The organism is Erwinia sp. GW821-FHT03D09 (assembly GCF_059420805.1).
Genome location: NZ_JBWKUK010000007.1, coordinates 58,806 through 116,476, shown reverse-complemented (window position 1 = coordinate 116,476; position 57,671 = coordinate 58,806). Strand labels below are relative to the sequence as shown.

Genomic DNA, 57,671 nt, shown 5'->3' with positions numbered 1-57,671 from the left:
CGCGCGCTCCAGATCCTCTTTGCCATCCACCCGGCGGCGCAGATTACCAATCACCCGCGAGCTGACCTCTTTCAGCAGTTCCGGATCGAGCGCTTCTTCGCTGTCGGCCAGCAGGCGTTCTTCCATTTTGTACAGGCTTTCAATCGCCGTGCCGGCCATCACCGCCCGCGCCATCTGCACTTCGCGGCGGTGAATGGTTTTATCGGTCCCTTCAATCCCACGCAGCAGCAGCGGTAAGATCACCACGCCCACCAGCAGGGAGAAAAGAATCACCCCGGTCGCGAGGAATACCAGCTCATAGCGCGCCGGAAAGTCATTGCCGTTGCTTAACAGTAGTGGAATCGACAGCACGCCGGCGAGGGTAATCGCACCGCGCACGCCGGCGAAGGAGGCGATCAGCAGCTCACGGGTGGTATAGCTGGAAAACTCCATCGGGCGCTTCTTCAGCATATGCTGGCTGATGTAGCGCATGCCCCACAGCCAGCCAAAACGCACCAGCATCAGCGCGGCGTAAATGGTGACGACGGAGGCAAACAGCGCCCACAGTTCGACGTTCGGATCGGCATCTGCCTGACGCACGGAAATCTCCAGAATGCCCGGCAGCTGCAGACCCAGCATCAGGAACACCATGCCGTTAAAGACGAACTCCAGCATCTGCCAGGCACCGTTAGCACGCAGACGCATGGCCAGCGGTGCCTGACGGATAATCCCGGAGCGGGAGATGGTCATCCCCGCCGCGACCGATGCCAGAATGCCGGAAACGCCAATGTGTTCCGCAATCAGGTAGGAGGCAAACGGCAGCAGCAGCAGCAGCACGGTCTGCGTTGCCGGGTCATCACCGCTCCAGCGGCTGAACAGGCGCAGGGATTTACCGTACAGCCAGCAGATAGCAATACCCGCCAGCAGGCCGCCGATCGCCACCTTGAGGAATTCCAGCGAGGCGCCGGACACGGTAAACACCATAGTGCCCATCGCCACGGCGACGGCAAACTTCAGCGACACCAGGCCCGATGCGTCGTTCATCAACGCTTCGCCCTGCAGGATCGCCATAATCTTTTTCGGGATGCGCCCTTCCCCAACGATGCCGGACAGCGCCACGGCATCGGTCGGTGACAGCACCGCCGCCAGGGCAAACGCCGGGATCAGCGGGATGCCCGGAACCAACCAGTAAATCAGGTAGCCAATCCCCACCACGGTAATCAGTACCAGCACCAGCGCCAGGCCGATAATCTCGCGCCCGTGGTGCAAAAACTCACTGGTAGGAGTCTTCCAGCCGTCGGCAAACAGCAGCGGCGGGATAAACAGCACTAAGAACAGCTCCGGATCGAAATCGACATGCAGACCAAATGTCGGCCAGGCGAGCAGCGCACCCACGGCGATTTGAACCAGCGGCAGGGGAATTTGGAATGGGATCATTCGCGCGGCGACACCCGACAGCGAAACGACCAGCATCAGGATCAGGATGGTAAAGAAGATTTCCATGTTTTCCTTTATTTATCTTCCAGTGGTGTGCAGGTGAACGCCTGCAAGGCAAGGACAAAGCCCTATCCGGCAGCGCCGTAAGACACTGGTTATAGTAAAGCAAATTAATAAACTGATGAAAAACAGGATGTGCGCCGAGGGGGGAAATTCAGTGGCATCTGAAGGTGGGGCCGATGATTTCGGCCCCGGAACAGGATTTAAATCGCCCAGCCGCCCACATAGAAGGCAACCAGTATTACCGCGATAACCACGGTGCCGATATTCAGCTTGCGCCATTCACCGGCCACGATGCGGCCAATCACCAGCGAACCGAAACCGATCATAATGCCGGTCACAATGTTGCAGGTCAGCACGATAAATACCGCGGCCAGCAGGCCGGACATCGCATCAACGAAATCATCGAAGTCGATTTTCGATACGTTGCTCAGCATCAGCAGGCCAACGTACATCAGCGCAGGCGCCGTCGCATAGCCCGGTACCAGATACGCCAGCGGCGACAGGAACAGGATCAGCAGGAACAGTACGCCAACCACGACTGCCGTCAGGCCGGTTTTACCGCCCGCCGCCGTCCCGGCCGCAGACTCGATATACACCGCCGCAGGCGCTGCACCCACCAGGCCGGAGAAAATACTGCTCACCGAGTCGCTGGTCAGCGCTTTACCGCCGTCGATAATCTGATTGTTTTTATCCAGCAGGTTCGCCTGACCGGCAACGGCACGAATGGTACCGGTGGCATCAAATACCGCCGTCATCACCAGCGCCAGCACGCTTGGCAGCACCGCAGGCTGCAACGCGCCGAGAATATCCAGGCTGAACACCAGCGAGTTACCCTGGGCATCGCTCAAGCTTGGCATGGCAAACAGGCCCTGGTATTTCACTGAAGGATCAAAGATTAGCCCAATCACCGAGATACCGATGATGGTCAGCAGAATGCCGCCGGGGACGCGGCGTTTTTCCAGACCAAAAATCACCGCCAGCCCCAGCAGCGACATCATCACCGGGAAGGAGACGAAGTTACCCAGCGCCACCGGCAGGCCCGGAGCCGGGTTTTTTACGACCAGACCAACGCCATCAGCGGCAATCAGCAGCAGGAACAGACCGATACCTACGCCGGTACCGTGCGCCACACCCATCGGTAAATTGCGCAAGATCCAGGCGCGAATCCCGGTTGCGGAGATGACGGTAAACAGGATACCCATCAGGAACACCGCACCCAGCGCCACCGGTACGCTGATGTGCTGGCCCAGCACCAAACTAAACGCGGTGAACGCGGTCAGGGAGATAGCGCAACCGATAGCCATCGGCAAATTCGCCCACAGTCCCATCAGCAATGAACCAAATCCGGCCACCAGACAGGTGGCAACAAATACCGCCGTCGGTGAGAAACCGGCTTTGCCCAGCATGCTCGGCACCACAATGACAGAATAAACCATGGCCAGAAAAGTGGTCACACCGGCCAGAACTTCGGTTCGCACGCTGCTACCGCGCGCGGATATTTTGAACCAGGTGTCTAACGTACCACCGGCCGGTTTAGAAGGAGTAGACATAGTAATCCCCTGAAATTTCTTATGAACTATTGCTGCGTGGCACCGTTGAAGCAAATGGACGTAAACGTTTGCGTCTTCGGTGCAATATTCACGACAAAAAGAATAAGGTTTCCTTTTTTCGTGTTTATAACCACGTAATTTAGATGCTTAATTAAAAGGTAAACGATTATCCAGCGTTTGACGGTCTGTTTTCAACACCTGTTCACGGTTATCTTTATTTATTCCAAAATCCGCAACCCGGTAATTCAACGCGAATCCCGGATTGGGAGAAACTGTATCGGGATATGCAGGACGGCAAAAATAGCGGTTTCTTATGAACAGGTGAAAGCAGCAAAAGATCCATCAGGAGAGAGTGATTTCGCCGCCCTTTTCCAGCGCACGCTGCCAGGCGCCACGATGCTGAATTTTTTCCAGCCAGCTTTTTATCGCGGGGCAGTCAGTCGTGCCACTGCGCGCAGTCAGCGCCAGCAGCGGAAAACTCATCTGCACGTCGGCAATGCTGAAACGACTGCCGGCAAACCACGCGCGCTGCGCCAGGTGCTGCTCGATAAACTGCTGATGGGCCGCCAGCTGCTTGTCCAGGTACGCTTTCTGCACCCCTTTGCCAAACGCACTGCCAACCGGCCTGAGCAGCCGGGGCACCGGCGCCTGGCCCATTCGGCTGAATATCAGCTTCATCACCAGCAGCGGCATCAGCGATCCTTCGGCATAGTGCAGCCAGTAACGGGATTGCAGCTGCTCCTCTTCCTCAATCAAAGTCAGCCTTTCTTCGTCGTCATAGCGCGATTCAAGGTATTCCAGTATCGCGCCGGACTCGGCAATCACCCGATTGCCGTCGGTTATCACCGGAGATTTGCCCAACGGATGGATTTTTTTCAGTGCCTCGGGGGCCAGCATGCTGGGTTCACGCTGATAGCGTTTGATTTGATAAGGCACGTCCAGCTCTTCCAGCAGCCACAGTACGCGCTGCGAACGGGAGTTGTTCAGATGATGTACGGTGATCATGCTCGCTCCTGTCAAAGCCAAATCTGAAGTATAGGTTTGGCTCAGCTGCTTTTCACATTCAGCAGGATCGCCCCGGTCCCCTGCTCGCTCAGACGGTCGTTCGGGTTCCGCAGCGGGCAGTCCTCCATCGAAAGGCAACCGCAGCCGATGCACCCGTCAAGATCGTCACGCAGGTGGGTGAGCATTTCGATGCGGCGATCCAGCTCATCGCGCCACTGCTGCGACAGCACCGCCCACTCTCTTGGTGACATGCGCTTTCCCGGTGGAAACTGCATTAAATTGTCGCCAATCGTCGCCAGCGGAATGCCGATGCGCTGGGCAATTTTGATAATCGCCACCCGGCGCAGCACATCTCGCGTATAGCGGCGCTGATTCCCCGTGTTGCGATGGCTACTGATTAACCCTTTGCTTTCATAGAAATGCAGCGCAGAAACTGCGACGCCGCAGCGCTGTGCCACATCGCCGGGGGTCAGTTCGCGCTTGTTGGGGGAGTTGCCGCTTTTTTTCATTTAGCTCTTTACCTCAAGTTAACTTGAGGAATTATACTCAGCCTCCATTGAAAGGGCGAGATGTGTGTTCCATCGTGCCCATCCGTTTCTGATACGTCAGTTGTTATGACGGCCAGATTTGACGCAGAACCAGGGAGAAAAATGTATGCATGATGACATCATCCGCACCCTTACCGACTGGATCGAAAGCAATCTTGATAAAACGTTGTCGATTGATGAAGTGGCGGCCAAATCGGGCTATTCGAAATGGCACCTGCAGCGGATGTTCCGCACCGTGACGAAGCAAACGCTCGGAGGCTATATTCGCGAGCGTCGCCTGACGCTGGCGGCAGAAGAGCTGCGGAAAACCCAGCGCCCGGTGTTTGATATCGCCATGCAGTATGGCTACGACTCGCAGCAGACTTTTTCCCGCGTGTTCCGCCGTCAGTTTTCGCAAACGCCGACCGCCTATCGCCACACCATGCGTCGCCAGGCGCTACAGCGCGGCAGCTGGAATTTCGACTGTAGCGACTTTGCGATGAACGGTTTCGCCCGCAGCAGCAGCGAAGTCTGTACCGTCTGCAACTGACCCGCCCGGGTCAGCACGGTGCCACCTCTCTCTCCGGTGGCACCCCGGGGGTCAGCTCCCGGAACGACGGGGACAAAAACCAGCCGCCGCCCCGCTGTTTAATCTGATACATCGCACTGTCAGCCTGGGCAAGCAGAACCTCGGTACTCGGATGGTGCTTGCCTAAAGCAACGCCGATACTCAGCGTCTGAGGGAATCGCGTGCCGTCATCCAGCTCCACTGGCAGCCGCATCTCGGCGGTAATATCCCGAGCCACCTGTGCCGCCTGCTCTTCGCGATCGATCGAGGTCAGCAGAATGGCAAACTCGTCACCGCCAACGCCCAGCCTCGCCACCAGATCGTCTTCGCGCAGCCGCTGGCCGACAACCCTCAGTACCCGGTCGCCCGCCGCACGGCCAAACCGATCGTTGACCTCTTTGAAGCGGTTACCGTCGATAAACAGCACGGCGATGCGCTCGCGCCCCCGAAGATCCAGCCAGCGTTTCTCCAACTGATGATTAAACGCCGTGCGGTTGGGCAAGCCGGTGAGCGTGTCGTGCAGCACCTGATGGGCAAGCGTGTCATTCTCATGCGTCAGATGCTGATGCCAGCAAGCGCGCTGCTTTCTGGATCGCAGCATCACGTTGAGGAACGCCACCAGCGTGGTGAACAGACTGAACATCCAGTAGACCAGCGGATACCAAATTACCCAGAACAGAGAACCGGCCAGAAGCGGCTCGTAGCGGCGTTCAATCAGCAGGCTGACGCTAAACTGAAGCAGACAGGTCACCGCCAGTACCAGGCCGGTGAACTGCGGCGGGAACAGATCGTAAACCCGGATACACAACAAAACTCCAGTAATAAATGGAGCTGATTTCTACAGCACACACTTAGCTGATTCACTGCCTTTCTGCAAAGTGAAAAAGCCTAGATGGGAACTGCTAAGCGCAGTAATGATGTTTATCGCCAGCACGTTCAACGTGCAGTGCCGTAAAGCCAGCCGCAACGCCATGGCGTTCGTCTTCACCGGCATCGGTATTGGCATGTCGTGCTGGTTTGTCACCGGTCTGTTGGGTATTAGCCTGAGCATGGAAAATTTATACAACTTCCGGCATATCACTAAAGACGTGTTTATCAACGTCATGAGCCAGACGCCGCCGGACTGGCCAATGCCCTGATTTCCCGGCCCGATGAAGCCGTCTTCATCGGGCAACGTTGCTTCCTGGCCAACTTCTTTCCCCTCTTTTTCTGCTTTGTTAAAACAGCGTGGAATTACCGCTGGCTCTAAAATAACTTTCACCGCAACGATCCAATTCAGAATTTATTTTTAATTCCACAAGAATATTCCCAATCGCATATCGTGAAATACTGATATAAAATAGCTGAACCACCTCAGCACGAATTAACTCCAGTTATTATCGCCATATTATAGTTAAGAAAGGTAATAGCATTTATGAGAAAGTCACGATATACGGCAGAACAAATCAGCAGAGCAATTAAAGATTCAGAAGACGGTATTAAGGTTAAACAGATTTGTGAAAACCCTGGTATTTCTGAAGCAACGTTCTACAGTTGGAAAAAGAAATACGCCGGATTAAATTCAGAACATGGAAGAAAAATCAAAAAATTAGAAGAGTCTCTGCACAGCATGTCGCGCGAACTGCAGCTGCTCTCTTCCGATAAAGAACTGCTTCAGAGTATTGCGAAGAACTTTTTCACCACCGGGGATAAACGCAAAGCGGTGACCTTTCTGCAGGATACCCACAACGTGGGAACCCGCCGCAGCTGCCGCCTGCTGAATATCAGCCGCAGCGTTTATCACTACCCCAGCAGCTGTGACAGTCAGTAATCTGCTGACAACAGAAATTATTTATCACTCTTTAACATTAGCCGCCGACCGGGAAAGTAATATGCGGTCGGTGCTAATGTTTTCGCTAAAGTTAACGCAGCATACTGTCTGACGTTTATTCGTTCAGCGGCACAATCCGCGACTGAGGCTTAATCCGCATCGCCACCACCACCCCGCTAATCAGGCAGATAATGCCACAAAATGTCAGCAAAGATGGCCACGTCTGGCGCAGGCCAAAAGTGTAGGCCAGCCCGGCCAGCGTTTCAAATACGATTAACGGTCCCAGCAGCACCGCAGGCAGGCGCTGGCTGGCTTCATTCCAGCACAGCGTCCCCAGCCACGAGCACAGTAGCCCGATAGCCAGCATCAGCGCAATAAACACCCCCGGCTGAGGACCAAACGGCAGAGTAAACTCAGGCTGCGTCAAATGCAGCTGCCCCATCACCAGCAGATAGCCCAGCAGCGCCAGCGGCAGCGTTGCCAAACCCTGCGCAGTTGCCCAGGTACCGGGACGCAGCGTCGGATGCTGCCGCAGCCAGCGCGAGTTGCGCAGCGGATACCACGTCCAGCAGATGACCGCCGCCAGCGCCATGCCGCTGAAATAACGCCACGGATCGAGTTGCTGCCCGGCCCCGCGAATTTCAGCCACGTTAACGCAGGCCAGTCCGCTGACGATCAGCAGCAAAGCAGGTGCCAGGCTACGCCAGCTGAGGCGGCCATCATCGCCGCCGTAAAACAGGTTGGCGCAGACCGCAATCACCACCGGCAGCGTGCCGATAATCATCGTAGAAACCGGGGCGCCGGTGCGCTGAATAGCCGTGGCCAGGAAGGCGTAGTAGAGCAGATTCCCCACCAGGGTCAGCTTAAAGGCTTCGCGCCAGTCATTGCCCGACAGTCCGCGAAGCCGCTGACGATCCTGCCATGCCAGCGGCAGCGCAATCAGCCCGAACGCCAGGTAGCGGCCCATGGACTGTAGGGTTCCCGGATAATCCGGCACCAGCAGCGGCCCGACAAAGATCAATCCCCACATCAGCCCCGCTCCGAGGGCAAATAAAATTCCCACTAACATCGCTCACTCCAAATAGTGCACAACAGCAATACCCTATTATGAAGGGGATGGCACGGCAGGGATTGTAGCAAATTGCGCTAGCGGCTCTGGCGGACCTGCTTCTGATAGCGGGCGGGGGTGATGCCATAGCGGGCGGCAAAACTGCGGGTCAGATGTGCCTGATCGGTCAGCCCGACGGCAGCGGCAACCTCGGCCGAGGGCATGCCGTCAATCAGCAGCTGGCGGGCCTGATAAAGGCGAAAAGCCATCAGCATCTGATGCGGCGTCACATGATACTGCGCCTTAAACTGCCGCTGAAAATGATAAGGGCTGAGCGACATCAGCGTGGAGAGATCGCCGAGAGTAATACGCTCAGCCAGATTATCGCGTAAATAGTCGCGGACCCGATCAAAACGATGACGGGTCGGAGCCTCTGCGGGACGAACATTGCAGGCGTGGGAGCGCAGCACGTCACAGAGTGACAGCAGCAGGCCATCGATCGCCAGCGCATCGTCCGTCTGCCACAGACCGGAGAGGATAAGCGAGATGTCACGCGCGTGCTGCGGGTGATGGCGCACCGCGCGGTCAAACCACCAGCCGTCTTCACCGGTCAGCTCGGCCAGCCGCTGCGGCTCAAGGTAGATCATCCGATACTGCCAGCCGCCTTCGCTGGCCGATTCGCCGGTATGCAGCTCGTCCGGATTCATTAACACCAGCGAGTCAACCGGCGCCAGATGCTGTTCACCGCGATAGCGAAACCGCTCGGCACCGCGATCGATAGTTCCGATACCAAACGCCTCGTGGGTGTGTGGCTCAAAGGCATAGTGCGTGATGTGCGCACGATACAGCTCCACGCCCTGCACGCCGGGCAGATGGCGGAAGCTGGCACGATCCTGCTCATAGCAAAACTGTTCCGGTACACCTTCCACTTTGCATCCTCGCTTAAAAATCGACCATCATTTTACGACGTTCATGTCGCGCCGGAAAGTGCTGATTAAACCCGGGTTAAACGACACACCTGTGCAGTAAAAGCCCTCGCACTCATTGTGATTCTATTTATTTGCAGGATGGTCAAATAGCGTTTTAACCAGCGGAAATGGACAATCTGCTATGTCGGAACTTCTTCTTACTCCACGTACGAACAACGGCCTTGCGTTATTTTCAGCACTGATTGGCGGCCAGCTGGCACCGGAAAAGTTGTGGCTCTCGCCCTCGTGGCGCGCCAAATTTATGCTGCGCTCAATGCTCACTCCGGTCAGCAGCTGGCAGCACATGCGCCATATCGCCACCTTTGCGCCGATGCAGCAGGTTTTGCCGCAGCAGCCCACGCTGCCGGGAAAAATCCACCGCCCTTACCTGCATCTCGGACTCTCGATCAGCCAGCGCGTGGCGGCACTGCACAGTCATTACCGCTTCGTCTCGCAGTTAGAATGTGAAGAGCTCCGCCAGGCGATGCTCTGCGCCTCAGATTTTGAACTCGCCACCTTCAGCGGGAAAGACGGTGAAGCCCTGGCGATCACCCTGATTTGCAATGGTCGCTGCGAGCGTGAAGGTGAAGTGAATTTACTACTCCACTGTGACGGCATCCTACTGGCAGTGCTGACTTTTGCCGTAACCGAGCACAACGGCAAACCGCAGCTGACGATCGGCGGCCTGCAGGGTGCTCACCGCGATACGCCGCACGAATTTATTCGCCACGCCACCAAAGCCTGTTATGGGCTGTTCCCCAAAAGAGTCCTGCTGGAAGCGTTGATGCAGCTTGCCAGGGCGATGGGCATTCAGCAGATTTATGCGGTGCGCGATGGTGGCCATGTGTTCCATAGCCTGCGCTATCGCCTGAAAAAAAGGGCGCTGTTTCACGCCTGCTATGATGAGTTCTGGCAGTCGGTTAACGCGAAGGTGGCATCACGTCATCTCTATCAGCTGCCGCTCAGTCTGCCGCAAAAACCGCTGGAGGAGATCGCCAGCAAAAAGCGCGCCGAGTACCGCCGCCGCTATGCGCTACTGGAGCAACTGCAGCAGCAGCTGGGCCGGTTTAGCTAATCACTTAACCGGCTGGCGGTGCCAGCGGCCGGTTCCAGCTGTACGTCGTCAATCTTCCAGCCGTCGCGTTCGTGCACCAGCGTAACCAGCAGATGCTGCTGATCGTTGGGATCGCGACCGAGCGTCACGTCGCCAAACGCACGCTTGCCGTTCAGAGTGAAATCGCTGACGCTGACATTATTCACCCAGCCGTCGCTGTAGTCCTGATCCTGCAGAAAGTAATCATCATCCATGCCTTCCGGGCTTTTAATCAGCAGATTGATTTTTTGCAGCAGCCGCTGGGTAACATACTCATTCAGCAACGGATCGTGCTCATCAATCGGGCTTTCTTCTTTACTCAGCGCCGTCAGATACCAGCTGTAAAAGGCCACGCTGGTACTGTGCGGATCGGCATTATGCTCTGCCGCCATCGCCTGAAAGACGAATATTGGGGCAATCAGCATCAATAACCACTTTTTCATTCCAACCATCCCGGATTCACCACGACTTGTTTTCCTCAATCAGCCCAGGTACTCCATGCCGCCTGTGATTGTATTGAATTTACGCGGCTAATCCAGTGTTCCCGGCAGTGTTGCCGGCTTTTTTTGGTAACTGTTTATCGGCGATTAACGCATCGGTTCATCCATTCGGTCAGGATTGCCGCCAGCCGCTGCGGCTGTTCGAGCGGCAGCATATGGCCGGACTCCTCCACCAGCCTGAATTCCGCATGAGGGATTGCATCACACAGCGCCCGCGACTCCGCCAGGCTACGCATGCGATCGTCAGCGGCGGCAACCACCAGCGTCGGGCAGCGAATGTCACCCAGCAGATGGCTGTCGCTGTTGCGCGCCATCAGCAGCTGACGAACATAGACTTCCCGCCCCAGCCGCAGGCTCATATCAAGGATCTGCTGCACCAGCAGCGGATCGTCCTCATGCCGCTGGCTCAGCGACAGCTTAATCGCCCGATGACCCAGGCCACGAAACTGACCGCTGGCACGTTGTAAAGTCTCGGCCACCGCGGCTTTAAAATCTGCCTGTCGCGGGCTGTCTGCCGCGCTGGAGGTCGCAATCAGCGCCAGTCCACGCACCCGCTGCGGCACCCGACGAATAATCTCGCGGGCAACGAAACCGCCCATCGAAAACCCCACCAGCACGAACTCCGGCGGGCAGCACTCCAACACCCTCCCGGTCATCTCCTCCACCGATTCCCCCTGCGAGAGATCGCCAAAGGTCAGCGGGCCTGTCGCCTTCAGCTGCGGCAACAACCCCTGCCACAGCCCGGCATCGCACATCAGTCCAGGCAGTAATACCAGCGCAGTCATCGGTTAATGCTCCAGAACGTTGTTGGCCAGTTTGAAAAACTCATACATAACGGCGCAGCCGCCGAAATAGGCGATCAGCCCAATAATCGCACCCAGCAGGCGTGACGGTATCGCACGCGGTGCGTTCCACGGCGCGGCCAGCAGCCAGTTGACCAGCTTACCCGGCAGGCAGATAACGGGAACACCGCGCTTATGGATGCGCCACACGCCGCTGAGCACAATCAGCGCCAGCATGATTTCAAAGAGGCCCGCCAGCTCTGCCCGGTTCCCCAGCAGCTTCGGCAGACCAAAATGCATCAGCACCAAAAAGAGGGCAACCACCAGGGCCGAGAGTATGCCTTCAATCAGCAGCCAGACCCCCAGCGCGATTTGCCAGCGCCGCAGCGTCTGAAGAATCAGGTTGTGACCAAAGAGATAGAACAGGATCAGTACGCCGCTGAGCGTCAGCACCGGCCACGTGGGATGCGCCTCGACCGCGCTGCGGTTGATGACCACACCCCAGAACAGCAGCAGGTAAATACCGGCCCAGCTGAGGGCAATGCGCGTTACCTCAAAGGGCGTCCCCTGAAAGGGGACTTCCTCACTGTACTGCCGCACCATCGGGTTGATGCGTTCGGCAAGTTCGGGATAGCGGGCGCACAGCTCGCCCACCTGCGTGTTCATGTCGGAGAGGAAATTGGGGATCAGCCGTGCCCAGAGCGGCATTTTCTCGTCGCTGCCGGTGATTAACGCCACCATCCGTTTTTTGCGCCAGGAATCCCCGGCAGAGTTCAGCAGCATCTGCCAGGCCGCCCCCATTGCCGTGCGACGTGCGGCGCGGTTGAGCTGCCACACCAGCCGACCCGACAGCAGCCGGGTATCATCGTAGCCGTCCAGCCCCCAGCCGAGCGCCTCCGACAGATGCATCAACAGCTCGTCGGTCAGCCCCGGCCGGTCAACCAGCGCCTGAGCCAGCTGCTGGTTGAACTCCTGCTGCTGCAACAGCGAGCCGTTAGTCGCGACCCGCTGCCAGATTTCCTCCAGCTGCGCCACGCCCTGCTCTGATTCCAGCAGACGGTCCGCCAGCCGATTGATTTCCTGAATGGTGTAGGCCGGCGGCGGCAGAGCGATATCTTGCGCGCTGTCGGATGTCAATTCTGTGCAACTGGGTAGATTCTCGATGTCTTCCGGCGACAGGCTACGATCGGCGGAATGCGCGCCCGCATCCTCGTCGGTGATTGCAGCATCATCACGCTGAAAACTGTCGCCATTTTCGCTGAACTCCACACCATCATCATGAATCATCGGTGTTAAACCCGTTTCCCCGGGCTGAATCTGGAAGCCAAAACCGGCCAGTTCACCCGGCTCGCTGGCGGCATACTGCTTCGCCTGCTCCCATGCCTCGCGCAGCCGCTGATAGCCTTCAGGATCGCGATCCGGGCGGTGCTGCTTCAGCTGCTTCACATAGGCGCGGCGGATCTCACTCTCGTCGCGGGTCGGATCGATCCCCAGTACGCTCCATTCGTTCATCTTACCGGGTCCAGTTATCATAGCGGGACAGCATCTGCTCCAGATGCTGGCGGAAACCGGCAATCTGACGCACGTCCTGGGTTTCCAGCAGCTGTTCAAACGCCGAAAGCGCGGCATCGATCTGCTGCCGCTCTTCGCCCAGCAGGAAGCGATAAAGCTCATTGCAGCGCGTCAGCACCCGGCGGTTTTCCGGCCGATCGCGCGGATGCTGCTTCAGCGAGGCCAGCCGCTCAAGACTCTGCTGGATCGCCTCCGCACTCATCTGACCGGGCACGTTTTCAATCACCAGGCGGCTGGTCGCTTCCGATACCGACGAGCGGCACTCCACTTCCAGAATGCCGTCCAGTGTATAGGTAAAGCGCACGTCAATGCTGATTTCACCGGCCTTGCGCGGCGGCACCTCGAGTTTGATTTCGCCGAGCTGGATATTGTCCTTCACCCGCCGTCCTTCGCCCTGGTAGATCTCAATCTCCACCACGGTCTGATTGTCCGTGGCGGTACACAGAGTCTTCTCCATGCTGACCGGCAGGAAGGTATTGCGCTCAATCAGCGGCAGGAAGAAGCCCGCTTCCTGGCGGCCATGCTGCTCGCGCATTGTCGCCACGCCCAGCGAATAGGGCATCACGTCGGTAAGGATCACGTCTTCAACGGCGCTGTCCTCCATCACCATCCCGGCCTGAACGCCTGCGCCAAGCGCGACCGCCTGGTCAGGGTGCAGATCGTGGCGCGGGAAGCGGCCAAACAGGCGGGCCACGGTCTGGCGGATCAGCGGCATACGCGTGGCACCGCCAACCAGCAGCACGTGATCCAGCTGGTCAAGGGTGAAGCGGGCGTCCTGCAGCGCCTGACTGACTGGCCGCTGGATGCGGGCAATCAGCTCACTACAAATCTCGGCAAACTTCGCCTCGCTCAGCTCCCAGAGCCAGCGTTTACCCTGCCATTCCAGCTCTGCGGTCGCAGGAGATGACTGAGTGAGATCGCACTTCAGGTGTTCGGCCAGCAGGCTGAGGCTGGCATAAAGCTCCCCTTCCGCCTGGTTTAGCTCAGAGAACTGCTGCTGCATCCAGCGCAGGATCGCCGCGTTAAAATCATCACCGCCGAGGAATACATCGCCGCTGCTGGAGCGCACTTCCACCACGCCGTCGAACATATCGATAATCGACACATCGAAGGTGCCGCCGCCGAGGTCAAAAGTCAGGTACTTCTGCTGCTGATTATGCAGCAGGCCAAACGCCAGCGAGGCAGCGGTCGGTTCGTTCAGCAGTCTTTTGACCTCCAGCCCCGCCAGCTCGCCGGCAGTTTTCACTGCCCGGCGCTGCACGTCGTTGAAATAGGCCGGAACGGTGATCACCGCACAGGACACCGGCTGGCCGAGTGCGTTTTCCGCATCCTCTTTCAACTGACGCAGCAGGATCGCAGACAGTTCCTCGGCGCGGAAGCTCTGGCTGCCGAGCCTGAGCGTGGTTTCACTGCCCATATGGCGCTTAAAGCTGCCCACGGTGAGGTGAGGATGCGATTGCAGCCGCGCCTTAGCGGGCTGGCCCACCAGCATATTGCCCGCATCGTCCACGCCGACGACCGAGGGCGTCAGAAAGTCGCCAAAGCGGTTCGCCACCAGTTCTGAACGCCCGTTGCGCCACAGGCACAGCAGACTGTTTGAGGTGCCAAGATCGATACCAATGACTAAATCGGTGGTCATTCACGCTGTCCTTGTTGACCCGACCGCGCGGGTTAATGTTATGCCCAGTTCTTTTTCTTGCTGGTTTTGCCGATACCCGGATTGCAGCTGTTAGTCGGGTCAAGCTGATGAAAATGCTGCTGGTGCTCGCTGGAGGCGTGATACAGATGGCCAATGTTATGCTCCGCCGGGTACTTCGCCCCGCGCCGATCGAGGTATTCCAGCACCGCGTCTTTAAAGGCCGCGCCGTCCACGCCGGGTTTCAGGATGTAGTCCTGGTGATTGACCAGACAGAAGAAGTGGCCGCAGCAGGAACCTTCCAGCACCTGCGCCTGGAGTTCGGGCGGCAGCTGGATCATCCACTGCTCGTCGTTACGCCGCAGCGCCACGTCGAAGGCAATCAGCCGGCGGTCGGTGTTGATGCCGTAGTAGTCGCAGTAAAATACCGTGCAGGCGCCCACGCCGAAACGCACCAGAAACGCATCGCCCTGCTCCGCTTCCGTACAGTGGAACCAGTCACCGTTGCGCTCGGCAAAGAAAGCGGTCAGCAGGCGGTTCATCGCGGCAGCTTCTTCGTGCGCGACCTTGATCATCAGATGATGCTCATAGCGACGATGCCACGACAGCAGGCGCGGAGAAATGGTCGATGGTGCCAGCCTGTTGCCCAGCTGGATCAGCTTATCGATGGTGTTGTCGGGCAGCAGCTTCAACTGCTTCACCCGCGCATCCCAGCGGGCTTTTTTCTGCATCAGCCCCGGCAGCGCCGACGGGCCAAATCGTTTAATCGACAGCAGCATGTGGCGGGCATAGCGCAGCGTCAGGCGGAAGGCATTGCGGTGAATGTATTCCGCCTGAATCGGCAGCTGTTCAATTTTTTCAATCAGATAGCGGCGCAGCTCCAGCAGCACCTGTTCATCGTTGGTGCCAATATAGAAGGTGTCTTCCTGCGGCGTAGCGTCAAAGGTAGCGAGGCGCACGGCAAACACAATCACCTTACCTGCGCAGCCCGCACTGTCGTGCAGATACTGCGGATTGCCGTTAAAACGCGTTGGGGTCACGGCATCAACATCTTTGATCACCGAAGCATAGTCATCGGCCCAGATTTTCCCCTGCCAGTCGGCGGCGGTGCCAGTGGTGTAATCGCCGGACTCCAGCCGGGCAATCATCTGCTCCGGCTCGGTTCCCAGATCGATACCCAGATGATTCACCATCTCCAGCTGGCCATCGTCGGTGATACGGGCAAACAGGGATTTTTCGGTAAACGCCGGGCCACGCTGCAACAGCGATCCGCCGGAGTTATTACAGATGCCGCCGACCACAGAGGCACCAATGCAGGAAGAACCAATCACCGAATGGGGTTCTTTGCCGTACGGCTTCAGGCTCTCTTCCAGTTCGGTCAGCGTGCTGCCGGGGAAGGCAATAATCTGCTGCGCCTCATCGATCACCTGCACCCCTTTGATTTTGCGGGTGTTGATAATCACCACCGGGCGATCGTAATCGTCTCCGTGCGGCGTCGATCCGCCGGTCACGCCGGTATTGGATGCCTGCATCAGAATAATCACGTCGTTTTGTTGGCAAACCTTGAGCGCCTGCCAGAGCTGAATCAGCGACGCGGGCAGCACCACGGCCAGCGCTTCACCGTGGCCCACGCGAAATCCTTTGCAGTAGTACGCTTTCTGATAGCTGTCGGTAATCAGGCCGTCGGCACCGACCACCTTGCCAAGCTGTTGTAGGGTATTGGCATGTTGCATAGCGGGTTGACCTCTCCCTGGAAGATTGATGTGCGTAAAGAGTGTACCTGACACTTTTCCGCCAGAGCTAGCACCAATCGACAGAAAATACCGTGGTTTATCGGCGGATAAATCCACAAGATTGATAATGATTTCAGCCAGTTCGGTAATTTCAGATAGATCTTCGGTGAAAGCACATTATGCAGAGGCGATCGACTGGATGACTGGCCGTTCGCCCAGAAATAGCGCGTCGCATTTTTATTCTGACCGTGGATTATTTTTCCGAAAAAAACGGCAGGAAAGGATGAATAAATAGTTAGCTTTTTAGCAGCCATAGGCGAAGTATTTTTATGCATATTTTATTCACTTAAAATGCATAAAATTATTTTTTCTTCTGTTTTTCAGAAACTTGAATGTGATCAAAAAGTGAATAATTACGAGCTATTCTGTGTTGACATTGTTATCCCCCACGGCCAGCATTAGGCAACTCGCTCACCTCCCGCCAGCGGTTTTGGCCTGAGTGAAGGCCATACGGCGCTGCCCGTTTTCTCGTCGCATAGTACGCCTGAAACCCGTTTTTATCGGGACGGGATCGCTTTGCCTGCAAAAAATATTGAGAGGATGCCATGTCTGACCAAGCGGATACGCAGCAAAATCTGCACCGGGGCCTGAGTTCCCGCCATATCCAGCTGATCGCCCTCGGCGGTGCCATCGGTACCGGGCTGTTTATGGGGGCCGGTAAAACCATTGCCGTTTCGGGAACCTCCATCCTGATCACCTACGTGGTGGTCGGATTCTTTATGTATATGACCATGCGGGCGATGGGTGAGCTGCTGCTGACCCGGCTGGACTATCGCTCATTTGCCGACTTTGTGGCCGACTATCTGGGGCCGAAAGCCAGCTTCTATCTCGGCTGGTCCTACTGGCTGAGCTGGGTGGTGACCTGCATTGCCGATGTGGTGGTCTGCGGCGGCTATGTGCAGTACTGGCTGCCGGAACTGTCGCCGTGGATACCGGCGCTGTCAGCGCTGGCGCTGCTGTGCCTGCTTAATCTGCTGTCGGTAAAGATGTTTGGCGAGGCCGAGTTCTGGTTCGCCATGATCAAGGTGATCGCCATCGTGGCGCTGATCGTCACCGGCAGCTGGATGATCGCCAGCGGCTGGACCTCGCCGGATGGCGTGCAGGCGTCGCTCAGCAACGTCACGGATCCGCAGGTGTTTATGCCACACGGCATCGTCGGTTTCTTTGCCGGGTTCCAGATCGCCATCTTCTCCTACACCGGGATTGAGCTGCTGGGCACCATGAGCGCCGAAACCCGCTCGCCGGAACGGGTGCTGCCGAAGGCGATTAAAGCCATCCCGATGCGTATTATCATTTTTTACGTGCTGTCGATGGTGGTGATTATCGCCGTCACCTCCTGGCAGCACATTGCACCGAATACCAGCCCGTTCGTCACCCTGTTCGATAAAGCCGGGCTTCCGGCAGCGGCAGCGGTTATCAACTTCGTTGCCCTCACCTCGGCGATGTCCTCCGCCAACAGCGGCGTTTACTCCAGCACCCGCATGCTCTACGGCCTGTCGGTGGACAATCACGCCCACTGGCAGTTCCGCATTCTGTCGCGTACCACTTCCATTCCGGTACACAGCCTGCTGTTTACCTGCTTCTGCATGCTGATCGGCACGCTGCTGTTGTTCCTGGTGCCGGACGTGATGACGCTGTTTACCGTTGTCTCCACGCTGGCGGCGATTTTGGTGCTCTATAGCTGGGCGATGATCCTGATTGCCTATCTGGTGTACCGCAAACGCCGCCCGGACCTGCACCAGCGCTCTACCTTTAAGATGCCGGCGGGCATCGCCATGAGCTGGCTGACGCTGCTGTTCTTCCTGTTCTCGCTGGTGGTGATGGTGTTTGATGCCGATACGCTGACGGCGCTGTGTACCATGCCGCTGTGGTTTATTCTGCTGGAGTGGGTCTGGCGGGTGAAGCAGCGCAAAGCGCAGGTTAAATCAGAGGTGGTGTGAGCGCCTGAACGAGTGGCCGTGTGCCTGGCTGCTGAAAAAACTTAATCGTGTGGCGACAGGCCGCATAAGAAAACAGGCCCTGATGGATAACCGTCAGGGCCTGTTTTGCAGTAGACGGCGTCTCTACAGATGCCGCCTGCGGTGAGCGCTGTGCCCACCGTCCGGTGGCGTAATCGCTTACAGTACGCCCTGCGCCAGCATCGCATCAGCCACTTTAACGAAGCCGGCGATGTTCGCACCGTGAACGTAATGAGTCTGCTTGCCTTCACCGCCGTGTTCAACGCAGGCGTGGTGAATATCCAGCATGATGTGCTGCAGGCGAATATCCACTTTCTCAGCCTTCCAGCTCAGACGCGCGGCGTTCTGCGCCATTTCCAGACCAGACGTTGCCACGCCACCGGCGTTAGCCGCTTTGCCCGGAGCAAACAGCACGCCGGCATCCAGGAAGGCGTCGGTTGCGGCAATCGTAGTTGGCATGTTCGCACCTTCAGCAACGGCCTTCACGCCGTTGGCGATCAGCTGCTTAGCGGCAGGCAGATCCAGTTCGTTCTGCGTTGCGCACGGCAGCGCGATATCCGCAGGCACGCTCCACGGCTGCTGACCGGCGAGGTAAACCAGGTTACGTTCGCGGGCGTAGTCTTCCACGGTACCGTAGCGCACGTTTTTGATCTCGGCCAGATGCGCCAGCTTCTCGGTAGTGAAGCCTTCTTCATCCACCACGGTACCGCCGGAATCGGAAGCGGTCACCACGCGGGCACCCAGCTCCAGCGCTTTCTCGATGGCGTACTGCGCCACGTTACCCGCACCGGAGACGGAAACACGGCTGCCCTCGAAGCCCAGACCGTGGCGCTTCAGCATCGCATCGGTGAAGTACACCAGGCCGTAGCCAGTGGCTTCAGGACGGATCAGGCTGCCGCCAAACGTCAGACCCTTACCGGTGAAGACGCAGCTGGTGTTATTAGACAGCTTTTTCATCATCCCGGACATAAAGCCAACTTCACGGCCGCCCACGCCGATATCGCCGGCAGGAACGTCGGTATCCGGGCCAAGGTGACGATACAGCTCAGTCATCAGCGCCTGGCAGAAGCGCATCACTTCGGCGTTGCTTTTGCCTTTCGGATTGAAGTCAGAACCGCCTTTACCCCCGCCCATTGGCAGCGTGGTCAGGGCATTTTTAAAGGTTTGTTCAAAACCGAGGAACTTCAGAATTGACAGGTTTACAGAAGGATGGAAACGCATACCGCCTTTATAAGGACCAATGGCAGAGCTGAACTGTACACGCCATGCGCGGTTCACCTGTACCTGGCCACGGTCGTCGGTCCAGGCTACGCGAAACTGAATGGCTCGCTCTGGTTCCACCAAACGTTCCAGCAATCCCTGCTCCTGATACAGCGGGTTCTGTTCCAGAAACGGCCACAGAGAGGTAAAGACTTCACGTACCGCCTGCAGGTATTCCGGCTGATTAGGGTCACGCTGTTGGACGGAGGTTAGAAACGACTCCAGAGAGTTAAAACCTTTCATTCTAAATCCTTCTGACTGTGGGATGTCACTGGTGCTAATTAAGAGTTATTTGAATAGCCAGTGAGGTAATATTGTGCGTCAACGACTATATCATCGCTTTTCCGCCGCACAACAAAAAAGTTTTCAACCTTAAATCCTTAAGGTGCTATATTCGCGAAATCATCAGGGGAAAAACTTAACTAAGAATCAGGCTCAACGGCACAAACGGCGCGGGTTTCTGAGGATCTGATAGTAATTAAACAAACCAAAACAAGACACGAAGACACATTGGCAAACCATCATAATTACATGAAGTTACGCAAATTCATAAGAAAAAGTTATGACGAGAAAATATTAATTAAAGTTAATCATAGCCAGAAAAACTCTTTTAATTAACGCGAAAAAATAACGATAAATATAAATCCATAAGATTAACGAAAATGAATAAAGAAGAATAAAAATGACCTCCATCAATATATGAAATGAGTTTTTAAAAGGTAAGAGGGTTTTATTTTAATAACAATAATCCCGGTACCACCTCAGGAATAACAATGATAAAATATCGTAATAAAAATGATTTTAAGTGTATTCAACCAGGTGAACGGGGCTAACCCCCCTGAGTATCCGGCTGATTCACCCCATCTGGCGGATCGGCCATCATCATATTTTTTGAGAAAACATGAGTTTCCTCAGCCGGACTCCCACTGGGAGCGTACCGGCAGGACAAAGAAATTAATCTAAATGACAGTCTTCTCGCCCTGCGGAAATTATCGGTTTTTGTTCGGCTGGGGCAAAAAAATATGATTAAACGCGCAGGATACGTCAGGCCGTTAATAACGGAATGCCGACATAAAAGCCGTACACTCCGTATCACAGTGCTATTTCAGGCGATTCTTCAGATGGGATCGCCGGATGCGTATTTCGCCTCTCTGCCACGCGCCTTCCGGTGTCGCCTGGTCGTCAATCAACCGGTTGAGCGCCTCGGCAATCAGCAAATCAATACGCTGGCTGAACGTGGTCAGCTGCCAGCCTTCGGCAGCGGCATCGTCGATATCGTCAAAACCAACAATGCCGATTTCGCCCTGTCTCCCGGCCAGCATGAGGGCTTCCAGCGCACCCAGCGCCAGAATATCGTTCTCACAAAACAGCGCGTCCACCCACTGCTCTGCGGGCACCGATTGCAGATAGTCGGCCATCGCCCGATAGCCCGACTGCCGATCGTAATGCCCGGCGGTCAGCAGCACGCCGACATCATGGCCCGCATCCTGCAACCGCGCACTGTAGCCTTCCATTCGCTGTAAATGATCGTTGCTGGTATCCGGTCCTTTCATGTAGCCGAAGCGATCATATCCCTGCTGCAACAGCAGGTTAGCGATATCGCGCCCTGCCTGGATGCCGTTGATATTGACCACATCGATATCGTCCGCGTCGTTATTGCGGCACACCTGAACCAGCGGAATATGCAGCATATCGTGCGCCACGGCGATCAGTTCGTCGGTCAGCAGCGTACCGAGGAACAAAATGCCATCCACCTGCAGCTGATCGGCCATGGTCATCACCGAGGTGTAGTTTTCCCCCGGGGTGATATTCAGCGTTAGCGCCATGCAGCCGCGCCGCTGCAATTGGCGGGTAACGGCATCCAGCAGCAGCATCAGATGCGGGTTTTTCAGCTCGTCGATAACCACACCGATAATATTGGTTTTCTTTTTCGACAGGCTACGCGCCAGCAGATTTGGCCGGTACCCCAGCTCACCTGCGGCGGCCAGCACCTTCTCTCGTGCCCGATCGGAAACCGACGCCCCCGGCGTAAAAGCCCGTGAAACCGTCCATTTCGACACGCCGGCCCGCTTTGCCACATCGTTGGCGGTGGTTTTATGGTGCAATTTCGTTTTTGTTGTCATAGCCCCTGCGTTTCAGAGTTTGCCCAATCTGCCCACTGCATTGAACGCTAAACCCGGCGGAAAAGAAATCGAAAAACAAAATGCAATCGGGTGCAAAGTGTTAAATTTGTGTGATCCAGATGGTGAATTTTGCATCAGGTCGATTGACTTAATCTTCGCCATCTCTAAAAGTGCAGCACATGACAAGCAACAGCAACACCGCTTATCACCGTCTGTGAAACCCGTTTAACATCCTTTTTTGCACCCGGGTGCAAAAAACATTCAGGAGTCAGATATGCTTAACGGCGAAAGAAAAATCCCTCGTCCTCTGCGCTGGGCCATGATCGGCGGCGGTCGCCTGAGCCAGGTCGGTTACAAACATCGCAGCGGCGCGCTGCGCGATAACACCGCCTATCAACTGGTGGCCTGCGCCTTTGATATCGATGCCGAGCGCGGCCGCGATTTCGGCGTCAACCTCGGCGTGGCGGCGGAACGCTGCTACGACAACTACCAACAGCTGCTGGCAGAAGAAGCAAAGCGCGAAGACGGCATCGAAGTGGTGACCATCGCTACGCCAAACGGCACCCACTATGAAATCACCAAAGCCGCGCTGAACGCCGGTATCCACGTGATTTGCGAAAAGCCGCTGTTCTTCACCACCGTAGAAGCACGTGAAATCAAAGCGCTGGCAGCGGAAAAAGGGCTGATTGTTGGCGTCACCTACGGCTTCTCCGGCCATCCGCTGCTGATGCAGATGCGGGCGATGATCGCCAATGGTGAAATCGGCGAGGTGCGCATGGTGGAACTCCAGTACACCCACGGCTTCAGCGCTAACGACAGCGCCGACAAATTCAGCGAAGCGCAGAAATGGCGCGTGGACCCGAAAATTGCCGGACCGACGTTCGTGCTGGGTGATATTTCCACCCACACCTTCTACATCTCCCAGCTGGTGCTGCCGGAGCTGCATATCAAATCGCTGCTGTGCGACCGCCAGAGCTTTATCCCGTCACGCGCGCCACTGGAAGATAACGCCATGGTGCTGATGCACTATGAAGGCGGCGCGGTTGGCCGTATGTGGGCTTCTTCCATCAACGCCGGTTCCATGGACAGCCAGTTCATCCGCGTGATTGGTTCCAAAGCCAGCCTGCAGTGGAGCGATTACAACCCGGGCGAGCTGAAGTATGAAATTCAGGGCCAGCCAACGCAAACCCTGCACCACGGTATGCCGTACCTCGACGAAAGCGCGCTGGCCGACGAACGCCTGGGCGTGCTGCACACCGAAGGGCTGGCCGAATCCTGGGCCAATATCTACCTGAAATTCGCCGTCGCCATCAGCGCGCAGCAGCGCGGCGATCGTCAGACGCTGGAAAACCTGATTTATCCCAATATCGACGCCGGTCTGGAAGGCGTTCGCTGGATTGAAAACTGTGTACGTTCCGCCGACAACGGCTCCACCTGGGTTAACTACGAGTAAGACATCGCCATGAAATTATCATTCTGTACCGACAGCCTGGGCCACCTGCCCTTTGAAGCGATGCTGGATAAACTGCTGGAGCTCGGCGTGACCGGCGTGGAGATGACCACCGGCGGCTGGTCCTCCGCCCCGCACCTGCGCACCGACGAGCTGCTGGCCAGCCCGGCTAAGCGCCAGCAGGTTCTTCAGGCGCTGGAAAGCCGCGGCATGCAGATTGCTGCGCTGAACGTCTCCGGCAACCCGCTCGATCCGGGCGAGCTGTGCCGGTGCCACAAAAGCGATACCGATAAAGCGTTACAGCTGGCGGGCCACTTTGGCGTGAAGAAAATCGTGATGATGAGCGGCCTGCCGCCGGCCAGCCCGCAGGACACCATCCCGAACTGGATCACCTACACCGTCAGCTGGCCGCCAACGCTGAAAAACTGCCTCGACTACCAGTGGAATGAAGTCGCCATCCCTTACTGGCAGGGACTGGTTGCCCGGGCGAAAGAGTGCGGCGTGGAGAAATTCGCGCTGGAAAACTTCAGCTCAATGCTGGTGTGGAACCCGGAAACGCTGTTCCGCCTGCGCGATGCCGTTGGCCCAACCGTTGGCCTGAACCTCGATCCAAGCCACCTGCTGTGGATGGGCGCTGACCCGATTGCCGCCGCCCGCGCCCTTGGCCCGGCGATCCATCACGTTCACGGCAAAGACGTGCGTATGGAGCGCGGCCTGGTCGGCATCAACGGCCTGCTGGAGACCAAACCGGTGGAAGACGTCACCAACCGCGCGTGGAACTACGTGGCCGTTGGCTGCGGCCAGGATCTGCAGTGGTGGAAGGAGTTCTTCTCGGTGGTACGTATGATGGGCTACAACGACTGGGTTTCTCTGGAGATGGAAGATCTCACCATGTCGGTGGAAGCGGGCGTCACCTCCTCTATCGCCGCACTGCAACAAACTATCAGCCAGTAGTTCTGCTTAGCCTCTTCATTCAGCGCGGCGGATGGCCCTGCCGGTGGCAAATTCCGCCCGCTTCGGAGCTGTTGCGTTACCAGTTTGAGAATTGGGTTACGGCAATGCAGCCAGCTTCATCTCTTTTATTTCAGCGCAGCGGAAGGCTCCGTGGAGCAAGGAACCGCCATCTTTTTATCCATTCCCATACGGCGCAGCAGCAGGATCATCACGCCGCCGATAAAGGTCACCAGCGCGAGGAAATACAGCCCTGCCCGCACGGAGTGGAATGTCTGCTCGGCCCATACCCGGATGTTCGGCGCAACAAAACCGCCCAGGTTGCCCATCGAGTTAATCAGCGCAATACCGGAAGCCGCCGCCGTGCCGCCCAGATAGGAAGAAGGGAACGTCCAGTACAATGCCTGCATTGCCAGGTGGCCCGCTGCGGCCACGCACAGCGCGGTGATAGCGATAACCGGCACGCTGTCGGCAAAGCCGGAGATGGCAATGCCCGCAGCGCCCAGCATAAAGGTCACCGCCGCCACGATCCGCCGCTCGCCCAGCTTCTCGGAAATTCGCGGCACGTAATACACGGCTATCGCTGCACACAGCGGTGGAATGGCGGTGACAAAGCCCACCATCAGCTTGTCGGACAGCCCTTTCTTCAATAAACGCCAGCGGCGCACCGAACAGGAAATAGCCGGTCACCCTGGCACGGATATGCAGCGGGAACCAGAACGTCAGATACAGAATCACCCCCGGGAAGAAACCGGCCTCGCTCACGCCGAGTAAAAAACGCAGGAAGATAAAAACGTTATCGGTACGGGCAAACATCATTGAGGCGGAAACCAGGCCCCAGGTAATCATAATTCTGCCGAGCCATATTCTGGCGCCCACTTTATACAGCAGAATATTGCTGGGTACTTCAAACAGCGCATAGCCGATAAAAAATATTCCCGCGCCAAACGCGTAGGCAGCATCGCTAAGGCCGGTATCGTACTGAAATTGTTGTTTAGCGAAGCCAATATTGGCCCGATCCAGATAGGCCAGAATAAACATAAGCGTCACCATCGGGATGATTCTTTTTATCGCTTTACTGATGGCGACGGACAAATGGTCGGGAGACGTATTATCCATGACATTCCTCTGCTGATGTTATTTTAATTATCGATACAGTGATGAAATAAAGGGTACAGCCCTGTAATCTAAAATTCGTTATTTTCGCCGCAGAATGCCCGGGTGATTAATCAACGATTAGCCACCCTTTATTCAGCACCCGCTGACGATAATATCGGATTATCTGACGCTGAAGCGTTCTAAAGCCTCCTGGCGTAACGTGGTGCCTGCCCCCGGCTCAGTGGGTGTTTGATATACGCCGTCTTTCACTACCACCAGGTTCACGAAGCAGTCCAGCGTCCACGGAATATACTCCAGCAGCGAGCAGGCCGGATGTGCCATTACCAGGTGCAGCTGCGCCTGCATCATATCACCGTGATGCGGGGTAACCGGCAGGTTAAACGCCATGCCCAGATCGGCAATTTCCCACACTGCCGTCAGGCCGCCGCAGCGCGTAGCATCAGGCTGCAGGTAGTCAACGGCACCGGCCAGCACAAACTCCTTAAATGAATCAAACTGATACAACAGCTCGCCAAGCGCAATCGGCGTGGTCATGTGCCTTTGCCAGCTCTCGATGACTGGAGACATCATCGTGCCACATCGGCTCTTCAAACCAGGTGATGTCATAGTCGGCCAGGCGCGGACCGTACTGCTTAGCCGTGCTGATATCCCATTTTGCATTGGCATCCACCATCAGCTGCGCATCGTCACCAATCGCCTTCCTGACGGCTTCAATACGGCGGATATCCTCCTTCGGGTCCGGCTTGCCGATCTTCATCTTGATGGCGTTAAAGCCCTCTTCGAAGATCATTTTTTTACAGTCATCCACCAGCTCGGTGGTGTCGCGCACCGGCCATCCGCAGTCGGTGTTGTAGGCCGACACTTTTGCCTGCTTCGATCCGCCAAACAGCTGCCACAGCGGCTGCCCGGCGTGTTTTGCCTTCAGCTCCCACAGCGCGATATCAATCGCCGACAGGGCCATTTGCATCAGTCCGCCGCGCCCTACCCAGATATTGGTTGAGCTGCGGGATAACGTGCGGTGCAGGTAGCGAACTTCGGTCGGGTCTTCACCAATCAGCATTGGGCCAAAGACGTCGGTAATAAGGGTGGTGATCAGCCGGTCGGTGGTGATATCCGCATGGGTGCCAGTATGGCCATAGCCCACCAGACCGCATTCGGTTTCAATCATCACCCCCGGCATGCCCCAGTGGGTAATGCTGTGGGTGGAGTCACCGATAATATTTTTCGTCACCGGAACATGCATGATAAATGGGGTAAGTTTCTTTATTTTCAGTGTGTTGGACATCGAGTTATACCTGGCAATGTTAATGTCGGTATACTCTAGCAACGGTCAAAATCGATGACTGTCAAACGGCATACACATCCGCCGCTCTGGATACATTTAGTTGGAAAGTTTGAACTGGATCTGATTTTTCAGAAAATTATCCGACAACATCAGCCTCAAAAATCCACAATAAAAACCTAATCCTCGCCATAAAAATACATCATTAACTCTCGAGAAAACAATATTTAAAACCTTTATTTAATTATGAAGCCAAATAACAGCAATATATAAAAACAACCATAACACCATTATCTACCAACGAATAAAACCGCAATAAAACACAAAGTAAGCACGCTAAGTCAACGTATATTCACTCATCTTGAATAATCCTTTAACGCATTAAAAGAAAATCTTAAATAGTAATATTCACTACCGAAACAAATAACTTAGAACCAACACCAGGGAGCGCGTATGTACGATATTATCGTTATGGGAAGTATTAATCTGGATGTGATTGTTAACTGCCATCATTTTCCTGCCAGCGGGGATAACACCTTCTGCGAATCAATTCGTTTAGCCGCGGGCGGTAAAGGCAACAACCAGGCAGTCAGCGCCGCCCGCTATGGCAAGAAGGTCTGTTTTCTGGGCTGCATTGGCGATGATTCCTCCGGCAGGCAGCTGCGGCAAAACCTGCGGGAGCGCAACATAGACGATGGCTGGCTGATGGTGAAAAACGGTGTGGGCACCGGTTCCTGCGTGGGGATAGTGGAGCCGGATGGCGAAAATACGCTGCTGGTGAATCTCGGCGCGAATTTTGCTTTTGGGGCGGCGGAAATCAGCCAGCGTCTTAACTCGATTGAGGGAAAAATCCTGCTGATTCAGATGGAAACCAGTAAAGAGTCGGTGCTGGCGGCGATGCAAACGGCACGTAAAAAAGGGATGCTGATTATTCTCGACCCCGCCCCGGTACAGGGTATTAACCCGGAGTGCTTCCCGTATGCGGATATCATCGTGCCGAACAGTCATGAAACAGAGCGGATTACGGGCATCAGCGTCAATGATGAATCGTCGGCGCTGGCGGCGGCAAAAATGATCCATGGCATGGGGGTTAACAGCGTCATTATCAAAATGGGCGGCAGCGGCTGCCTGCTTTATCGCGATGCGCGGTCGGTGTTCTTTCCTGCGCTGCGGGTTGATGCGGTGGATACCGTCGGAGCCGGAGACTGCTTCGCTGGCGCGTTGGCAAACTACCTCATTGATTACCCGAATAATCTGGAAGAGGCAATTCGCTTTGCCCAGGTCGTCGCCGGGATAAAAGTGTCACGCCACGGTGGTCATGACGCGATCCCCTCTCTTCATGAAGTGAACGCCGAGCTGCGCAAAGGCATGTGTACCTACCAACGTCCCGAACGCTGATAACAGGACACGCGTACCCGCAACTACCCCGAGTGCTGATAACGCGTAAATTCCACGGAAAAGGAAGGGCCGAACGATGTTTTCTGCAATGAATAGCGGGTTTACCGCTTTTATTTCGCTTGGTGCACCGGCGATGATGTTTTTTATCATCACGCTGCTGTCCTTGCTGTTCAGAGTCAAATTATCGAAAGCGCTGGAAGGTGGCATTCTGATAGCGCTGGCGCTCACCGGTATGGGTGCGGTGATTACGCTGTTAACCGGCGCTTTCGCCCCGGCATTGACCCAATTTGTTAAATCAACCGGCGTCAGCTTATCCATCGCCGATCTGGGCTGGGCACCGCTGGCGGTGATCACCTGGGGGTCGATGTATACGCTCTATTTCGCTGCCGTCTGTATTCTCCTCAATGTGATTTTACTGACGTTAAATAAAGTAAAAACGCTCAACGTCGATCTGTTTAATATCTGGAATCTGTCGGTAATTGGCCTGCTGACGCTGTATTACTCGGACAACAATCTGGTGTTAACCACCTGCGTGGTTGGCGCGGTGTATATTTTGATGCTGATAAATTCAGACGTCATGCAGCCGCAGATCAAAGCGCTGCTGAAGTATGACCGCAGCAGCATTACCACTACCGCGCATCCCTCACTGCTGATTTGTCCGCCGGTCTTAGCCATCAACGAACTGATTTCACGGTTTATTCCGTTTATTGATAAATACGATTTTGACGCGGAAAAGCTCAATCAAAAAATCGGCTTTTGGGGATCGAAATTCGCCATCGGCGTTTATCTCGGCTTCTTTGTCGGGCTACTCGGCAGACTGCCGGTCAGCGAGCTGTTTTCACTGGCCTTCACCGCCGGGATTTCACTGGAGCTGTTCGGCACCGTCGGAAACTGGTTTGGGCCGGCGATCAAGCCGCTGTCTGACGGTATCGCCAGAATGATGGAGAAGCGCATGAAGGGCCGCCAGATCTTTGTTGCTATCGACTGGCCGATCCTCGCCTCCCGCGCGGAACTGTGGGCCGTAGCGAATATTCTGGCCCCTGTCCTGCTGGTGGTGGCCATCCTGCTACCGGGCAATAAGGTCCTGCCGCTCGGCGGCATATTGCTGACGGTGCTGGCCCCCGCGCTGCTGATTATTACTCAGGGAAAAGTGATCCGCATGACGCTGATCGGCACGGTGCTGATCCCACTTTTCCTCTGGGCCGCGACGCTGATTGCTGAATTCGTGACGAAAACCTCCATCGCCATGCACAGCTTTCCACAGGGAATGGCTCAGGATCGGCTGTTCTCATCGGTGGATTCTGACCCGCTGGAGAAAATGCTGTCGATGCTGATCGCTAAAGCCAGTATCACGCTGAATCCGCAGATCCTGATCCTGGCGGCGGTCGCCACCGTGGCCTACCTGGGCATGTTTGCCTGGTACTTTAAGCGGATGAAAAAAATTAACGCCGCGCGGTTTGCTAGCAGCCCGGACCCGGCTGAGCCACTTAACTGAAGTACGCAGAATGATGTGCCCGGAATCTTCAATCCGGGCACGGGGAAAGCCTTGCCAGACGTCAGTCAAGCTGATTGCGGTCAGCCGGTTCCGGCCATGTTAAAAATTATAATCCAGCATCAGCTTATATTCGGTGGTAATCGCATCGCCGTTGGTCACCCAGTTTCCACTCTGTGAGATATCAGAGCCGGTCACTTCCCCCGAGACGGTAAAGCGTGAGGTGATCGGATAGTTGGCCGTCAGTTTGATAAAGTGATAGCGCCTGTCCTGGAAGACCTCGCTGTTATCCTGCAGGGCGTTGTCCTTTTTAAAGTGGCCGTAGCCGCTGAAGGTGGTGGAGAGCCTGCCCCAGTTGTGCCAGAGGCCTGCCGAGGTGGTCCAGTCCTTGCTGTCGATATTGCCCCACTGCGCCCGCTCGAGAATGCCGGAGGAGAACGCCTGGCGGAACCAGACGCCGGTGGTGGTGTTGATAATATACTGCACGCCCGGCTCAATCTGGAACGAACGCACATCGCGGTCGTTTTGCGAGGCGCCGCGGCGGCGATGACATTATGAATCTGCTGCTGTCGCACCGTCCTGCGGGGGTGATCTATACCACCATGGGTCTGCGCCACGTGCAGGTGCCGAAAAAGCTGCTCACCCTGCCCTGCGTGCTGGCCAACTGCGAAAGCAGCAATGCACCGCTGGCCAGCTTTATTCCCGACGATGAAGAGGGCCAGTACGCGGGTACCCGGGCGCTGCTGGATGCCGGCTATCGCCAGCCGCTGTGCCTGCATCTGCCCGAGCAACGCGTGGCCAGCCATCGCCGGCGCAGCGGCCTGGAACGGGCCTGCCGCGAACAGCATATCGACCCGAACGCCTTTACCCATCTGTATATGACCAGCGGCGACGAACACTACCGCCACATTCCCGGCATGGTGCTGGCGGAGATGGCAGAAGCCGCCTGTGAACTGCTTTTATCACCGGATGCGGACAAACCGGGGAGCCGGGTTTTTGATGCGCGGCTGGTGAAGCGAGGAACGCTGCGCTGAATCAGCTTTCGGCACAAGTGTAATCGGCATCAGCACATGAAAAATTCAGCGACTTTTGACTAATAATCCCCCAAAAAGTAGTGGGATTTATCGTATACTGATTGCGCTATAAGAATAAATTCACCTCGCTGAACGTCCACCGCCCTCGAAGCCGTTGGTTGCCGCACAGCACCCCGCCCCCGCGCGGGGTTTTTGTATTACAAAGATAAAATGGACAGACCGCGCGCTGCGGGATGCTGATAAGCATCAGAGAATCACAGGAGACTTCATGGCTAACCCTTATCGCGAACTGTTTAGCACCCCCGGAGCACTGGGGCTGGCAGTCGCGAGTACTATTGTGCGCCTGCCGCAGGCGATGATCGGCATCGGCATTGTCACCATGCTGGTGCAGAAGACCGGGCAGTACTGGCTGGCCGGTGCCGTGGCCGGCGTTTATACGCTGGCGAATGCACTGGTTGGTCCGCAGATCTCCAAAGTGGTTGACCGACGCGGGCAAAGCCGGGTGCTGCCGTATGTCACCGCCTACAGCATCGGCATGCTGACGGCGCTGATTGCCGCGGTGTATCTGCAGGCACCGGCCCCGCTGCTGTTTATTCTGGCGCTGCTGGCGGGGGCGATGCCAAGCATGCCCGCGATGATCCGCGCCCGCTGGCTACAGCTTTTTCGCGGCAGGCCGCAACTGCACACCGCGTTCTCGCTGGATACGGTGATCACCGAGCTGGTGTTTACCATTGGCCCGCCGGTAGCCATCGTGCTGAGTACCAGCTTCTTCCCCGAGGCCGGGCCGCTGGTCGCGCTGCTGCTGCTGATTGTCGGCATTACCGCCTTTCTGATGCAGAAACAGACCGAACCTAAAGTGGTGGAAGGCCTCGGTAAGCAGACCAGCTCAACCCTGCTGATCCCCGGCGTGCGCACTATTGTCTTCGCGCTGCTGGCGCTGGGAGTGATTGCCGGTTCGGTTGAAGTGGCCGTGGTCGCCTTCGCCAATATGCAGGGCTGGCCGGCCGCCGCCAGCTTTGTGCTGGCAGCCTATGCGCTGGGATCGATGATAGCCGGGCTGCTGTTCGGTACGCTAAAAATCACCGCCCCGGTTGAGAAGCAGTTCCTCTGCGGTGGCGTGGTGATGGCGGTGACCACCCTGTTCCCGATTTTATCCCCCAGCGTCTACGTGCTGGCCGCCACGCTGTTTTTCGCCGGCGTGTCGTTTGCACCGACGATGGTTATCGTGATGAATATCGGCACCACAATTCTGCCACCCTCAAGGATCACCGAAGGGCTGACGTGGATGACTACGGGCATCAGCCTCGGCGTGGCGCTGGGCAGCGTGCTGGCGGGTATGGTTATCGATCTCTACGGCGCACGGGCCGGATTCAGCGTGGCGATGATCGCCGGACTGGCGATGGTGCTTATCGTGCTGATGGGGCTGCGCGTGCTGCGCTCGTCATCTGCGGTTTGCGTTGAGATGCCGGGCCAGTAAGTGATCTCCGCCACAGGAGAGTTAGCCCTCCTGTGGCGATTTACTTCTGCGGGACGTGATAACGAACCGGGCGCGTCAGTTTATTCACATTACCATCGCCTGCAGCACGCTTGAGCCAGTCATTAAGTTGTGATTTGTTGAGGCCGGTATGTTCAAGAAGCTGCTCCACGGTGACAGGCTCTTTGGCAAACTGCTGAAGAACATGCGTGAAGAGCTGATAAAAATCGACCGTACCCGATGGTTGCTCTGTGGCGTTGGTCGTTTTTTCGCTGATACCCTGCGGCTGCAAAGCGATGAACGCCTCAGTTTCTTCTTCTGGAGATGACTCATTCAGGGAAAATAACCCTGGCTGTTCCGGTATTAACACCGGGTTAGCCTGACCCACCATACCGCCATCCTCAAACAAACTCGCCAGAGTCGAACTTTGCCCATTTTCCTCATACCAGCGCCCGCCCTTACTGACCAAATCGGCGTTCGCAGCAGGGTTTGCCAGTGCGGTTTTTTAGTAACTGCTGAGCTTCTACGCGATCCACCATCACTCCTTGATTTATAGAATTAACCTATTACTCGTTTCGTTTACCTAATAGCAGACGGCAGCATTTGCTCCAATTTAAATGAATAAAAAACCCCGACGAAGCGGGGTTTTATTTGATACCTGACCGATAGCGATTTAAATCCGTTTTTAGAACGGAATATCGTCATCAAAGTCCATTGGCGGTTCGTTGTTCGCCGGAGCGCTGTTCTGCTGTGGCTGCTGCGGGCGAGACTGCGCGCCGCCGCTGAACTGGTTGCCGCCCTGTGGCTGCTGTGGCTGGCCCCAGCCGTTGTTGTTGTTCTGGCCCTGGCCGCCGCCTGCCGGTGCGCCGCCGCCCTGTGCCCGGCCGCCCAGCATCTGCATGGTGCCGCCAACGTTAACAACAACTTCGGTGGTGTATTTTTCTACGCCGGCCTGGTCGGTCCATTTGCGCGTCTGCAGGGAGCCTTCGATATACACCTGGGAGCCCTTACGCAGGTATTCACCGGCCACTTCAGCCAGCTTGCCGAACAGCACAACGCGGTGCCACTCGGTCTTCTCTTTGGTTTCACCGGTCTGCTTGTCACGCCAGCTTTCGGACGTAGCCAGAGTGATGTTGGCAACGGCACCGCCATTTGGCATGTAGCGGACTTCCGGATCTTGCCCCAGATTCCCAACTAAAATAACTTTGTTTACGCCTCTGCTGGCCATGTTGCTGTCTCCGATAAATGTGTCTGACTAAGTCTAAGCACAAAATTCTAACACGCACACCTCCTAATGACACGTGCAGAGATCCGCGTTTACGAGGCGGATCGAAAACTCTTTTTTAATACAAGGCATAACGATCGAAGAGGAAAACTGCAGCAGAAAGCGGATCGCCCGGGATGGCACCCGACGCCAAAACACTGGTTATCCATTCAGGTTTTTTTGTGCCATAATGACGTGTTTCTTTTCTGGCCATGCCGGGCAGGCATGGTGAGGTATGCGCTAATCCGGGAATTGTGAATGGATAAGATCGAAGTACGGGGTGCCCGCACCCACAATCTGAAAAATATTAACCTGATCATTCCGCGCGATAAACTGATCGTCGTCACCGGCCTGTCAGGTTCCGGTAAGTCCTCGCTGGCGTTTGATACGCTGTATGCCGAGGGCCAGCGCCGCTACGTGGAGTCGCTCTCCGCCTATGCGCGTCAGTTCCTTTCGCTGATGGAAAAGCCGGATGTTGACCATATTGAGGGGCTGTCACCGGCGATCTCAATTGAGCAGAAGTCCACCTCGCACAACCCGCGTTCCACCGTCGGGACCATTACTGAAATTCACGACTACCTGCGCCTGCTGTTTGCCCGCGTTGGCGAGCCGCGCTGCCCGGATCACGATGTGACGCTGGCCGCACAGACCGTCAGCCAGATGGTGGACAACGTGCTGGCAGAGCCGGAAGGCCGCCGCCTGATGCTGCTGGCACCGATTATCAAAGAGCGTAAGGGCGAGCATACTAAGACGCTGGAAAACCTCGCCAGCCAGGGCTATATCCGCGCGCGCATTGACGGCGAAGTCTGCGATCTTTCCGATCCACCCAAACTTGAGCTGCAAAAGAAGCACACCATTGAAGTGGTGGTCGATCGCTTTAAGGTGCGTGAAGATCTGGCGCAGCGCCTGGCGGAGTCATTTGAAACCGCGCTGGAGCTGTCCGGCGGCACCGCTGTGGTGGCCGATATGGACGATCCGAAGGCCGAAGAGCTGCTGTTCTCCGCCAACTTCGCCTGCCCGGTCTGCGGCTACAGCATGAGCGAGCTGGAACCGCGCCTGTTCTCCTTTAACAACCCCGCCGGTGCCTGCCCGACCTGCGACGGGCTGGGCGTGCAGCAGTATTTCGATCCGGACCGCGTGGTGCAGAACCCCGATCTGTCGCTGGCGGGTGGCGCCATTCGCGGCTGGGATCGCCGCAACTTCTACTACTTCCAGATGCTACACTCGCTGGCCGATCACCTCGGCTTCGACATTGAAGCGCCGTTCAGCTCGCTGAAGGAGTACGACCGTAAAGTGATCCTTTACGGCTCCGGCAAAGAGAATATCGAATTTAAATACGTTAACGATCGCGGCGATACCTCGGTGCGTCGGCATCCGTTTGAGGGCGTGCTGCACAATATGGAGCGCCGCTATAAAGAGACGGAGTCCTCCGCCGTGCGTGAAGAGCTGGCGAAGTTTATCAGCAACCGCGCCTGCGCCAGCTGCAGCGGCACCCGTCTGCGTCGCGAAGCGCGGCACGTCTTTGTTGAAAACACTACCCTGCCGACCATTTCGGATATGAGCATCGGCCACGCGATGACCTTCTTTGAAAATATGAAGCTCAGCGGCCAGCGCGCTAAAATCGCCGAGAAGGTGCTGAAAGAGATTGGCGATCGTCTGCGCTTCCTCGTGAACGTCGGTCTGAACTACCTCTCCATGTCCCGTTCGGCGGAAACGCTCTCCGGCGGCGAGGCGCAGCGTATCCGCCTGGCCAGCCAGATCGGTGCCGGGCTGGTTGGCGTGATGTACGTGCTGGATGAACCGTCGATCGGCCTGCATCAGCGCGACAACGAGCGCCTGCTGGAAACGCTGGTCCACCTGCGCAACCTCGGCAATACGGTGATTGTGGTGGAGCATGATGAAGACGCGATCCGCGCCGCCGATCACGTGATCGATATCGGTCCGGGAGCAGGCGTGCACGGCGGGCAGATTGTCGCGGAAGGCACCGTGGACGACATTATGGCCGTTGAGGAATCTCTCACCGGCCAGTTCCTCAGCGGCAAACGCGGCATTGCCATTCCCGCCGAGCGGGTTAAAGGCGATCCGGAGAAGGTGCTGAAGCTGACCGGGGCGACCGGCAACAACCTGAAGGACGTGACGCTGACCCTGCCGGTCGGGTTGTTCACCTGCATTACCGGGGTTTCCGGCTCCGGTAAATCTACGCTGATCAACGATACGCTGTTCCCTATCGCCCAGCGTCAGCTGAACGGTGCCACCATTGCCGAACCGGCCCCGTACCGCGAAGTCAGCGGCATGGAGCATTTCGACAAGGTGATCGATATCGATCAGAGCCCGATTGGCCGTACGCCGCGCTCTAACCCGGCGACCTATACCGGGATTTTCACCCCGGTGCGTGAGCTGTTTGCCGGGGTGCCGGAGTCACGCACCCGTGGCTACACGCCGGGCCGCTTCAGCTTTAACGTCCGCGGCGGTCGCTGCGAAGCCTGCCAGGGTGACGGCGTACTGAAAGTGGAGATGCACTTCCTGCCGGATATCTACGTGCCGTGCGACCAGTGTAAGGGCAAGCGCTATAACCGCGAGACGCTGGAAGTGAAGTACAAGGGCAAGAGCATCCACGAAGTGCTGGAGATGACCATTGAAGAAGCGCGCGAGTTCTTCGATGCCGTTCCGGCGCTGGCGCGCAAGCTGCAAACGCTGATCGACGTCGGCCTGTCCTATATCCGCCTGGGCCAGTCGGCGACCACGCTTTCCGGCGGTGAGGCGCAGCGCGTTAAGCTGGCGCGCGAGCTGTCCAAACGCGGTACCGGTCAGACGCTGTATATCCTGGATGAGCCGACCACCGGTCTGCACTTTGCCGATATCCAGCAGCTGCTGGAAGTGCTGCATCAGCTGCGCGATCAGGGCAACACCATCGTGGTGATTGAGCACAACCTCGACGTGATCAAAACCGCCGACTGGATTGTCGACCTGGGCCCGGAAGGCGGCAGCGGCGGCGGGGAAATCCTGGTGTCCGGCACGCCGGAAACCGTCGCCGAGTGCGAGAAGTCCCACACCGCGCGCTTCCTCAAGCCGCTACTGATGAAATAAATCGAGAGGGCGGCATCGTGTCGCCCTCTTTGCTTATCGCAGTTTTCATCCATTTTATCGCTATTTTTCTGACATTCAGCGCTAAATCTTGCAGAAACAGGCAAGATTTAGCGACGTTTAGACATCCCTTCGTCATGCTTTCAGGACTATGCTTTACCCTCATCATTTGTGGAGGAAGGCCGCCTGTGTCATCGCCCTCTCCCGCCGCTATGGCCCTGCGCCATCTCATCATTTACTGGAGAAACCCATGAACATTACGCATGCTTATGCCGCCCAGGACGCAAAATCCAAACTGGCTCCGTTCGAGTTCCAGCCGCGTGAACTGCGGGAACATGATGTGCAAATTGAAGTGCTGTACTGTGGCGTGTGCCACGCGGACCTGCACCAGGCGCGCAATGAATGGCGTAACACCATTTTCCCGGTGGTGCCGGGCCACGAAATCGTTGGGCGAGTGACCGCCGTTGGCGCACACGGCCATAAATACAAGGTTGGCGATATGGTCGGCGTTGGCTGCATGGTTGACTCCTGTCGTACCTGCGACAGCTGTAATGAAGACCTGGAGCAGTACTGCGAAGAGGGCTTCGTCAGCACCTATAACAGCCAGGACCGCATCAGCGGCGACATTACCTACGGTGGCTACTCCACGCAGGTGATTGTGCATGAAGACTTCGTGCTGCGCGTGCCGGAAAACCTCGATCCAGCCGCCGCCGCGCCGCTGCTGTGCGCCGGTATCACTACCTATTCACCGCTGAATCACTGGGGCGTTGGCCCGGGTAAAAAAGTCGGTATCGTCGGTCTGGGCGGTCTGGGCCATATGGGCGTGAAGGTTGCCCATGCGATGGGCGCGCACGTTGTGCTGTTTACCACTTCGCCGTCAAAAATCGAAGACGGTAAGCGCCTGGGCGCGGATGAAGTGGTGATCTCGAAAGATCCAGAGCAGATGGCGGCACATGCCAACAGCCTCGACTTCATCCTGAACACCGTGGCGGCACAGCACGATCTGAATCCGTTTATCACCCTGCTGCGCCGCGACGGCACCATGACGCTGGTTGGCGTGCCGGAACACGACCATCCGTCTCCGCAGGTGTTCAACGTGATCTTTAAACGCCGCAGCATTTCCGGCTCGCTGATTGGCGGCATTAAAGAAACTCAGGAGATGCTGGATTTCTGTGGTAAGCACAACATTACTTCCGATATTGAGCTGATCAATATCAATCAGATTAACGAGGCCTACGAGCGGATGCTGAAAAGCGACGTGAAGTATCGCTTCGTGATTGATATCGATACGCTGCGCGCGTAACGCCCCTCGCGCTCCGGCCGGCCTGTCCGACCGGAGCGACATCCTGCTACTTCAAACTCTTTTCTGCGGCCCCACTATGGCCAACCGCATCCGCCCGGAAGGACTCTTTTCATTCCCGGAACATGGCTTATGTACTTTTGGCTCTCCCTGCCGCGCGGTATTTAGCGCGGATAAAAGTCGTTCAATGCTCCTTTAACTCTCCACTTTTATTGCACTCAATCGCTGCAATGTTATTTCAGCCCGTCGCTATTGATATTTATACGGTTTTCTCACAATGGCCTTTGTGCCGTAATTTAAGACGGGAAAAGTGAATATTATCGACAATATAGAATTAAAAAGAGATTGATCGCGATTAACCTGCAAGGTTAATCGGATTAAGCGGTCATAAAGGATAATCGACAGCATAATCAATGGACGGACCACTTAGATTACAATGGCATCACCCTCCCACCGATAATATATAACCCCATAAATTTATTGATAAAAAATTCAAAATACTCAATGATACCGGTGACTCTTTTTGTGTAATTCTCACCAATTACGCTTTATTGTGAGTCAGGTAGACAATTCCAGCTATTTCCTTTACCTGATTAAATATTTTCGATTTGAATGAAATCCGATGAATCACCTTTCCATGGTGCACTGCACCGGTAATATGCACCAACAAAGTGCGAAAATATTAATTAAACGCCCGTTAACAGGCAGTTATTGTCTGGCATTACTCTTGCACATTCTTGTATATACATAGCTGGACAATCACCAGCTTAATCCCAAACGAAATACAGAAGGAACCGCTATGCACTCTCTCCGTGTATTGAAACGTTCGCTGGCCGCGCTGTGCTGCGCCGGGATGTTATCCGCAGTGGCTGTCCCTGCTTTGGCCGCAGAAACGGACACCGTTAAAATGGGCGTTGAACCCTGGCTGGGCTACGGTCAGTGGCATGTGGCGGCAGATCAGAAACTGTTTGAAAAACAGGGGCTGAAAAAGGTCGAGGTGATTAACTTTGCGGAAGATAAAGATATCAATGCCGCGCTGGCAAGCGGGCAGATCGATGCCGCGAATATCGCCACCCATACCGCCATCGGTATGATCTCCGCCGGTTTGCCGATTAAAATCGTGATGGTGCTGGACCAGAGTAATACCGCCGATGCGATACTGGTGACCAAAGACATCGCCACGCTGCAGGATTTGAAGGGCAAGCAGGTGGCCTATGAAGAAGGCACCACCAGCGATATTCTGCTGCGCAGCGCGCTGACCTCTGCCGGGCTGAAGTTCTCCGATATTAAACCGGTGCCAATGCCGGCCGCCTCGGCGGGCAGCAGCATTATTGCCGGGCGCGTCCCGGTCGCCGTGACCTATGAACCGTATCTCACCGTGGCAATGAAGGGCGATCCCAGCCTGAAAATGCTGTACAGCGGCCAGTCCGATCCCGGCCTGATCAGTGATGTGCTGGTGGTTCACGACGATTTTATTAAAAATCACCCTGACGCCATCACAGCGCTGATCAAAACGTGGGACAGCTCGCTGGATTATTACAACGCCCACACCACGGAAGCCCGCGCCATTATTTCCAAAGCGGTGGGTGCCTCGCCGGAAGATCTGCATACCGCGTTTGACGGCGTGAAATACTTCTCTCTGGCGGATAATAAGAAACTGTTATCCCATGATTTTAGTGAAAAAACCTTCCCTCACCTGCTTAAAGCGGCGACAGAGGCCGGTATTGTCAGCCAGCCGGTGACCCCGCAGCAAACCATTGATGCCAGCTTCGTTAATAACCAGTAGCCATCCCTCTTTCTTCCCGTCGCCTGACGGCGGGAGGAAAGATGTCAGGAGGAAATATGAGTGTGGTTGAGCAGCAAAAAACACCTCAACAATCAAAAAAGCGCCGCAGACGCAGTAACCTGCTCACTATCGGGAAAACACCTTCGCGCTCACAGTTCCTGAGCATCTCCATCGGCGTATTTGCCGTGCTGATTTTTGTCTGGTGGCTGGCGACATCCATGGGCGCCATCAAACCGATTTTTTTACCGGGAATTGAACGCGTCTGGCAGCGGATGGTCACGCTGGCAGTAGACGGTACCTTGCAGAGTGATATTGAGAGCAGCCTGTACCGCATTATTATCGCCTTTGCGATTTCATCGGTGATGGCGATTGTCATCGGCGTGCTGGCGGGCTGTTATGGCCTGGCGAAGGCCATTGTTGAACCGCTGGTCGATTTCGTACGCTATATGCCGGTGGTGGCCTTTGTGCCGCTAACCATCCTGTGGACCGGCACCGACGATTTTCAGAAGTTCCTGGTGATCTGGATTGGCACTTTCTTCCAGCAGGTGCTGATGATGATCGACGCCGTGAAGCGCGTCCCGCCTGATTTTATCGGTCTGGGCCGCACGCTGGGCATGTCGGACCGCAAGATCCTACTGCGCATCGTGATCCCCTCCGCTCTGCCTGCCATCTGGGATGCCCTGCGCATCAGCATCGGCTGGGCCTGGACGTGGCTGGTGCTGGCCGAACTGGTGGCCTCCACCTCGGGCCTCGGCTACCGCATCGTAGTATCCCAGCGCTATTTCCAGACCGATACCATTATTGGTTACATCCTGCTGCTTGGCCTGCTGGGCCTGATCACCGACCAGATTATGCGTGCCCTGGAGCGCGTGCTGTTCCGCTATAACCGGAGACGTTCCTGATGGCAACGCTAACGCTAAACAAGCTGGAAAAAAGTTTTCCCCTCGGCAAAAGCTATCGCCGCGTGCTGCACGGTATTGACCTGACGCTCAATGACAATGAGTTCGTGTCGATCGTCGGCACCTCCGGCTGCGGTAAAAGCACCCTGCTGTCGATTGCCGCCGGGCTGGAAGATTTTGACGGCGGCGATGTGCTGGTTGACGGTGTGTCGATCGAAGGCCCTGGGCTGGATCGCGGCGTGGTGTTTCAGTCCTACACCCTGCTACCGTGGCTCACCGCGCGCGGCAATATTGAGTTTGCCCTCAAGGCGGCGGGCACCCCGGCCAGTGAATGCCGCGATATCGCCCAGCAGCATCTGGAACTGGTCAAGCTCGGCAACGCGGCCGACCGCTGGCCGGGTGAGCTGTCCGGCGGCATGAAGCAGCGCGTGGCCATCGCCCGTGCGCTTTCGTACCGACCGAAAATTTTGCTGATGGATGAACCGTTTGGCGCACTGGATGCGATGACTCGCCATCAGATGCAGCAGCTGCTGGTGGAGATTTGGGAAAAGCATCGCCTGACGGTGATGTTTGTTACCCACGACATTGAGGAAGCGGTCTGGCTTTCTGACCGTATTGTGGTGATGGGCCAGGGGCATATCGACTCCACTTTCGACGTCACCCTGCCGCGCCCGCGCCATGAAAGCATTAACCGTACCCCGGAATTTATCGAGCTGCAGCACGACGTGCTGAGCCGCATTCAACAACACGCGATTGGCTAACTGAAAAAGGTAACACTATGTCTGTGACATTCCACGACCTGTCGGCCTCCACTGAATTACCCGCTGACCTTTTCAAACGCACTGAATCTGACCTGTCATTTTTCGTTGAGAAGGTGAAGCCGATTATTGCGGCGGTGAAGGAGGAAGGCGACGGCGCGCTGATCCGTTTTGCCCGCGAGTTTGACGGCGTGCAGCCGGAAAGCTTCTCGGTGCGTGCCGAAGAGCATGAGTTCGAAGAGGCCTTTGCGCGCGTTGATGCCGAGGTGATTGAGGCGATTCGCTTCTCGGTGGAGAACGTGCGCGCCTTCCACGAAGCGCAAAAGCCCGAAGAGATGTGGTGGAAAGAGATGCGTCCGGGCGCTTTCGCCGGCGACCGCCACGTGCCGATCGATGCGGTGGCCTGCTATGTGCCGCGCGGGAAAGGCTCATTCCCCAGCGTGCTGATTATGACCATCGTGCCCGCCGTGGTGGCCGGGGTGCCGCGCCCGGTGGTGCTCACCCCGCCAGGCCCCGATGGGCGCGTGGATGATGCCACACTGATCGCCGCGCGTCTGGTGGGCATTAAGGAAGTGTACAAGTGTGGCGGTGCGCAGGGCGTGGCGGCGGTGGCTTACGGCACGCAATCGGTGCCGAAATGCCTGAAAATCGTTGGCCCGGGCAGCCCGTGGGTAGTAGCCGCCAAGCGCCAGCTGTCTAATCTGATCGACCCGGGTATTCCGGCCGGCCCGAGCGAAAGCCTGATCCTCGCCGACGACTCCGTCAGCGGTGCGCTGGCGGCGCTGGATCTGTTGATTGAATCCGAGCACGGCCCGGACTCGTCGGCGTATCTGGTCACCTCCAGCCGCCGCGTGGCGGAAGAGGCGATTGCGGCGCTGCCGGGCTACTGGAACACCATCGATGAAAAACGCGCCGGATTCTCGCGCAGCGTGCTGGGCGGCACCCACGGCGGCGTGGTACTGACCAAAGATTTCGCCACCGCCGTGGAGTTCGTTAATCAGTATGCGCCAGAGCATCTGGAGATCCTGGCTGAGGAACCGATGGCGGTAATGACGCAAATCCGTAACGCCGGGGAGATCCTGCTGGGCGAACACACGCCGATCACCCTGGGTAACTTCGTGCTGGGGCCAAATGCCGTTCTGCCGACCAACAGCGCCGCCAAAACCGCCGGTCCTCTGTCGGTGTTCGATTATATGAAGCGCATCTCCGTCGGCTACGTCACCCGCGCGGGCTATCAGCAGATGGCGACCAAAGCCAAACGTTTTGCCGAGTATGAAGGCTTCCCGGGCCATGCGCTGGCCGTCTCTGAGCTGCGCGATCGCCTGCTGAAAGGAGAGGATCATGACTGAGCCGCTCGCGCCGTTAGCGGCGGAGGCGCGCCGCCTGACGCAGCAGGGTGACTGGCAGCAGGCCAGCGAGAAGCTCAGCCAGCTGATTACCGAAGTCACCGGCGTGCAGGCGACCGGCCTGAACATCAACCGCGATCAGTACAGCCTGAACTCGCTCAACGGCCGCGTGACGCTAACCGATGGCCGTACGCTGTTCTTTAAGTATCACCATGAAGAAGGCGAAGAACACACCATTGAGGAGTACTACCGCGCCGAGCTGCTGCGCGAGCACGGCTTCCGCGTGGATGTGCCGATCTATGCCTGCGGCGAGCCGGGGCGTCAGATCCTGCTGTATGCCCTGCGCGATGAAAAGCGGCTTGCCGACGTCTGCCGCGAGATTGAAGCCCGTGCCGACTGGCCGGGAATGGCGCCGGTGGTCGATGCCCAGCGCCGCGCCGATGCGGAAATCCTCGCGCATACGCTGCCGACACTGCAACAGGCGCAGGTCAGCCAGGTGGAGGCTGAGTCTGTCCACCAGCTGTTCTGGAACCGTCTGGTTTCGCCGGGCCATACCGCCGGGCTGGGCGGGCGGGTTGACGGCTTCTACGTCAATCAGGACTTCACCTTGGGTGAGCTTACGATACCCTGGCAGAGCCTGAGCAACCTGCGGTGGCGCATCAACGGCGTGACCTATCAGCACACGCTGCGCCAGCTGTTCCTGGATGCCGGGCAGATCCTCGCGCCTGCCACGCTGGCCCATCACGGCGTGGTGGTGGCGCACGGCGATGCGCACAATGCCAACGTCTGGTTTGATTCCCAGGACGGCGTGCCGCAGCTGGTCAGCTTCGATCCGGCCTTTGCCGGCAGCCATATTCCGGCGCTGCTGGCCGAGATCAAAGCCACCTTCCACAACATTTTTGCCCACCCCTGCTGGCTGTATGAACCGGCACAGGCGGCGGAAATCTACCGGGTCAGCGTCCGCCGCGATGGCGATACGCTGGAGGTCGAGCACAACTGGCAGCTAACGCCGCTGCGTCAGGCGTTCCTCGACGGTAAAGGTGAGCTGTACTGGAAGCCGCTGCTGGCCGCGCTGAAAGCCAGAGGCTGGCTGCCCGCGAACTGGCAGCAAATTATACGCCTGGCGCTGTTCTGCTGCCCGACGCTGGTGATGAGTCTGCGCGCCGGATCGGCCAGCCAGCACAATCCGGTCAGTTCGACGATTGGCCTGGCGATGGCCGTGATGCTGGGCAGCGGCGGCGATGATGATTTCTCTCGCTGGCTGGACGACCTGCTAACGGAAGCATAAGCGATGAAAGCGGTACAGCTTTACGGCATTGGCGATCTGCGGGTGGAAGAAAAATCGCCGGCGGTGCTGGCTGCCGGTCAGGTACGTATTCAGGTGCGAGCGTCCGGGATCTGCGGTTCCGACATCCACAACTATCGCACCGGGAAATGGATGGCCGCGCTGGATCTGATAGCCGATCTGGCCGACGGGGCTGCGTACGCTGATCGGCCCTCCGGTGTCGCTGGAGGAAGTGCCGCAGGCCTGAGAGATACTGATCCAGGGCAAATCCTCCTATCTGAAGACGGTGGTCATACAATGAATGTGATGAACAGCTTTTCCCTGAGCGGCAGGCGGGCGCTGGTCACCGGGGCGACGCGCGGGATCGGCCTGGCGCTGGCTACCGCGCTGGCGCAGGCCGGGGCCAGCGTGATCCTCACCGGGCGTTCATCGGCCACGGTGGATCGAGCCGTAGCGGAACTCCAGGCGCAGGGCTTTAGCGCTGAGGGCCATGTGCTGGATGTGACCCGCACTGCTGATATCCAGCGCTGTCTGGCCGACATCGGCGATCTTGATATCCTGATTAACAACGCCGGGACCGAGCAAATCTGCCCGTCGCTGGATGTCGATGAAGCGCTGTGGGACACCATTATTGCCACCAACCTGAAAGGCGCGTTTTTCTGCGCGCAGGCGGCGGCGCGCAGTATGACCCGGCGCCAGGGCGGAACCATTATTAACCTCTGTTCGCTGACCAGCGCGGTCGGCGTGCCGGGTGCCACCGCCTACGGCAGCTCTAAATCGGGGCTGACCGGAATGACCCGGGCATTAAGCACCGAGTGGGCACCGCTGGGTATCCGGGTGAATGGCATTGCGCCGGGGTATTTTGAAACGGAGATGACCCAGGCCTTTTATCAGGATGCGGCCTGGGTGGAGAGCATGCAGGTAAAAATTCTGCTGGGCCGCTTCGGCGAGCTGGAGGATCTTGCCGGGGCGGTCGTGTTCCTCTGTTCCCCGGCTGCCCGCTATATTACCGGGCAGATCCTCTACGTAGACGGTGGCTATCTGGCGGCGATTTAAGCTCAGACGCGGTGCAGCAGTCCGGCGTGCAGCTCGTTGACCGAACGGCAGCCCAGCTGCGCCAGCGTTCGGTCAATTTCCTGCTTCATCGTAGCGATGGTGCTGGCCACCAGCGCTTCGCCACCGGCGGCAACGGCATACAGCAGCGGTCGGCCCAGCAGTACCGCATCAGCCCGCCTACCGGGCGCGTTCCAGCAGGCTGCGGGTGACATTGCGGTCTTTCAGTACGTAAAGCTGGAACCAGCGATCGCCGTTGGACGTCGCGGCAATCTCCTCCATTGAGGCAGTCGATACCGTGCTCTGAATGTAGCCAATCCCCTGCCCGGCCGCCGCGCGGGCGATCATCTGGTCGGCCTGATGGCGCAGCATGCCGTTATAGCCGGTTGGCGCAACCAGCAGCGGTGCCGCCAGCCGGGTTTGTCCCAGATACGTGCCGGTATCGCGGCTGGCCGCATCCTGTAACACCGCCGGGGCGAACATCCAGCGGCGGAAAACATCCAGATTGTGTTGCAGCGTGGTTTCGTCTTCCGCTCCGCCGTCCACATAGCTGAAAGCGAAGGCGGGCAGCACCCGCCTGGCCTGACGGCGCAGGTCAGCCGCATTGAGTAGCATAGATATCCTTTAAGGCATTGATAAATATTGAATTATCTCCCGGGCTACCAACGGAAACCCGCACCCAGTCAGTATAACCAGCTTCACGCCACGGTTTCACGATGATCCCGTGTTCCAGCAGTTTTTTTGCCAGATCGCGGCTGTCTCCGCCCGTGCGGAAAAACAGGAAGTTAGCCACGGAAGGCGCAACCTGATAGCCCAGCGCAACCAGCTGCTCACGCATCAGTTCCCGCTGCTCCACGATCAGCGCCACGCTGGCCGCAACGTGGGCCGGGTCCTGCAACGCGGCCAGCGCCGCCGCCTGCGCGGAACGGTTAATATTAAACGGCGTCCGCACGCGGTTGATCACCCCGGCCAGCGCTTCGTCGCTGGCAACACCGTAACCCACGCGCAGCCCGGCCAGCCCCCACGCTTTCGAAAAGGTGCGCAGCACAATCCACGGACGCGACTGGGCTTGCAATACGCTCAGGCTGTCGGGGTAGTCGCTCAGGGGGTGGCAGTATTCATAATAGGCTTCATCGATCACCAGAATGCAGTCCTGCGGTGCCTGTGCGATCAACTGGTTGAACTCCTCGCGGTCCAGCATACAGCCCACCGGGTTCGAGGGGTTGCTGAGGATCAGCATTTTAGCCGGCTGGCTCAGCGCCCGCTGCCAGGCAGGCAGATCGAATTCCATCTGCTGATTCACCGGCACCAGCGTCACCTCCGCGCCCATCATCTGCGGATAGATCTGGTGCAGCCCGAAGGACGGCTCCAGCGTCACTACCCGTTCGCCAGGATTGATAAACGCCAGGCAGAGCAGCTTCAGCAACTCCTCCGAGCCGTTGCCGATCACAATGCGTTCTGCCTCTGCCGAGGTGAGTTCCGCCAGCGCATGGCGCAGTTTCAGGCTGGCGGAGTCAGAGTAGATGCCGGTATGGCTCAGATCGGCGCGCAGCGCTGCCGCCACCAGCGGGCTGGCTCCCAGCGGATTTTCATTGCTGCCCAGGCGGGTAATATGGTCAACCTGCCAGGTTTCACGCACCGCATCGTCCGACATTCCGGCGTTATAGACTCCCAGCTGCAGGGCCTCTTTTCTTGCCAGTTTTTCAATTTGAATCTGGGACATCTGAGTTCCACTCCGTTAATTGAATATTCATCGTTTCCGCCGCGCGGCGGTCACCGGTCGGGTCACCGCCGCGATAGCAATCAGTGAGGTTGATTTTTAAGAAAAGTGTAGGTGTATACTCTTGTATATACAACTGCAATCCCTATGCCAGCTGCACAAAAAAGCCAACGCGGGCGCGGAAGGGATGTGCGGTAAGACTCTGGCGGTAAGCGCTGCGTAAGGCGGCACCGTTTCAGTGCATGGCGATGGATGATAGTGCGCAGACGATCTCCCGGAGAGCGATTATCCAGTGAATAAGGCGGCTCATCGCGAGCCGCCTCTTAGCCGGGTATCAGCAGAACGTTGTTTCCGCTGTGATTAATCGACGTAGGCCGCGGTATGGAAATCAATTTCCCACTGCAGCACCTCGCCGTACAGCGCCGACAGCGCCTGCTTTTCCGCCTCACTCAACACGTGGGCGCAGCGGTCCAGCTCCTCTTTAAGCCAGCAGGCCTGCTGGTAGAACTCCTCTTCCGCATGCATCTCCACCCAGCGCCGCACGTCGGCATCCTGCTGGCTCTGCTCGCTTACCCGGCAGCACCAGTGGTAGTACATCCACTCGGCACCGAACATCAGGGTGACAATCTGCGCATAGCTGCCCTGCCGGGCGGTATGCAGCATGCCGTCGCGGAAGCGCCGCACGCCGGGGAGATCGTCCGGGTAGTCGGCGGGATTCACCTGACGCTCTGCCAGCACCTGTTCGAACCAGGCAATTTGCGTATCGACCAGCGCATTCAGCACGCCGATCAGCCAGCGCTGCTGGCGGATATCCGGTGCCTTGCTGACGCCAAGTGCAAAAATCGCAATCGCCGTCGCCACGAAGTTGCCTTCGAACACCAGATAGCGGTTAAACACCGACGCCGGCAGGCGATCGTTTTCAATATCCAGCACAAAACGGTGCTGCTGCATCGCCCGCCAGACGTCCTGATGTTCACGCAGTAGCCTTTCGCTGAACGTTTCCATCACGCTTCCTCCAGCGCGGCCTGAGCAACGGACATAAAGTGTTTAACGCGGGCCAGATCCACATCGTTCCACCACACGCCGTCCACCTTCATGGTGCTGGCAACAATCACCCCCTGGGTGCGGCCGAGGATCTGACAAATGTTAGCGGGCGTGACGCCGGAACCGACCAGCAGCGGCAGCTCGGTAGCGGCGCGGATCTCGTCAATCTCCTCCATCGTGGCGCTGTCGCCGGTGCGCTGACCGGTGGCGATCACCGCGTCGGCTTCGAAGAAATCGACGTCGCGAGTCAGTTCCTGGATTGAGCGGTCGGCGACGATGGCGTGGCTGCCGTGTTTAACGTGGCTGTCGGCAAAGACGCGAATATGTTCGGCGCGCAGCTGGCTGCGATAGCGCAGCGCCTTCGCCGCCGCCCCTTCGATAAAGCCTTCGTTAGCGATATAGGCATTGGCCCACTGGTTGACGCGAATAAAGTCAGCGCCGCCCGCCAGCGCGGTGGCCATCGCCGGAATCGAAGCGTTGGCCAGTACGCTAATTCCCAGCGGCACGCCAAAACGCTCCCGCACCTTCTCGGTAATCACTGCCATCAGCGCCGACGTTTCGTGGCCGATATCTTCAGGTTTAGAAAACGGAATATCGCCGTGGTTTTCCACAATCAAACCGTGAACGCCGCCTGCAACATAATTTTCGGCATCACGCAGCGCGCGCTCAATAATATCCCGAACTGATTTACCACGATATTTTGGCGTGCCGGGAAATGGGTCGCAATGAATAACACCCATGACGGCTTTTTTACGTGAAAAAATAGCTTGTATTGCATTCGTTTTTTCTGCTGATATAGCAACCATCTTTTCCATCCTATTTAAGGAAACACTATGCGTGTTTATGTCACCGGTAATATTACCGTCGATGAAACCTGGTCAATCGCGGATATTCCGCAAAAAGGCTCCTCGGTTCATGGTATTAAAGTCTCGCAGGATATTGGCGGCAAAGGCGCGAATCAGGCGATCATATTATCCCGCTGCGGAATAGAAACACGTTTAATTGCCGCTACGGGAAATGACAGCAACGGCGTGTGGATTCGCCAGCAAATAATAAATGAACCCCTCAGCCTGTTACCGAATGCGTATTTCAACCAACATAGCGATACCTCAATAATTTTAAATAGCGCCGATGGCGATAATGCCATTATTACCACCACCGCCGCCGCAGATGCCTTTTGCCTGGAAGGGATTATTCCCCACCTGGCCGATGCCGCTGCCGGCGATATTCTGCTGCAGCAGGGTAACTTTTCCGTGGAAAAGACCCGTGCCCTGTTCCAACTAGCCAAAGCACGCGGCATGACCACGGTATTTAATCCTTCCCCGGTCAACCCCGACTTTGCTCATCTCTGGCCGCTGATTGATATCGCGGTGGTCAATGAATCAGAAGCGGCAGAACTCCAGCCCCAGGGCCTTAAGACCTTAGTGATTACCCAGGGTGCTGCCGGTGCCTGGCTGGTCAGCGAAGGCCAGCGCCGGTTCTGCCCCGCGGTCGCCGCTGAAGCCGTAGATACCACCGGTGCAGGGGATACTTTCCTTGCGGTTATGCTGGCATCTGCCCTACTGCGCGGTGTTTTGCCGGACCCGTTAGCGCTGACTCACGCCAGCCGGGCGGCCGCCATCACCGTCAGCCGCCGGGGAACGTTTAACGCGTTTCCCGGCCAGCAGGAACTCGCCGCCCTGCTAAGCACGGGCGGCGAGTAAGCCTTATTTATACAGCGAACGGTAACCGTCTACGTTCGCTTTCGTGACTACCGTAGCCGGAACCGGAATGGTTTTCGCTACGGTTTTACCTGAGGTAATCGCATTCAGTGCGTTCAGCGCTTCCACACCCATTTGTTTCGGGTCCTGCTGCAGCACGGCGGTGATATAGCCGCCGTCAATGCCGGTAATCGCCTTCGCCGTCAGATCCCAGCCGAAGACTTTAATGTCCTTCTGCCGACCCTGGTTCTCAACGGCCGCAATAGCCCCCAGCAGCGCCGGTTCGCCGGTGGCATAGATCGCCGTCAGGTCCGGGTTACCGGTGATCAGGTTTTCCGCCGCGGTCATCGCTTTATCCTGAACGTTCTGGCTGTCAACGATGTTTGCTACGGTGATTTTCGGATTGCTTTTCAGCGTCTCTTCAAAGCCCTTCTGCCGCTGGTTCTGGATCGCCGAGTTCAGCGCGCCCACAATGCCGACGCGCGCCTTGCCACCCATTTCTTTCTGCACGTAATCCACGAAGAATTTACCAATGATTTTACCGCCTTCGATATTATCCACACCGACCTGTGCCGCCTGCGGCCCGGCCGGTAATACCGCATCGATAGCGATAACCGGTATATTTGCTTTCGCCGCCTCTTTCACCGCCGGCATAATACCGTTGACGTCGATGGCTGCAACCATAATCCCTTTAACCCCTTGCTGAATATAGTTTTCAATCGCGTCACTCTGAGCAACCGGGTTATCGTTGGAGTTGAAAATCACCACATCCTTGCCACTGGCTTTTGCCGCTTCCTGCGCGCCTTTATTCATCTGATTAAAAAACAATGCCTGCTGATTAATCTGAATCAACGCATAGTCGGGGGTGGCGGCACTGGCAACAGAAATAAGGCTACCCGATACGATCAGAGCGGTTGCCAGAGCAATAAAACGCAGTTTTCCGGTGTTTAATAACATCATCATTATCCTCGTCGGGAATAGGCGATAACCAGCGGATTTCTGCGCGAAATGCAAACGCAGAAGGATTTTTTTTGGCGGGCGAATATCGTGTGTATGGCTGAAACAGCAAAAAGCCGTTCAGCTAAGACCTGCTTTCTCACATTCCGGCAACCGGTCCATTTCGGTGCGCGACTGGAATGGTTCGAGCGGGTTTGGGAATGAATTCCCGGATTATGCGGTAAACTGCTTATACAATTCTCCGCAGCTCAATTTTTGTCAAGCATTTATTTAACAATTCATTCACCAGAAAAATTGCTGTATTGCGCGCGTGTAACTGTGCTACAGATAGCCCTCTCTGGCAGAAATGGCGCAGAAAATGAGTGTAAAACGCGTGTTGTTATCCGATGTGGCAAAGCAGGCGGGGCTGTCAAAAGCCACCGTATCACGCTATATGAATCGCAATATCGTGCTGCCGCAGGAGACGATTGACCGTATTGAAACCGCGATCCGCGACCTCGACTATCGTGGCAATAGCCTGGCACGCCGCCTGAGTAAAGGCGGCAGCGAAACGCTGGGCCTGGTGCTGCCCGATATCACCAACCCCTTCTATGCCGAACTGGCGGACGCCGCCGAAGAGGCCGCCTCCGCCAGCGGCTACAGTCTGGTGCTGTGCATCACCCGCAATAACCCGGACAAAGAGTGCCAGTTTATCCGCTGGCTGGATACCTGCCAGGTCGATGGCCTGCTGTTCACCACCAACCGCCCGGATAACGGCCTGCTGCGCAAAGAGATTAAGCGCCACCAGCGCATCGTACTGCTGGATGAGGATATTCCGGGCAGCAAGGTGCCGAAAGTGTTTGCCGATAACGCGCAGGGCGGGCGCATCGCCACCGAAAAACTGATTGCCGCCGGGCACCGGCATATCGCGTTCGTTGGTGGCCCCGATGCGCTGATGAGTGTCCGCGAACGCTATCAGGGCTTTTGCACCGCCATGAAGCAGGCCGGACTGAGCTGGCCGCCGGAATGGGTGATGTACGGTGACTATCAGCGCGAGTTCGGCCAGCGAGCGCTGCGGCACCTGTTCAGCCAGCCCGTGCGCCCTACCGCCGTTTTTGCCGCCAGTGATTATCTGGTGCTGGGCCTGCTGGACGGCCTACGCGCCAGCGGGTTGCAGGCCCCTGCTGCGCTCTCGCTGGTCGGGTTTGACGATGCTAACTATGCCGATTTTACCCAGCCGCGTATTTCCACTATCCGCCAGCCCGCGCGCGAGCTGGGGCGCACTGCGGTGAGCATCATGCTGCGCCTGTTGAACAACGAAAAAGATATCCCCTCTGAAACCCGCCTGCCGGTTGAATGGATTGGTCGAGATTCCATCAGGATTTGTTAAGCACGTCCCAAAATGGCGCAAAAGCGCCCAATGTTGGCGTAAAAAGCGTTCAATTTAAATTCTCTTCGTTATAATCAGTAAACCGGTTTACCTTCGAATATTTAAAAAATTCGTTGTGTTACAGCGAGTTAAAACCACGGGCTGCTGTGTTTTTTTTGCCCTGGCATGGATGCTGCAAAGACTAATTGGCGAACAAATATCGTAATAGCGTTTGACCTGACCATGTTGGTGAAAGCTCCATTCTACAGGTAAACCGGTTTACAAGATGTAGACCGTGTTGGATGGATGACTTTCACACAGGCGGGCGAACATTTCCCGGCAACAGCGATGGGAGTTATCAGATGCAGCAGCCCCAGACTACCCCGCCACGGGTAGAGATGATCAACATCACCAAGACCTACGGGTCGATACGCTCACTGCGCGGCGTGAACCTGGAGATTGCTCCGGGTGAAGTGCTCGGACTGGTGGGCGATAACGGCGCAGGGAAATCCACCCTGACCAAAGTGCTTTCCGGCGCGGTGATTCCCACCAGCGGCACCATCCTCATCGACGGCGAAGTGCACCAGTTTGCCAACCCGGCGGATTCCCGCCGCTGCCATATCGAGATGGTCTATCAGGATCTGTCGCTGTGCGACACGGTCGATGTCGCCGGTAATTTGTTTATGGGCCGTGAGCCGATGAAATCGGTACTCGGTATCCCGTTCCTTGACGAAGCCAAAATGCACGCCGATGCGCGCGAGATGCTGAAGGGGCTGGGGATTTCCATTCCCGATACCCGGCTGCTGGTGCGCAATCTTTCCGGCGGCCAGCGCCAGGCCATCGCCATCGCCCGTGCGGCGGCGTTCGACCCGAAAGTGCTGATTATGGACGAGCCCACCGCCGCGCTGGCCGTGGCGGAAGTGGAAGCGGTGCTGGAGCTGATCCGCCGCGTTTCCGCCCGTGGGGTGAGCGTGATCCTGATTACCCACCGCCTGCAGGATCTGTTCCTGGTCTGTGACCGGATCATGGTGATGTATGAAGGTACCAACGTCGCTGAACGCCGGGTCGCGGACACCGATCTGAGCGATATCGTTAACCTGATTGTGGGCGAAAAATTCACCGCCCGCTCTGCCGCCGCACACTGAGGTAACAGGATGAGTATCATCAACTTAAGCAGCTCCCGCATGATCCAGCACTCGCTGCCGCGCCGCCTGCTGCATAATCACTCGGGCGTGCTCAGCATCGCACTGTTTTTCGTCTTCTGCTGCGTGGTGTTTTCGCTGATCACCAGTAACTTCCTCACCGGCACCAACTGGCTGAACATCGTTCGCCAGAGTGCGCCGCTGCTGATCGTCGCCACCGCCATGACGCTGGTGATCACCACTGGCGGGATCGACCTGTCGGTGGGGTCCACCCTCGCGCTGGTCGGTGCCCTTTCCGCTATCGCCCTGAACAACTGGGGGCTGCCGTGGCCGGTGGTACTGGTGGGCGGCCTGCTGCTCGGCGGGCTGATCGGCGCGATTAACGGCTTCTTTATCGCCTACGAAGGCATACCGGCGTTTATCGTCACTCTCGCCACCCTGGCGGTGGTGCGCGGTATCGCGCTGCTGGTCACTCAGGGCTATTCGATTCCGGTGCCTGAAGACAGCCTGTTTACGATGATGGGCCGTGCCAGGGTGCTGGGGATTCCGATGCCCGCACTGCTCGCCATTATCGCGCTGATCGTCGGGCATTTCGTCCTCAACCATATGCGCTTTGGCCGTTACGTGACCGCCATCGGCGCCAATGCCGAGGGCGCGCGCCGCAGCGGGATTAACACCAAAGCCGCCACCATGAAGGTGTATATCATCAGCGGCATGGCCGCCGCGCTGGCCGGAATGATTATCACTGCCCGCCTCGGTAGCGGTTCATCTAACCAGGCCGAAGGCTTTGAGTTACAGGTGATAGCCGCCGTAGTGCTCGGCAGCACCAGCCTGTTCGGCGGCTTCGGCACCATTATCGGTACGCTGCTGGGCGCGATGTCGATTGCGGTGATCCAGAACGGGCTGATCCTGTCGCATATCTCACCGTTCTACACCCAGATTGCCACCGGCACCATTATTCTGCTGGCCATCTGGCTGAACACACGCATTCTCAACCCCGCGCGATCTGCGGCGAAAGGATAGCTGATGAAAGGATCAATTTTTCGCCATCCGCATCCGCTGCCGGTTGGCGTCAGCAGCGGCTATGTGATGACGGTGCTTGGCCCGCTGCCGATTGCTGAGATGGGCGTGACGCTGATGCATGAGCATATCCTGTTGGATGCCTCCGGCAAGTGGGTGCCGCCGTGCTGCTGTAGCGATCGTCATCTGGCCGAGATGCCGGTGAAGATGGAAAACCTCAGCGAGCTGTCGCTTAACCCGCTGATGAGCCGCGATAACTGCCAGCTGTTTGACTTCGATCTGGCGATTGAAGAGCTGGCTAAATACCGCGCCCTCGGTGGGGAAACGGTGATTGACCCGACCAATATCGGCATTGGCCGCGATCCGAAGGCGCTACAGCGTATCTCGCGCCTTACCGGGCTGAATATCGTGATGGGCACCGGGCTGTATCTGGAGCCGTCGCACCCCGAGTGGGTGAAAACCACCAGCGTTGAGCAGCTGACCGAAAAGCTGATCTACGACCTCGGCGGCGCGGAAGAGCAGCCGGAGGTGATTGCCGGGCTGATCGGCGAAATCGGCATCTCCAGCCGCTTTACGCCGGATGAAGAGAAGTCGCTACGCGCGGCGGGCCGTGCCAGCGCGGCCACCGGTGTGCCGATTGAGGTACATCTGCCGGGCTGGGAGCGTCTGGGACATAAGGTACTGGATATTCTCGAGCAGGAAGGGGCCGATCTGCGCCATACGGTGCTGTGCCATATGAACCCAAGCTTTGCCGACAAGCGCTATCAGCGCGAGCTGGCGCAGCGCGGCGCGTTCCTGGAGTACGACATGATCGGCATGAGCTATTACTACGCCGATGAATCGGCGCAGTCGCCTTCCGACGAGGAGAACGCCCGCGCCATTTGCGAGCTGATAGACGACGGTTATCTCCAGCAGATTTTGCTGTCGCAGGACGTGTTCCTGAAAACCATGCTGACCCGCTACGGCGGCCACGGCTACGGCTACATTCTCAAGCATTTTGTCCCGCGCCTGCGCCGCCACGGCGTTAACGGTGAACAACTTGAGACCTTAATGATCGGTAATCCCCAGCGGGTATTTGGCGGATAAAAAAGGAAAACAGATGAAGAAGAAAATTTTACTGGTGGGTGAATCCTGGACCAGCACCTCGGTACACGTGAAAGGCTTCGATCAGTTTGCTACTGCTACCTGGCACAACGGCGCAACCGACTTCCTGGCCGCGCTGGCGGACAGCAACTATGCGGTGACCTACATGCCTGCCCACGCGGCGGCTACCGACTTCCCGCTGACGCAGGAAGTGCTGGCGGAGTGGGATGCGATTATCCTGTCGGATATCGGTGCCAACACGCTGCTGCTGCACCCGGATACCTGGCTGAAAAGCCGCCGCACCGCCAACCGCCTGACGCTGCTTCATGACTACGTGGCTAACGGCGGCTCGCTGATGATGATCGGCGGCTACTTCAGCTTCCAGGGGATCAACGGCGGCGCGCGCTACCGCAATACGGCGGTGGAGAAAGTGCTGCCGGTACGCTGCCTGGCCTGGGACGACCGCATCGAAACGCCGGAAGGCTGCTATGCCGAGGTCACCGAATCGCACGCGGTATTTAACAATATTCCGGGCGAATGGCCATGGCTGCTGGGCTATAACGAGGTGGAAATGCACCCCGAGGGTAAACTGCTGGCGACCGTGGCCGGTACCGGGCATCCGCTGCTGGCGGTACGCGAATACCAGCAGGGCCGCTCGCTGGTGTGGACCAGCGACATGTCCCCCCACTGGCTGCCGGAAGAGTTTGCCAAATGGTCAGGCTATCGCCAGCTGTGGGTCAACTGCCTCGACTGGCTGACGGAACGCGGCTGATGGCAGTGGATACCACAGTTGAACTGGCCCGGCAGCTGCTGGGCTTTAACACCACCAACCCGCCGGGCAATGAAGCCGACTGCATGCGGTTTTTCGCCAGGTGGCTCAGCGAACGCGGTTTCGAGGTTTCGCTGACGTCGTTCGGCGAGGGGCGCAGCAATCTGGTCGCCCGCCTGCCCGGCAACGCGCCGGGCAGGCCGCTGGCGTTTACCGGCCATCTGGATACCGTCCCACTCGGCAACGCGTCGTGGCAGTTCGATCCTTTTGGCTCGCAGATCGACGGGGATCGTCTCTACGGACGGGGATCAAGCGATATGAAAGCGGCTGTGGCGGCGTTTGCCGTCGCCTGCGTTCAGCACCGCCAGAAAATCCTTAACGGGCGCGGCGCGGTTCTGCTGATTACCGGCGGCGAGGAAACCGGCTGTGACGGCGCGCGGGCGCTGATCGAAGCCGGGGATCTGCCGGAGATCGGCGCGCTGATCGTCGGTGAACCAACGGCCAACTACCCCGTCATCGGGCATAAAGGCGCACTGTGGCTGCGCTGCGAAACGCGGGGCAAAACCGCCCACGGCGCGATGCCGGAGCTGGGGATTAACGCAATTTATCTGGCGGCGGATGCGCTGGGCAAAATCCGCCACTTCTCGCCGGGTGCGCCGCACCCGCTGATGAAGCAGCCGACGCTGAACGTTGGGCGCATTGAGGGCGGTCTGAACATTAACTCGGTGCCGGACCGTACGCGGTTTGATGTCGATATCCGCAGCGCGCCGAATCTTCAGCACGCCACTATTCGCGAGCAGCTGGGTGCGCTGCTGGGCGAAAACGTCACCCTCACCACGCTGGTCGATCTGCCAGCAGTGCTGAGCGAAGAGCGCCACGCCTGGATACGTCAGGTTTATCATCGCTGCCAGCCGCTGCACGATGCCCCGCTGGTACCGCGCGTAGCGCCCTACTTTACCGATGCCTCGCTGCTGCTGCCCGCGCTGGGCAATCCGCCGTGCATTATTCTCGGCCCCGGCGAGCCGTCGATGGCGCACCAGACCGACGAATACTGCCTGCTCAGCCGACTGGCAGAGGCGGAGCAGCTGTACGCGGAAATCATTCAGGACTGGATGGATTAATTGAGCTGCCGGGCGATCGCCCGGCAGTTTTCGACAACGCATGCAGCTTAGCCTGCCTGCACATATCACGCCTTCGCAACATCAGCAGCAAATAAATCGGTTGGGATTATGCCGCGAAGTCCTGCGCTTCGGTCACCAGCAGCGCCCGATGCAGCGCCTGGGTGGTGACGGCAAACGGCAGTCCGCCCAGGCTCTTCTGTGGAAAGCGGATGTCGGCAGCGATCTGCGCAATACGTGCCGACCTGTCGCCTTCCAGTGCGTGCAGCCAAAGTGGGCTGCCGTAGATTTTCAGCAGGGAGAGCAGCTGCGCATCCGGCTGGCCGTATTCCACCAGCGACTGAAGCAGCAGGCTGAATCCCACTTTCTCACCGTGCAGCCAGTTAAGTAGTCTGCATCATCGCTCCAGCGCAAAGCTCCTCTGCCAGCGATCACCGGGCCAGTCAGCGACGGGTGTGCTCACTCCCCCTGTAGTGTTGCCACTATCCGCCGTTCGCCGCCGTGAATGCGGTGCTCGCCCAGATAAATACCCTGCCAGGTGCCTAACAACAGCCGCCCACGGCTGACCGGCAGCAGCAGCGATGTGCCGAGCAGTGAGGATTTGATGTGCGTCGGCATATCGTCAGGGCCTTCATAGTCATGCTGATAGGGCGCGTTTTCCGGCACGTGATGCAGGAAGTGCTGCTCCATATCGCTGCGCACCGTGGGGTCGCAGTTTTCATTGAGAGTTAATGACGCGGAGGTGTGCTGCAGCAGCAGGTGCAGCAGGCCGGTCTGCACATCGCTCAGGCGACGCAGTTCGCCGAGGATCTCATCGGTGACGAGGTGAAAACCACGCGGCTTCGCGTTCAGGGTGAGCGTTTGCTGATACCACATTGTCAGACTCCTTAACGTAACAGATGGGTTAAGTGTGCAGCATATGAGGCAAAGGTAAACCGGAAAGCGTTGAAACAGGGAAATCAGGATGAAGAAGTTTGGCGCTCTGGCGGATTCAGGTGTCTCGAGGCTCAGGGACCGTCAGTTTGGCGGATTGGCAGGTAAGCAGATAAGCAGATAAGCAGATAAGCAGATAAGCAGATAAGCAGATAAGCAGATAAGCAGATAAGCAGATAAGCAGATAAGC

The 57,671-nt window shown here is 57.2% G+C and carries 51 protein-coding genes and 4 pseudogenes (1 of these 55 only partly in view); 26 read left to right on the top strand and 29 right to left on the bottom strand.

Features of this window, described 5'->3' with window-relative positions:
• From AC07U6_RS08680 to soxR, 4 genes are all read right to left on the bottom strand, one after another.
• Positions 1-1,482 carry the 5' portion of a Na+/H+ antiporter gene (locus tag AC07U6_RS08680; protein ID WP_494764084.1) on the bottom strand. The gene continues 168 nt to the left of window position 1, outside the view, so 1,482 of the gene's 1,650 nt are visible here — the first part of the coding sequence; the start codon lies at positions 1,480-1,482; its stop codon lies off the left edge, out of view.
• A 197-nt stretch (positions 1,483-1,679) separates the two neighbouring features.
• Positions 1,680-3,029, bottom strand: a complete 1,350-nt coding sequence (locus AC07U6_RS08675) for an NCS2 family permease (RefSeq protein WP_494764085.1) — start codon at positions 3,027-3,029, stop codon at positions 1,680-1,682.
• 342 nt (positions 3,030-3,371) lie between these two features.
• On the bottom strand, positions 3,372-4,034 hold the full coding sequence (locus AC07U6_RS08670) for a glutathione S-transferase family protein (RefSeq protein WP_494764086.1): 663 nt from the start codon (positions 4,032-4,034) through the stop codon (positions 3,372-3,374).
• 41 nt (positions 4,035-4,075) lie between these two features.
• Complete coding sequence (gene soxR / locus AC07U6_RS08665) at positions 4,076-4,543, bottom strand: redox-sensitive transcriptional activator SoxR (RefSeq protein WP_494764087.1); 468 nt, start codon at positions 4,541-4,543, stop codon at positions 4,076-4,078.
• A 145-nt stretch (positions 4,544-4,688) separates the two neighbouring features.
• On the opposite strand from soxR, the gene soxS reads away from it, so the two are divergent.
• On the top strand, positions 4,689-5,111 hold the full coding sequence (gene soxS / locus AC07U6_RS08660) for a superoxide response transcriptional regulator SoxS (protein ID WP_494764088.1): 423 nt from the start codon (positions 4,689-4,691) through the stop codon (positions 5,109-5,111).
• Positions 5,112-5,121: 10 nt separating this feature from the next.
• Here the strand turns inward: soxS and AC07U6_RS08655 are convergent, their stop codons facing one another.
• Positions 5,122-5,655, bottom strand: a complete 534-nt coding sequence (locus AC07U6_RS08655) for a diguanylate cyclase (protein ID WP_494764569.1) — start codon at positions 5,653-5,655, stop codon at positions 5,122-5,124.
• Between the two features lie 42 nt (positions 5,656-5,697).
• Positions 5,698-5,931 (bottom strand): annotated as a pseudogene (locus tag AC07U6_RS08650) (poly-beta-1,6 N-acetyl-D-glucosamine synthase); the annotation flags it as partial.
• 76 nt (positions 5,932-6,007) lie between these two features.
• Here AC07U6_RS08650 and AC07U6_RS08645 point away from each other — a divergent pair.
• A complete protein-coding gene (locus tag AC07U6_RS08645) occupies positions 6,008-6,268 on the top strand; it encodes a YjcB family protein (protein ID WP_494764089.1) in 261 nt (86 codons plus the stop codon).
• 275 nt (positions 6,269-6,543) lie between these two features.
• The gene (locus AC07U6_RS08640) at positions 6,544-6,939 is read left to right on the top strand and encodes a transposase (RefSeq protein ID WP_494764090.1); all 396 of its coding nucleotides are present in this window, start codon (positions 6,544-6,546) and stop codon (positions 6,937-6,939) included.
• 115 nt (positions 6,940-7,054) lie between these two features.
• On the opposite strand, the gene AC07U6_RS08635 is transcribed toward AC07U6_RS08640, so the two are convergent.
• Both AC07U6_RS08635 and AC07U6_RS08630 read right to left on the bottom strand, forming a co-directional pair.
• Positions 7,055-8,008 (bottom strand): DMT family transporter, encoded by a 954-nt coding sequence (locus AC07U6_RS08635; protein ID WP_494764091.1) that lies wholly within the window; start codon positions 8,006-8,008, stop codon positions 7,055-7,057.
• 77 nt (positions 8,009-8,085) lie between these two features.
• Complete coding sequence (locus AC07U6_RS08630; protein WP_494764092.1) at positions 8,086-8,916, bottom strand: AraC family transcriptional regulator; 831 nt, start codon at positions 8,914-8,916, stop codon at positions 8,086-8,088.
• A 181-nt stretch (positions 8,917-9,097) separates the two neighbouring features.
• Between AC07U6_RS08630 and AC07U6_RS08625 the strand changes: the two genes are divergently transcribed.
• On the top strand, positions 9,098-10,030 hold the full coding sequence (locus AC07U6_RS08625; RefSeq protein WP_494764093.1) for a VirK/YbjX family protein: 933 nt from the start codon (positions 9,098-9,100) through the stop codon (positions 10,028-10,030).
• Here AC07U6_RS08625 and AC07U6_RS08620 read toward each other — a convergent pair.
• From AC07U6_RS08620 to dld, 5 genes are all read right to left on the bottom strand, one after another.
• Positions 10,027-10,491, bottom strand: a complete 465-nt coding sequence (locus AC07U6_RS08620) for a DUF3828 domain-containing protein (protein WP_494764094.1) — start codon at positions 10,489-10,491, stop codon at positions 10,027-10,029. The genes AC07U6_RS08625 and AC07U6_RS08620 overlap by 4 nt on opposite strands.
• Positions 10,492-10,625: 134 nt before the next feature.
• Complete coding sequence (locus AC07U6_RS08615) at positions 10,626-11,333, bottom strand: alpha/beta fold hydrolase (RefSeq protein ID WP_494764095.1); 708 nt, start codon at positions 11,331-11,333, stop codon at positions 10,626-10,628.
• 3 nt (positions 11,334-11,336) lie between these two features.
• On the bottom strand, positions 11,337-12,842 hold the full coding sequence (locus tag AC07U6_RS08610; RefSeq protein ID WP_494764096.1) for a J domain-containing protein: 1,506 nt from the start codon (positions 12,840-12,842) through the stop codon (positions 11,337-11,339).
• A 1-nt stretch (position 12,843) separates the two neighbouring features.
• Positions 12,844-14,541 carry an Hsp70 family protein gene (locus AC07U6_RS08605; RefSeq protein WP_494764097.1) on the bottom strand — a complete coding sequence of 566 codons (1,698 nt, stop codon included), beginning with the start codon at positions 14,539-14,541 and terminating at the stop codon, positions 12,844-12,846.
• Between the two features lie 38 nt (positions 14,542-14,579).
• Positions 14,580-16,271, bottom strand: coding sequence for a D-lactate dehydrogenase (dld, locus tag AC07U6_RS08600; protein WP_494764098.1), 1,692 nt, complete (start codon positions 16,269-16,271; stop codon positions 14,580-14,582).
• 605 nt (positions 16,272-16,876) lie between these two features.
• On the opposite strand from dld, the gene AC07U6_RS08595 reads away from it, so the two are divergent.
• Complete coding sequence (locus AC07U6_RS08595) at positions 16,877-18,271, top strand: amino acid permease (RefSeq protein ID WP_494764099.1); 1,395 nt, start codon at positions 16,877-16,879, stop codon at positions 18,269-18,271.
• A gap of 177 nt (positions 18,272-18,448) precedes the next feature.
• On the opposite strand, the gene gdhA is transcribed toward AC07U6_RS08595, so the two are convergent.
• Both gdhA and AC07U6_RS08585 read right to left on the bottom strand, forming a co-directional pair.
• Complete coding sequence (gdhA, locus tag AC07U6_RS08590; protein WP_494764100.1) at positions 18,449-19,792, bottom strand: NADP-specific glutamate dehydrogenase; 1,344 nt, start codon at positions 19,790-19,792, stop codon at positions 18,449-18,451.
• An 857-nt stretch (positions 19,793-20,649) separates the two neighbouring features.
• Positions 20,650-21,672, bottom strand: coding sequence for a LacI family DNA-binding transcriptional regulator (locus AC07U6_RS08585; RefSeq protein ID WP_494764101.1), 1,023 nt, complete (start codon positions 21,670-21,672; stop codon positions 20,650-20,652).
• 274 nt (positions 21,673-21,946) lie between these two features.
• On the opposite strand from AC07U6_RS08585, the gene AC07U6_RS08580 reads away from it, so the two are divergent.
• Positions 21,947-23,125 carry a Gfo/Idh/MocA family protein gene (locus AC07U6_RS08580; protein WP_494764102.1) on the top strand — a complete coding sequence of 393 codons (1,179 nt, stop codon included), beginning with the start codon at positions 21,947-21,949 and terminating at the stop codon, positions 23,123-23,125.
• 9 nt (positions 23,126-23,134) lie between these two features.
• Positions 23,135-24,076 carry a sugar phosphate isomerase/epimerase family protein gene (locus AC07U6_RS08575; protein WP_494764103.1) on the top strand — a complete coding sequence of 314 codons (942 nt, stop codon included), beginning with the start codon at positions 23,135-23,137 and terminating at the stop codon, positions 24,074-24,076.
• Positions 24,077-24,201: 125 nt separating this feature from the next.
• On the opposite strand, the pseudogene AC07U6_RS08570 reads toward AC07U6_RS08575, so the two are convergent.
• The 3 genes and pseudogenes from AC07U6_RS08570 to AC07U6_RS08560 form a co-directional block, all read right to left on the bottom strand.
• A pseudogene (locus AC07U6_RS08570) lies at positions 24,202-25,192 on the bottom strand (MFS transporter).
• Positions 25,193-25,351: 159 nt separating this feature from the next.
• Entirely contained in the window at positions 25,352-25,726 is a 375-nt protein-coding gene (locus tag AC07U6_RS08565; RefSeq protein WP_494764104.1) for an enolase C-terminal domain-like protein, read from the bottom strand.
• A complete protein-coding gene (locus AC07U6_RS08560; RefSeq protein ID WP_494764105.1) occupies positions 25,683-26,477 on the bottom strand; it encodes a mandelate racemase/muconate lactonizing enzyme family protein in 795 nt (264 codons plus the stop codon). Before AC07U6_RS08560 ends, AC07U6_RS08565 begins: the two co-directional genes overlap by 44 nt.
• A 450-nt stretch (positions 26,478-26,927) precedes the next feature.
• Here AC07U6_RS08560 and AC07U6_RS08555 point away from each other — a divergent pair, with 450 nt between their 5' ends.
• Together AC07U6_RS08555 and AC07U6_RS08550 are read left to right on the top strand one after the other, a co-directional pair.
• Positions 26,928-27,872, top strand: a complete 945-nt coding sequence (locus AC07U6_RS08555) for a ribokinase (RefSeq protein WP_494764106.1) — start codon at positions 26,928-26,930, stop codon at positions 27,870-27,872.
• A gap of 76 nt (positions 27,873-27,948) precedes the next feature.
• Positions 27,949-29,367 carry a PTS transporter subunit IIC gene (locus AC07U6_RS08550; RefSeq protein WP_494764107.1) on the top strand — a complete coding sequence of 473 codons (1,419 nt, stop codon included), beginning with the start codon at positions 27,949-27,951 and terminating at the stop codon, positions 29,365-29,367.
• 99 nt (positions 29,368-29,466) lie between these two features.
• Here AC07U6_RS08550 and AC07U6_RS08545 read toward each other — a convergent pair whose 3' ends face one another.
• A complete protein-coding gene (locus tag AC07U6_RS08545) occupies positions 29,467-29,877 on the bottom strand; it encodes an OmpG porin family protein (RefSeq protein ID WP_494764108.1) in 411 nt (136 codons plus the stop codon).
• 38 nt (positions 29,878-29,915) lie between these two features.
• Here AC07U6_RS08545 and AC07U6_RS08540 point away from each other — a divergent pair.
• A pseudogene (locus AC07U6_RS08540) lies at positions 29,916-30,398 on the top strand (type 1 periplasmic-binding domain-containing protein); the annotation flags it as partial.
• A gap of 268 nt (positions 30,399-30,666) precedes the next feature.
• Positions 30,667-31,875, top strand: coding sequence for an MFS transporter (locus AC07U6_RS08535; protein ID WP_494764109.1), 1,209 nt, complete (start codon positions 30,667-30,669; stop codon positions 31,873-31,875).
• Between the two features lie 40 nt (positions 31,876-31,915).
• On the opposite strand, the gene AC07U6_RS08530 is transcribed toward AC07U6_RS08535, so the two are convergent.
• The gene (locus AC07U6_RS08530; protein WP_494764110.1) at positions 31,916-32,263 is read right to left on the bottom strand and encodes a hypothetical protein; all 348 of its coding nucleotides are present in this window, start codon (positions 32,261-32,263) and stop codon (positions 31,916-31,918) included.
• A 294-nt stretch (positions 32,264-32,557) separates the two neighbouring features.
• A complete protein-coding gene (gene ssb1 / locus AC07U6_RS08525) occupies positions 32,558-33,100 on the bottom strand; it encodes a single-stranded DNA-binding protein SSB1 (protein ID WP_205065700.1) in 543 nt (180 codons plus the stop codon).
• A gap of 294 nt (positions 33,101-33,394) precedes the next feature.
• Between ssb1 and uvrA the strand changes: the two genes are divergently transcribed.
• The 8 genes from uvrA to AC07U6_RS08485 all read left to right on the top strand — a co-directional run bounded on the left by uvrA (position 33,395) and on the right by AC07U6_RS08485 (position 44,650).
• Positions 33,395-36,223, top strand: coding sequence for an excinuclease ABC subunit UvrA (gene uvrA / locus AC07U6_RS08520; protein WP_494764111.1), 2,829 nt, complete (start codon positions 33,395-33,397; stop codon positions 36,221-36,223).
• A gap of 247 nt (positions 36,224-36,470) precedes the next feature.
• A complete protein-coding gene (locus AC07U6_RS08515; protein ID WP_494764112.1) occupies positions 36,471-37,523 on the top strand; it encodes an NAD(P)-dependent alcohol dehydrogenase in 1,053 nt (350 codons plus the stop codon).
• A 796-nt stretch (positions 37,524-38,319) separates the two neighbouring features.
• Positions 38,320-39,306: an ABC transporter substrate-binding protein gene (locus tag AC07U6_RS08510; protein WP_494764113.1), complete on the top strand. Its 987-nt coding sequence runs from the start codon at positions 38,320-38,322 to the stop codon at positions 39,304-39,306.
• 41 nt (positions 39,307-39,347) lie between these two features.
• Positions 39,348-40,208, top strand: a complete 861-nt coding sequence (locus tag AC07U6_RS08505; RefSeq protein WP_494764114.1) for an ABC transporter permease — start codon at positions 39,348-39,350, stop codon at positions 40,206-40,208.
• Complete coding sequence (locus AC07U6_RS08500; RefSeq protein WP_494764115.1) at positions 40,208-40,966, top strand: ABC transporter ATP-binding protein; 759 nt, start codon at positions 40,208-40,210, stop codon at positions 40,964-40,966. The genes AC07U6_RS08505 and AC07U6_RS08500 overlap by 1 nt, the downstream gene beginning before the upstream one ends.
• 17 nt (positions 40,967-40,983) lie before the next feature.
• Positions 40,984-42,312, top strand: coding sequence for a histidinol dehydrogenase (gene hisD / locus AC07U6_RS08495; protein ID WP_494764116.1), 1,329 nt, complete (start codon positions 40,984-40,986; stop codon positions 42,310-42,312).
• Complete coding sequence (locus AC07U6_RS08490; RefSeq protein ID WP_494764117.1) at positions 42,305-43,597, top strand: hypothetical protein; 1,293 nt, start codon at positions 42,305-42,307, stop codon at positions 43,595-43,597. Before hisD ends, AC07U6_RS08490 begins: the two co-directional genes overlap by 8 nt.
• 3 nt (positions 43,598-43,600) lie before the next feature.
• Positions 43,601-44,650, top strand: a complete 1,050-nt coding sequence (locus tag AC07U6_RS08485) for an SDR family NAD(P)-dependent oxidoreductase (RefSeq protein ID WP_494764118.1) — start codon at positions 43,601-43,603, stop codon at positions 44,648-44,650.
• A gap of 2 nt (positions 44,651-44,652) precedes the next feature.
• On the opposite strand, the gene AC07U6_RS08480 is transcribed toward AC07U6_RS08485, so the two are convergent.
• The 5 genes and pseudogenes from AC07U6_RS08480 to AC07U6_RS08460 form a co-directional block, all read right to left on the bottom strand.
• A complete protein-coding gene (locus tag AC07U6_RS08480) occupies positions 44,653-44,862 on the bottom strand; it encodes an alpha-hydroxy-acid oxidizing protein (RefSeq protein WP_494764119.1) in 210 nt (69 codons plus the stop codon).
• Positions 44,831-45,262 (bottom strand): annotated as a pseudogene (locus AC07U6_RS08475) (alpha-hydroxy-acid oxidizing protein); the annotation flags it as partial. The pseudogene AC07U6_RS08475 and the gene AC07U6_RS08480, both read right to left, overlap by 32 nt.
• Entirely contained in the window at positions 45,243-46,370 is a 1,128-nt protein-coding gene (gene hisC / locus AC07U6_RS08470) for a histidinol-phosphate transaminase (RefSeq protein WP_494764120.1), read from the bottom strand. The gene hisC and the pseudogene AC07U6_RS08475, both read right to left, overlap by 20 nt.
• Before the next feature lie 357 nt (positions 46,371-46,727).
• On the bottom strand, positions 46,728-47,372 hold the full coding sequence (locus AC07U6_RS08465) for a TenA family protein (protein ID WP_494764570.1): 645 nt from the start codon (positions 47,370-47,372) through the stop codon (positions 46,728-46,730).
• Entirely contained in the window at positions 47,372-48,217 is an 846-nt protein-coding gene (locus AC07U6_RS08460) for a BtpA/SgcQ family protein (protein WP_205065687.1), read from the bottom strand. Before AC07U6_RS08460 ends, AC07U6_RS08465 begins: the two co-directional genes overlap by 1 nt.
• A 27-nt stretch (positions 48,218-48,244) precedes the next feature.
• On the opposite strand from AC07U6_RS08460, the gene AC07U6_RS08455 reads away from it, so the two are divergent.
• Positions 48,245-49,114, top strand: a complete 870-nt coding sequence (locus tag AC07U6_RS08455; protein ID WP_494764121.1) for a ribokinase — start codon at positions 48,245-48,247, stop codon at positions 49,112-49,114.
• 3 nt (positions 49,115-49,117) lie between these two features.
• Here the strand turns inward: AC07U6_RS08455 and AC07U6_RS08450 are convergent, their stop codons facing one another.
• Positions 49,118-50,071 carry an ABC transporter substrate-binding protein gene (locus AC07U6_RS08450; protein WP_494764571.1) on the bottom strand — a complete coding sequence of 318 codons (954 nt, stop codon included), beginning with the start codon at positions 50,069-50,071 and terminating at the stop codon, positions 49,118-49,120.
• Between the two features lie 343 nt (positions 50,072-50,414).
• On the opposite strand from AC07U6_RS08450, the gene AC07U6_RS08445 reads away from it, so the two are divergent.
• From AC07U6_RS08445 to AC07U6_RS08420, 6 genes are all read left to right on the top strand, one after another.
• Positions 50,415-51,437 carry a LacI family DNA-binding transcriptional regulator gene (locus AC07U6_RS08445; protein WP_494764122.1) on the top strand — a complete coding sequence of 341 codons (1,023 nt, stop codon included), beginning with the start codon at positions 50,415-50,417 and terminating at the stop codon, positions 51,435-51,437.
• Positions 51,438-51,814: 377 nt separating this feature from the next.
• Complete coding sequence (locus AC07U6_RS08440; protein ID WP_494764572.1) at positions 51,815-52,561, top strand: ATP-binding cassette domain-containing protein; 747 nt, start codon at positions 51,815-51,817, stop codon at positions 52,559-52,561.
• An 18-nt stretch (positions 52,562-52,579) separates the two neighbouring features.
• Positions 52,580-53,581: an ABC transporter permease gene (locus AC07U6_RS08435; protein ID WP_494764573.1), complete on the top strand. Its 1,002-nt coding sequence runs from the start codon at positions 52,580-52,582 to the stop codon at positions 53,579-53,581.
• 3 nt (positions 53,582-53,584) lie between these two features.
• Complete coding sequence (locus tag AC07U6_RS08430) at positions 53,585-54,664, top strand: phosphotriesterase family protein (protein ID WP_494764123.1); 1,080 nt, start codon at positions 53,585-53,587, stop codon at positions 54,662-54,664.
• A gap of 13 nt (positions 54,665-54,677) precedes the next feature.
• Positions 54,678-55,433 (top strand): glutamine amidotransferase, encoded by a 756-nt coding sequence (locus AC07U6_RS08425; protein ID WP_494764124.1) that lies wholly within the window; start codon positions 54,678-54,680, stop codon positions 55,431-55,433.
• Between the two features lie 5 nt (positions 55,434-55,438).
• The gene (locus AC07U6_RS08420) at positions 55,439-56,551 is read left to right on the top strand and encodes a M20 family metallopeptidase (RefSeq protein WP_494764574.1); all 1,113 of its coding nucleotides are present in this window, start codon (positions 55,439-55,441) and stop codon (positions 56,549-56,551) included.
• A gap of 106 nt (positions 56,552-56,657) precedes the next feature.
• On the opposite strand, the gene AC07U6_RS08415 is transcribed toward AC07U6_RS08420, so the two are convergent.
• Entirely contained in the window at positions 56,658-56,912 is a 255-nt protein-coding gene (locus tag AC07U6_RS08415) for a hypothetical protein (protein WP_494764125.1), read from the bottom strand.
• A gap of 95 nt (positions 56,913-57,007) precedes the next feature.
• Positions 57,008-57,424: a secondary thiamine-phosphate synthase enzyme YjbQ gene (locus tag AC07U6_RS08410; RefSeq protein WP_494764126.1), complete on the bottom strand. Its 417-nt coding sequence runs from the start codon at positions 57,422-57,424 to the stop codon at positions 57,008-57,010.
• Positions 57,425-57,671 lie beyond the last annotated feature (247 nt).

Bases quoted from the DNA above. Each gene is read 5' to 3' on its own strand.
- AC07U6_RS08640 (WP_494764090.1), top strand. From the start codon at position 6,544: ATGAGAAAGTCACGATATACGGCAGAACAAATCAGCAGAGCAATTAAA.
- AC07U6_RS08450 (WP_494764571.1), bottom strand. From the start codon at position 50,071: ATGATGTTATTAAACACCGGAAAACTGCGTTTTATTGCTCTGGCAACC.
- AC07U6_RS08535 (WP_494764109.1), top strand. From the start codon at position 30,667: ATGGCTAACCCTTATCGCGAACTGTTTAGCACCCCCGGAGCACTGGGG.
- AC07U6_RS08430 (WP_494764123.1), top strand. From the start codon at position 53,585: ATGAAAGGATCAATTTTTCGCCATCCGCATCCGCTGCCGGTTGGCGTC.
- AC07U6_RS08500 (WP_494764115.1), top strand. From the start codon at position 40,208: ATGGCAACGCTAACGCTAAACAAGCTGGAAAAAAGTTTTCCCCTCGGC.
- AC07U6_RS08555 (WP_494764106.1), top strand. From the start codon at position 26,928: ATGTACGATATTATCGTTATGGGAAGTATTAATCTGGATGTGATTGTT.
- AC07U6_RS08635 (WP_494764091.1), bottom strand. From the start codon at position 8,008: ATGTTAGTGGGAATTTTATTTGCCCTCGGAGCGGGGCTGATGTGGGGA.
- uvrA (WP_494764111.1), top strand. From the start codon at position 33,395: ATGGATAAGATCGAAGTACGGGGTGCCCGCACCCACAATCTGAAAAAT.
- AC07U6_RS08615 (WP_494764095.1), bottom strand. From the start codon at position 11,333: ATGACTGCGCTGGTATTACTGCCTGGACTGATGTGCGATGCCGGGCTG.
- AC07U6_RS08410 (WP_494764126.1), bottom strand. From the start codon at position 57,424: ATGTGGTATCAGCAAACGCTCACCCTGAACGCGAAGCCGCGTGGTTTT.
- hisC (WP_494764120.1), bottom strand. From the start codon at position 46,370: ATGTCCCAGATTCAAATTGAAAAACTGGCAAGAAAAGAGGCCCTGCAG.
- AC07U6_RS08490 (WP_494764117.1), top strand. From the start codon at position 42,305: ATGACTGAGCCGCTCGCGCCGTTAGCGGCGGAGGCGCGCCGCCTGACG.
- AC07U6_RS08670 (WP_494764086.1), bottom strand. From the start codon at position 4,034: ATGATCACCGTACATCATCTGAACAACTCCCGTTCGCAGCGCGTACTG.
- AC07U6_RS08550 (WP_494764107.1), top strand. From the start codon at position 27,949: ATGTTTTCTGCAATGAATAGCGGGTTTACCGCTTTTATTTCGCTTGGT.
- AC07U6_RS08675 (WP_494764085.1), bottom strand. From the start codon at position 3,029: ATGTCTACTCCTTCTAAACCGGCCGGTGGTACGTTAGACACCTGGTTC.
- AC07U6_RS08460 (WP_205065687.1), bottom strand. From the start codon at position 48,217: ATGGTTGCTATATCAGCAGAAAAAACGAATGCAATACAAGCTATTTTT.
- AC07U6_RS08425 (WP_494764124.1), top strand. From the start codon at position 54,678: ATGAAGAAGAAAATTTTACTGGTGGGTGAATCCTGGACCAGCACCTCG.
- AC07U6_RS08480 (WP_494764119.1), bottom strand. From the start codon at position 44,862: ATGTCACCCGCAGCCTGCTGGAACGCGCCCGGTAGGCGGGCTGATGCG.
- AC07U6_RS08530 (WP_494764110.1), bottom strand. From the start codon at position 32,263: ATGGTGGGTCAGGCTAACCCGGTGTTAATACCGGAACAGCCAGGGTTA.
- AC07U6_RS08560 (WP_494764105.1), bottom strand. From the start codon at position 26,477: ATGTCCAACACACTGAAAATAAAGAAACTTACCCCATTTATCATGCAT.
- AC07U6_RS08595 (WP_494764099.1), top strand. From the start codon at position 16,877: ATGTCTGACCAAGCGGATACGCAGCAAAATCTGCACCGGGGCCTGAGT.
- soxS (WP_494764088.1), top strand. From the start codon at position 4,689: ATGCATGATGACATCATCCGCACCCTTACCGACTGGATCGAAAGCAAT.
- AC07U6_RS08580 (WP_494764102.1), top strand. From the start codon at position 21,947: ATGCTTAACGGCGAAAGAAAAATCCCTCGTCCTCTGCGCTGGGCCATG.
- AC07U6_RS08620 (WP_494764094.1), bottom strand. From the start codon at position 10,491: ATGAAAAAGTGGTTATTGATGCTGATTGCCCCAATATTCGTCTTTCAG.
- AC07U6_RS08510 (WP_494764113.1), top strand. From the start codon at position 38,320: ATGCACTCTCTCCGTGTATTGAAACGTTCGCTGGCCGCGCTGTGCTGC.
- AC07U6_RS08485 (WP_494764118.1), top strand. From the start codon at position 43,601: ATGAAAGCGGTACAGCTTTACGGCATTGGCGATCTGCGGGTGGAAGAA.
- AC07U6_RS08610 (WP_494764096.1), bottom strand. From the start codon at position 12,842: ATGAACGAATGGAGCGTACTGGGGATCGATCCGACCCGCGACGAGAGT.
- ssb1 (WP_205065700.1), bottom strand. From the start codon at position 33,100: ATGGCCAGCAGAGGCGTAAACAAAGTTATTTTAGTTGGGAATCTGGGG.
- AC07U6_RS08575 (WP_494764103.1), top strand. From the start codon at position 23,135: ATGAAATTATCATTCTGTACCGACAGCCTGGGCCACCTGCCCTTTGAA.
- AC07U6_RS08465 (WP_494764570.1), bottom strand. From the start codon at position 47,372: ATGGAAACGTTCAGCGAAAGGCTACTGCGTGAACATCAGGACGTCTGG.
- AC07U6_RS08505 (WP_494764114.1), top strand. From the start codon at position 39,348: ATGTCAGGAGGAAATATGAGTGTGGTTGAGCAGCAAAAAACACCTCAA.
- hisD (WP_494764116.1), top strand. From the start codon at position 40,984: ATGTCTGTGACATTCCACGACCTGTCGGCCTCCACTGAATTACCCGCT.
- AC07U6_RS08625 (WP_494764093.1), top strand. From the start codon at position 9,098: ATGTCGGAACTTCTTCTTACTCCACGTACGAACAACGGCCTTGCGTTA.
- soxR (WP_494764087.1), bottom strand. From the start codon at position 4,543: ATGAAAAAAAGCGGCAACTCCCCCAACAAGCGCGAACTGACCCCCGGC.
- AC07U6_RS08565 (WP_494764104.1), bottom strand. From the start codon at position 25,726: ATGACCACGCCGATTGCGCTTGGCGAGCTGTTGTATCAGTTTGATTCA.
- AC07U6_RS08515 (WP_494764112.1), top strand. From the start codon at position 36,471: ATGAACATTACGCATGCTTATGCCGCCCAGGACGCAAAATCCAAACTG.
- AC07U6_RS08440 (WP_494764572.1), top strand. From the start codon at position 51,815: ATGATCAACATCACCAAGACCTACGGGTCGATACGCTCACTGCGCGGC.
- AC07U6_RS08445 (WP_494764122.1), top strand. From the start codon at position 50,415: ATGGCGCAGAAAATGAGTGTAAAACGCGTGTTGTTATCCGATGTGGCA.
- AC07U6_RS08455 (WP_494764121.1), top strand. From the start codon at position 48,245: ATGCGTGTTTATGTCACCGGTAATATTACCGTCGATGAAACCTGGTCA.
- AC07U6_RS08585 (WP_494764101.1), bottom strand. From the start codon at position 21,672: ATGACAACAAAAACGAAATTGCACCATAAAACCACCGCCAACGATGTG.
- gdhA (WP_494764100.1), bottom strand. From the start codon at position 19,792: ATGAAAGGTTTTAACTCTCTGGAGTCGTTTCTAACCTCCGTCCAACAG.
- AC07U6_RS08605 (WP_494764097.1), bottom strand. From the start codon at position 14,541: ATGACCACCGATTTAGTCATTGGTATCGATCTTGGCACCTCAAACAGT.
- dld (WP_494764098.1), bottom strand. From the start codon at position 16,271: ATGCAACATGCCAATACCCTACAACAGCTTGGCAAGGTGGTCGGTGCC.